The 57,671-nt window shown below is 67.1% G+C and carries 46 protein-coding genes, 1 tRNA gene and 5 pseudogenes (1 of these 52 running past the window's edge); 20 read left to right on the top strand and 32 right to left on the bottom strand.

The window, feature by feature from the left end; translation table 11 throughout:
• Nucleotides 1–20, top strand: partial view of a MarR family winged helix-turn-helix transcriptional regulator gene (locus VET27_RS00875; protein ID WP_526514498.1) — the 3' end only. The gene continues 505 nt to the left of window position 1, outside the view; the window shows 20 of its 525 coding nt (coding positions 506–525); its start codon lies off the left edge, out of view; its stop codon occupies nucleotides 18–20.
• A 5-nt stretch (nucleotides 21–25) separates the two neighbouring features.
• On the opposite strand, the gene VET27_RS00870 is transcribed toward VET27_RS00875, so the two are convergent.
• The 5 genes from VET27_RS00870 to VET27_RS00850 form a co-directional block, all read right to left on the bottom strand.
• Nucleotides 26–775 carry a gamma-glutamyl-gamma-aminobutyrate hydrolase family protein gene (locus VET27_RS00870; RefSeq protein WP_526514497.1) on the bottom strand — a complete coding sequence of 250 codons (750 nt, stop codon included), beginning with the start codon at nucleotides 773–775 and terminating at the stop codon, nucleotides 26–28.
• Nucleotides 776–913: 138 nt separating this feature from the next.
• Complete coding sequence (locus tag VET27_RS00865; protein ID WP_526514496.1) at nucleotides 914–1,777, bottom strand: fumarylacetoacetate hydrolase family protein; 864 nt, start codon at nucleotides 1,775–1,777, stop codon at nucleotides 914–916.
• A 39-nt stretch (nucleotides 1,778–1,816) separates the two neighbouring features.
• Nucleotides 1,817–2,770: a DODA-type extradiol aromatic ring-opening family dioxygenase gene (locus tag VET27_RS00860; protein ID WP_526514495.1), complete on the bottom strand. Its 954-nt coding sequence runs from the start codon at nucleotides 2,768–2,770 to the stop codon at nucleotides 1,817–1,819.
• A complete protein-coding gene (locus VET27_RS00855; RefSeq protein WP_526514494.1) occupies nucleotides 2,763–4,277 on the bottom strand; it encodes an aldehyde dehydrogenase in 1,515 nt (504 codons plus the stop codon). Before VET27_RS00855 ends, VET27_RS00860 begins: the two co-directional genes overlap by 8 nt.
• On the bottom strand, nucleotides 4,274–5,101 hold the full coding sequence (locus tag VET27_RS00850; protein WP_526514493.1) for an acetoacetate decarboxylase family protein: 828 nt from the start codon (nucleotides 5,099–5,101) through the stop codon (nucleotides 4,274–4,276). The genes VET27_RS00855 and VET27_RS00850 overlap by 4 nt, the downstream gene beginning before the upstream one ends.
• Before the next feature lie 136 nt (nucleotides 5,102–5,237).
• On the opposite strand from VET27_RS00850, the gene VET27_RS00845 reads away from it, so the two are divergent.
• The 3 genes from VET27_RS00845 to VET27_RS00835 are packed head-to-tail and all read left to right on the top strand — an operon-like array spanning nucleotide 5,238 to nucleotide 8,637.
• Nucleotides 5,238–6,503: a cytochrome P450 gene (locus tag VET27_RS00845; RefSeq protein WP_526514492.1), complete on the top strand. Its 1,266-nt coding sequence runs from the start codon at nucleotides 5,238–5,240 to the stop codon at nucleotides 6,501–6,503.
• A gap of 54 nt (nucleotides 6,504–6,557) precedes the next feature.
• Complete coding sequence (locus VET27_RS00840) at nucleotides 6,558–7,541, top strand: PDR/VanB family oxidoreductase (RefSeq protein ID WP_526514491.1); 984 nt, start codon at nucleotides 6,558–6,560, stop codon at nucleotides 7,539–7,541.
• Between the two features lie 55 nt (nucleotides 7,542–7,596).
• On the top strand, nucleotides 7,597–8,637 hold the full coding sequence (locus VET27_RS00835) for an aromatic ring-hydroxylating dioxygenase subunit alpha (protein ID WP_526514490.1): 1,041 nt from the start codon (nucleotides 7,597–7,599) through the stop codon (nucleotides 8,635–8,637).
• 69 nt (nucleotides 8,638–8,706) lie between these two features.
• Here VET27_RS00835 and VET27_RS00830 read toward each other — a convergent pair whose 3' ends face one another.
• Complete coding sequence (locus tag VET27_RS00830; protein WP_526514489.1) at nucleotides 8,707–10,038, bottom strand: serine hydrolase domain-containing protein; 1,332 nt, start codon at nucleotides 10,036–10,038, stop codon at nucleotides 8,707–8,709.
• Nucleotides 10,039–10,583: 545 nt separating this feature from the next.
• Between VET27_RS00830 and VET27_RS00825 the strand changes: the two genes are divergently transcribed.
• The 3 genes from VET27_RS00825 to VET27_RS00815 all read left to right on the top strand — a co-directional run bounded on the left by VET27_RS00825 (nucleotide 10,584) and on the right by VET27_RS00815 (nucleotide 12,698).
• Nucleotides 10,584–10,985: a heme-binding protein gene (locus VET27_RS00825; protein ID WP_526514488.1), complete on the top strand. Its 402-nt coding sequence runs from the start codon at nucleotides 10,584–10,586 to the stop codon at nucleotides 10,983–10,985.
• A gap of 75 nt (nucleotides 10,986–11,060) precedes the next feature.
• Nucleotides 11,061–11,897, top strand: coding sequence for a DUF1542 domain-containing protein (locus VET27_RS00820; protein WP_526514487.1), 837 nt, complete (start codon nucleotides 11,061–11,063; stop codon nucleotides 11,895–11,897).
• A gap of 315 nt (nucleotides 11,898–12,212) precedes the next feature.
• The gene (locus VET27_RS00815) at nucleotides 12,213–12,698 is read left to right on the top strand and encodes a hypothetical protein (protein ID WP_526514486.1); all 486 of its coding nucleotides are present in this window, start codon (nucleotides 12,213–12,215) and stop codon (nucleotides 12,696–12,698) included.
• 153 nt (nucleotides 12,699–12,851) lie between these two features.
• On the opposite strand, the gene VET27_RS00810 is transcribed toward VET27_RS00815, so the two are convergent.
• The 5 genes and pseudogenes from VET27_RS00810 to VET27_RS00790 all read right to left on the bottom strand — a co-directional run bounded on the left by VET27_RS00810 (nucleotide 12,852) and on the right by VET27_RS00790 (nucleotide 16,806).
• Nucleotides 12,852–13,646 (bottom strand): Fpg/Nei family DNA glycosylase, encoded by a 795-nt coding sequence (locus VET27_RS00810; RefSeq protein WP_526514485.1) that lies wholly within the window; start codon nucleotides 13,644–13,646, stop codon nucleotides 12,852–12,854.
• A 3-nt stretch (nucleotides 13,647–13,649) separates the two neighbouring features.
• The gene (locus tag VET27_RS00805; protein ID WP_526514484.1) at nucleotides 13,650–14,123 is read right to left on the bottom strand and encodes a ribose-5-phosphate isomerase; all 474 of its coding nucleotides are present in this window, start codon (nucleotides 14,121–14,123) and stop codon (nucleotides 13,650–13,652) included.
• Nucleotides 14,124–14,145: 22 nt separating this feature from the next.
• Nucleotides 14,146–15,053 (bottom strand): annotated as a pseudogene (locus VET27_RS00800) (isopenicillin N synthase family dioxygenase).
• Nucleotides 15,050–15,490, bottom strand: a complete 441-nt coding sequence (locus tag VET27_RS00795; protein ID WP_526514483.1) for a nucleoside deaminase — start codon at nucleotides 15,488–15,490, stop codon at nucleotides 15,050–15,052. The pseudogene VET27_RS00800 and the gene VET27_RS00795 overlap by 4 nt, the downstream one beginning before the upstream one ends.
• Nucleotides 15,487–16,806: pseudogene (locus VET27_RS00790) on the bottom strand (purine-cytosine permease family protein). Before VET27_RS00790 ends, VET27_RS00795 begins: the two are co-directional and overlap by 4 nt.
• A 136-nt stretch (nucleotides 16,807–16,942) precedes the next feature.
• Here VET27_RS00790 and VET27_RS00785 point away from each other — a divergent pair.
• On the top strand, nucleotides 16,943–18,532 hold the full coding sequence (locus VET27_RS00785) for a molybdopterin-dependent oxidoreductase (protein ID WP_526514482.1): 1,590 nt from the start codon (nucleotides 16,943–16,945) through the stop codon (nucleotides 18,530–18,532).
• A gap of 17 nt (nucleotides 18,533–18,549) precedes the next feature.
• On the opposite strand, the gene VET27_RS00780 is transcribed toward VET27_RS00785, so the two are convergent.
• Nucleotides 18,550–19,158, bottom strand: coding sequence for a mycothiol-dependent nitroreductase Rv2466c family protein (locus VET27_RS00780; protein ID WP_526514481.1), 609 nt, complete (start codon nucleotides 19,156–19,158; stop codon nucleotides 18,550–18,552).
• Between the two features lie 97 nt (nucleotides 19,159–19,255).
• Between VET27_RS00780 and pepN the strand changes: the two genes are divergently transcribed.
• From pepN to VET27_RS00755, 5 genes and pseudogenes are all read left to right on the top strand, one after another.
• Entirely contained in the window at nucleotides 19,256–21,838 is a 2,583-nt protein-coding gene (pepN, locus tag VET27_RS00775; RefSeq protein WP_526514480.1) for an aminopeptidase N, read from the top strand.
• A gap of 35 nt (nucleotides 21,839–21,873) precedes the next feature.
• Complete coding sequence (locus VET27_RS00770; RefSeq protein ID WP_526514479.1) at nucleotides 21,874–22,230, top strand: HNH endonuclease signature motif containing protein; 357 nt, start codon at nucleotides 21,874–21,876, stop codon at nucleotides 22,228–22,230.
• A 248-nt stretch (nucleotides 22,231–22,478) separates the two neighbouring features.
• Nucleotides 22,479–22,619: a hypothetical protein gene (locus VET27_RS00765; protein ID WP_526514478.1), complete on the top strand. Its 141-nt coding sequence runs from the start codon at nucleotides 22,479–22,481 to the stop codon at nucleotides 22,617–22,619.
• Nucleotides 22,620–22,844: 225 nt separating this feature from the next.
• Nucleotides 22,845–23,177, top strand: a complete 333-nt coding sequence (locus VET27_RS00760; RefSeq protein ID WP_526514524.1) for a hypothetical protein — start codon at nucleotides 22,845–22,847, stop codon at nucleotides 23,175–23,177.
• Nucleotides 23,178–23,252: 75 nt separating this feature from the next.
• Nucleotides 23,253–23,689 (top strand): annotated as a pseudogene (locus tag VET27_RS00755) (IS1380 family transposase); the annotation flags it as partial.
• A 211-nt stretch (nucleotides 23,690–23,900) separates the two neighbouring features.
• Here the strand turns inward: VET27_RS00755 and VET27_RS00750 are convergent.
• Nucleotides 23,901–24,569, bottom strand: a complete 669-nt coding sequence (locus VET27_RS00750; protein ID WP_526514477.1) for an SH3 domain-containing protein — start codon at nucleotides 24,567–24,569, stop codon at nucleotides 23,901–23,903.
• A 175-nt stretch (nucleotides 24,570–24,744) separates the two neighbouring features.
• Here VET27_RS00750 and VET27_RS00745 point away from each other — a divergent pair, with 175 nt between their 5' ends.
• On the top strand, nucleotides 24,745–25,014 hold the full coding sequence (locus VET27_RS00745) for a hypothetical protein (protein ID WP_526514523.1): 270 nt from the start codon (nucleotides 24,745–24,747) through the stop codon (nucleotides 25,012–25,014).
• Nucleotides 25,015–25,124: 110 nt separating this feature from the next.
• Here VET27_RS00745 and VET27_RS00740 read toward each other — a convergent pair.
• The 4 genes and pseudogenes from VET27_RS00740 to VET27_RS00725 form a co-directional block, all read right to left on the bottom strand.
• Nucleotides 25,125–25,250: pseudogene (locus tag VET27_RS00740) on the bottom strand (EspA/EspE family type VII secretion system effector); the annotation flags it as partial.
• A gap of 225 nt (nucleotides 25,251–25,475) precedes the next feature.
• Entirely contained in the window at nucleotides 25,476–25,955 is a 480-nt protein-coding gene (locus tag VET27_RS00735) for a DUF5130 family protein (protein ID WP_526514476.1), read from the bottom strand.
• Nucleotides 25,942–26,163, bottom strand: a complete 222-nt coding sequence (gene ctaJ, locus VET27_RS00730) for an aa3-type cytochrome oxidase subunit CtaJ (protein WP_526514475.1) — start codon at nucleotides 26,161–26,163, stop codon at nucleotides 25,942–25,944. The genes VET27_RS00735 and ctaJ overlap by 14 nt, the downstream gene beginning before the upstream one ends.
• A gap of 26 nt (nucleotides 26,164–26,189) precedes the next feature.
• Nucleotides 26,190–26,834 (bottom strand): HNH endonuclease signature motif containing protein, encoded by a 645-nt coding sequence (locus VET27_RS00725; protein ID WP_526514474.1) that lies wholly within the window; start codon nucleotides 26,832–26,834, stop codon nucleotides 26,190–26,192.
• A gap of 159 nt (nucleotides 26,835–26,993) precedes the next feature.
• On the opposite strand from VET27_RS00725, the gene VET27_RS00720 reads away from it, so the two are divergent.
• Complete coding sequence (locus VET27_RS00720; protein ID WP_526514473.1) at nucleotides 26,994–27,398, top strand: globin; 405 nt, start codon at nucleotides 26,994–26,996, stop codon at nucleotides 27,396–27,398.
• Nucleotides 27,399–27,410: 12 nt separating this feature from the next.
• Here the strand turns inward: VET27_RS00720 and VET27_RS00715 are convergent, their stop codons facing one another.
• The 6 genes and pseudogenes from VET27_RS00715 to map all read right to left on the bottom strand — a co-directional run bounded on the left by VET27_RS00715 (nucleotide 27,411) and on the right by map (nucleotide 36,675).
• Nucleotides 27,411–28,106 carry a DUF8010 domain-containing protein gene (locus VET27_RS00715; protein ID WP_526514472.1) on the bottom strand — a complete coding sequence of 232 codons (696 nt, stop codon included), beginning with the start codon at nucleotides 28,104–28,106 and terminating at the stop codon, nucleotides 27,411–27,413.
• A complete protein-coding gene (locus VET27_RS00710; protein ID WP_526514471.1) occupies nucleotides 28,103–28,516 on the bottom strand; it encodes an acyl-CoA thioesterase in 414 nt (137 codons plus the stop codon). The genes VET27_RS00715 and VET27_RS00710 overlap by 4 nt, the downstream gene beginning before the upstream one ends.
• Nucleotides 28,513–33,396, bottom strand: coding sequence for an NAD-glutamate dehydrogenase (locus VET27_RS00705; protein WP_526514520.1), 4,884 nt, complete (start codon nucleotides 33,394–33,396; stop codon nucleotides 28,513–28,515). Before VET27_RS00705 ends, VET27_RS00710 begins: the two co-directional genes overlap by 4 nt.
• A 95-nt stretch (nucleotides 33,397–33,491) precedes the next feature.
• Nucleotides 33,492–35,165, bottom strand: coding sequence for an energy-dependent translational throttle protein EttA (gene ettA, locus VET27_RS00700; RefSeq protein ID WP_526514470.1), 1,674 nt, complete (start codon nucleotides 35,163–35,165; stop codon nucleotides 33,492–33,494).
• Nucleotides 35,166–35,234: 69 nt separating this feature from the next.
• Complete coding sequence (locus VET27_RS00695; protein WP_526514469.1) at nucleotides 35,235–35,714, bottom strand: single-stranded DNA-binding protein; 480 nt, start codon at nucleotides 35,712–35,714, stop codon at nucleotides 35,235–35,237.
• 188 nt (nucleotides 35,715–35,902) lie between these two features.
• Nucleotides 35,903–36,675 (bottom strand): annotated as a pseudogene (gene map / locus VET27_RS00690) (type I methionyl aminopeptidase).
• A gap of 86 nt (nucleotides 36,676–36,761) precedes the next feature.
• On the opposite strand from map, the gene VET27_RS00685 reads away from it, so the two are divergent.
• Nucleotides 36,762–37,028, top strand: coding sequence for a helix-turn-helix domain-containing protein (locus VET27_RS00685; protein ID WP_526514468.1), 267 nt, complete (start codon nucleotides 36,762–36,764; stop codon nucleotides 37,026–37,028).
• A gap of 24 nt (nucleotides 37,029–37,052) precedes the next feature.
• Here the strand turns inward: VET27_RS00685 and VET27_RS00680 are convergent, their stop codons facing one another.
• The 4 genes from VET27_RS00680 to VET27_RS00665 are packed head-to-tail and all read right to left on the bottom strand — an operon-like array spanning nucleotide 37,053 to nucleotide 44,578.
• A complete protein-coding gene (locus tag VET27_RS00680) occupies nucleotides 37,053–39,059 on the bottom strand; it encodes a bifunctional copper resistance protein CopD/cytochrome c oxidase assembly protein (RefSeq protein ID WP_526514467.1) in 2,007 nt (668 codons plus the stop codon).
• Nucleotides 39,060–39,093: 34 nt separating this feature from the next.
• The gene (locus VET27_RS00675; RefSeq protein WP_526514466.1) at nucleotides 39,094–41,433 is read right to left on the bottom strand and encodes a glycerol-3-phosphate 1-O-acyltransferase; all 2,340 of its coding nucleotides are present in this window, start codon (nucleotides 41,431–41,433) and stop codon (nucleotides 39,094–39,096) included.
• Entirely contained in the window at nucleotides 41,430–43,088 is a 1,659-nt protein-coding gene (locus VET27_RS00670) for an HAD-IB family hydrolase (protein WP_526514465.1), read from the bottom strand. Before VET27_RS00670 ends, VET27_RS00675 begins: the two co-directional genes overlap by 4 nt.
• Nucleotides 43,085–44,578 carry a wax ester/triacylglycerol synthase family O-acyltransferase gene (locus tag VET27_RS00665; RefSeq protein WP_526514464.1) on the bottom strand — a complete coding sequence of 498 codons (1,494 nt, stop codon included), beginning with the start codon at nucleotides 44,576–44,578 and terminating at the stop codon, nucleotides 43,085–43,087. Before VET27_RS00665 ends, VET27_RS00670 begins: the two co-directional genes overlap by 4 nt.
• Before the next feature lie 131 nt (nucleotides 44,579–44,709).
• On the opposite strand from VET27_RS00665, the gene VET27_RS00660 reads away from it, so the two are divergent.
• From VET27_RS00660 to VET27_RS00645, 4 genes are all read left to right on the top strand, one after another.
• Nucleotides 44,710–44,783: transfer RNA gene (locus VET27_RS00660), tRNA-Arg, on the top strand.
• A 1,599-nt stretch (nucleotides 44,784–46,382) separates the two neighbouring features.
• Nucleotides 46,383–48,776 (top strand): heavy metal translocating P-type ATPase, encoded by a 2,394-nt coding sequence (locus VET27_RS00655; protein WP_526514463.1) that lies wholly within the window; start codon nucleotides 46,383–46,385, stop codon nucleotides 48,774–48,776.
• 142 nt (nucleotides 48,777–48,918) lie between these two features.
• Entirely contained in the window at nucleotides 48,919–49,776 is an 858-nt protein-coding gene (locus VET27_RS00650; protein WP_526514462.1) for a phosphatase PAP2 family protein, read from the top strand.
• 171 nt (nucleotides 49,777–49,947) lie between these two features.
• Nucleotides 49,948–51,294, top strand: coding sequence for a nitroreductase/quinone reductase family protein (locus VET27_RS00645; RefSeq protein ID WP_526514461.1), 1,347 nt, complete (start codon nucleotides 49,948–49,950; stop codon nucleotides 51,292–51,294).
• 114 nt (nucleotides 51,295–51,408) lie between these two features.
• On the opposite strand, the gene VET27_RS00640 is transcribed toward VET27_RS00645, so the two are convergent.
• From VET27_RS00640 to VET27_RS00620, 5 genes are all read right to left on the bottom strand, one after another.
• Nucleotides 51,409–53,742 (bottom strand): ABC transporter permease, encoded by a 2,334-nt coding sequence (locus tag VET27_RS00640; protein WP_526514460.1) that lies wholly within the window; start codon nucleotides 53,740–53,742, stop codon nucleotides 51,409–51,411.
• The gene (locus VET27_RS00635; RefSeq protein WP_526514459.1) at nucleotides 53,736–54,503 is read right to left on the bottom strand and encodes an ABC transporter ATP-binding protein; all 768 of its coding nucleotides are present in this window, start codon (nucleotides 54,501–54,503) and stop codon (nucleotides 53,736–53,738) included. The genes VET27_RS00640 and VET27_RS00635 overlap by 7 nt, the downstream gene beginning before the upstream one ends.
• 287 nt (nucleotides 54,504–54,790) lie before the next feature.
• Nucleotides 54,791–55,180, bottom strand: coding sequence for a hypothetical protein (locus VET27_RS00630; protein WP_526514458.1), 390 nt, complete (start codon nucleotides 55,178–55,180; stop codon nucleotides 54,791–54,793).
• Nucleotides 55,181–55,245: 65 nt separating this feature from the next.
• Nucleotides 55,246–55,893, bottom strand: a complete 648-nt coding sequence (locus tag VET27_RS00625) for an AI-2E family transporter (protein ID WP_526514457.1) — start codon at nucleotides 55,891–55,893, stop codon at nucleotides 55,246–55,248.
• A gap of 290 nt (nucleotides 55,894–56,183) precedes the next feature.
• Entirely contained in the window at nucleotides 56,184–56,972 is a 789-nt protein-coding gene (locus tag VET27_RS00620; RefSeq protein WP_526514456.1) for a transglutaminase-like domain-containing protein, read from the bottom strand.
• Nucleotides 56,973–57,671 lie beyond the last annotated feature (699 nt).

Genomic DNA, 57,671 nt, shown 5'->3' with positions numbered 1-57,671 from the left:
GGGGTGCGGTGGGGGCCTGAGACGCTCACCGCGTCGCGCCGATGAACGCGCGGAAGATGCTGGCCTGCACCGGGTCAGTGTCCGCGGAGTCCTCGGGGTGCCACTGGACGCCGAGGTACCACCCCTGGTGACCGTCGATGGTTACCGCCTCGATCGTCCCATCCGCGGCGTGGGCGGCGGGTAGTAACCCTTCTCCGAGCACGCCCAAGCATTGGTGGTGGTGGCAGGAGATGGTCACTCGGTCGCCGTCGACGATCCTGCGCAGCGGCGACTCGGCGTCCAACTCGATGTCGTGCACGAGATGGCGGTGGTCGCGGCCGGTGGCCTCGGCCATGTCCTGCACGAGGTCGCCGCCGCGTGCGACGTTCACCACCTGGTTGCCGCGGCAGATCGCGAGCAACGGGATCCCGTCGCGCAGCGCCCAGCGGCTCAGCGCAAGGTCGAACACGTCCTGCTCCTCGTCGACGTCGTACTGGGTGGCATGCGCCTGCTGGCCAGACCAGCGCGCCGACATGTCGCCGCCGCCGGGCAGCAGGACCGCGGCGGCCATCCAGAACCGTTGCGCCACGATGTCGACGAGGTCGTCGTCAAGGATTCCGCCCGCGGCGTGCGGGTGCACCGTCAGAGGTTCGCCGCCGGCCGCCCACACGCTGGCGACAAGCCTCGCCGCGGACACCTCGGCCCGGGAACGCAGGGCGCTCGCGCTGGCCGAGAAGCGTGCAGGGATGATGACCAGCGGACGGGACCCGTTAGCCCTGCTCCCTGGATCATTCATCGTTTATCGAGGTGGTCTTGAAGTCGGTGTAATCGACGATCGCCGCAGCGGCACCGTGAGGGGGCGAGCGCGCATGCTGGCACATTCCTCACGTTCGCGGCTGCCGAGCGACGTCGGGTTTGTCGTAAGCACCGGTTGTCAGTGTGTGTTCGACAGGTCGGGCTTGCGAATGCCACGGAACTCCCAGTCGCCGCCCTGCGCCGTGGAGAGGACCTCCTCGCTCTCGGTGGGCTGCGCCCCCACGTCCGTGCGGATTGGGGTCGGCCCCTCGACGATGTGATTGCGCAGCGTTCCGAGTCCCTCCACCTCGACGTCGACCACGTCACCGGGATAGACCGCGCGTGAGATCGCCGGGGTTCCGGAGAGCAGCACGTCGCCGGGCTGCAGAGTGATCGTCCGCGCGATGTCGGCGACGAGATAGTGCATGTCCCAAGTCATCTCGTCGGTGTTACCGTCCTGCTTGACCTCGCCGTTGACCAGCGTGCGGATCTGCTTGTGCCGGAAGGCCCACCCCTCGACCAGGCCTGGCCCAACGGGGCAGAGCGTGTCCGCGCCCTTGACCCGCAGCATGGAGCCCGAATCGGTGTCGCGGAAATCATGCAGCCCGTAGTCGTTACCGATGGAGTAGCCGCGGATGTAGTCGCCCGCCTCGTCCGGGGAGATGTTGCGCGCGGTCCGCCCGATGACGATGGCGATCTCGCCCTCGTAGTTCAGCCACTTGCAACCACGAGGCCGCACGACGGCGCCCCCGTGTGAGTTGAGCGCCGACACCGGTTTGTGAAAGTACGTCGGGGCCGGAGGCAGGCGGGTCATCATCTCCTCCACCCGGGAGGAATAGTTCAGGTGGATACAGATGATCTTCGACGGGACGACGGGCGAGAGGTGGATCGCCTCGTCGACGCCCACCTCCCGACCGTCGTGGGCCACCAAGGTGTCGCCCTGCCGGACAACGTCGGCGACGTTGCCGTCCAACAGAATTCGGCGCGTCTCACGGAGGATCATGGCGGTTCCTTACGGTCGATGGAGCGAGTCTTTGGCTGTTCAGCCGGCCGCAGTGAGCTCGGGGCCGGCGTTCTGGCGCGCGAATTCGGCGTCCTCGGGTGTCCTCCTGGGTCGGGGGAAGCCGCCGCCTGGCCGGTCGAACCAGAGGTGCACCTGGCCGGTGCCGATCGAGTTCTCGTACTCGCCGTACTGGCGCGAAACGGCGCGGCAGTCGCCCTCACCGAGTGCGCCGATCATCATCAGGTAGTGGCCGAACCTGGCTTCCGGCCGGAACCGGTAGAACTCCGGCATGGTCTCCAGCACCCGGGCATGGTCGCCCTTGCTGAACCATTCCAGCCGCTCGAAGTCAGCTGCCGCGGCCTCGGCGGTGAAAATGTGCTCAACACCCGCCGCCTCGTGATCGCGCAGCTTGCGCAGCGGCCAGAACGTGTGCGAGAGCGCGCCGGAGGCGATGAGCAACACCTTGCGGTCGGACTCGGCGATCGCGTCGCCGAGGGCCCGACCCAGCCGCAGATTGTCCTCGGTGTCGGCGGTCTGGCAGACCCCGATCGAGATCCACCGCTTGTCCGGCAAGCCCCGGCCCAGGAACTCCCACACGTTGGTGGTGGCGTAGAAGATCGGCAGGTGATCATCTTCGATCGCGGTGATCCAGGTGCCGTGCTGATCCGCCTTGGCGGCGACGAGGTGCGCCAGCTCCGGGTCGCCCCGAAAGTCGTACGGCCGCTGCGACATCCCTCGGGGGAGCTCCTCGGAGGTGAACAACCCTTGCCGCCGTGCGTGCGCGGTCACCACGAACTCCACCGTCGTCGCCCAGTGGGAGTCCAACACCACCACCGTGTCGTAGTCGAGAGTTTCGAAGACCTCCTTGCGCAACTGCTCCAGTCCTGCAGGGAGCGTGCTGTCCTCACCATGGTTGAGCTCGCGGCGGGTCTGCTCCGGTAGGACGATCGTCGGGACGTGCGCGAGCAGAGCCGCGCCGACCACTTCACCCATTGCTGTTCTCCTTAGCCTCGTTGTTCCACCCGTTCGGGGCGAACACGGTGTTCTTGATGTCGCTGTAGAAGTCGAAGGACCAGATCCCGCCCTCGCGGCCGATTCCGGACTTGCCGTTGCCGCCGAACGGGGCGCCAAGGTCGCGGACGAAGAAGCAGTTGACCCAAATGGTGCCGGCGTTGAGCTGCAGGCTGACTCGTTCGGCGCGCTCGCGGTCTCCGGTAACCAGGGTCGCCGCCAGCCCGAACCGGGTGCTGTTGGCCATGGCCACACCTTGGTCCTCGCTGCTGAACGTCTGCACGGTGAGCACCGGTCCGAACACCTCTTCGGTGAGGATCTCGCTGCCCTCGGCCGCATCCACCAGGATGGTCGGGGCGTAGAAAAGGCCCCCGAGGTCCTCGTTGGGTCCGCCGCCAAGAACCGCGCGGGCACCCGCCGCCTTGGCCCGGCTGACGAATCCGTCGACCTTCTCGAAGTGCACCCGGCTGACCAGCGCGCTGACGTCGGTCGCCTCGTCACGCGGGTCGCCCTGAACCAGGGTCGCCGCCTTGGCGCGGACGCGCTCGAGAAACTCCTCGGCGATGCCGTCCTGCACCAGGATCCGGAACGCCCCCAAGCACACCTGTCCCGCATTGTCGAACTGCTCGACCGCCAGGTTCACCGCGAGGTCGAGGTCTGCGTCGTCGAAGACGAGTAGCGGCGACTTGCCGCCGAGCTCGAACGACAGCGGCACGATGTTCTTCGCCGCCGCCTCGGCGATCACCCCCGCCGTCGGCACCGAGCCGGTGAACGAGAGCCGCCGAATGCCATCGTGCCGGGTGAGCGGCGCGCCCGCCTCACGACCGGTGCCCTGGACGACGTTGAATACGCCGTCCGGCAGCCCGGAGTCCTTGGTGATGTCCCCGAGTAGGGACGCGGTCAACGGCGCCCACTCCGGCGGCTTGAGCACCACCGTGTTCCCGGCCGCAAGCGCCGGACCGATCCGCCAGGTGGCCAGCATGAGCGGCGCGTTCCAGGGCGTGATGACGGCGGCGACGCCGGCCGGATGGTAGGTGAACCTCTCGCGATGCCCGCGGATCTCCTCGTCCGGGTGGTCGAGCTCGTGCAGGTAATCGGCGAAATAGCGGAAGTTCATGCCGACCCGCGGCATCACCCCGCGCCGGTGAGAGCGCAGTAGCGAGCCGTTGTCGCGTGTCTCGACCCGCGCCAAGTCCTCGGCCCGCTTGTCCACGCCGTCCGCCACCGCGCGCAGCAACTCGGCCCGCTCGGGGCGGGGCAGCGCAGCCCACGCGGGAAAGACGGCCTGCGCCGCGGCGACCGCAGCGTCCACCTCCTGCTGACCGCCGGCGTGCACCTTGGCGATGACCGTCTCGTCGATCGGTGAGATGTCGTCGAACGTGCTGGAGGAACCCACCCGCCTGCCGCCGATCCAGTGCCTGGTGTCGACGGGCACCCCCTCGACATCCGCAACGTAAGTGGGATGGCGCTGCGCAGGCTTGCTGCTCATCGGGTCGCCTCGACGACCGCGCCCTGGGAGGTCAGCGTCGCCAGGGACCGGCCACCGTTCCAGACGACACCGACCTGGCGGTAGTAGCCGCCGATGATCTCGTCGACGGTGAGCCGGGACAGCTCCTCTGTCGGGGAGTCGAAGAGGCGCAGCTCGACGTCGCCGGTCCAGGCTGGACCCGCCTCGAACTCGCTGGAGCCGGACTCGATCAGCTCGGCGTACGCGTCCGGCGTGTTGGCCTCTATGCCGGGAAAGATCCGGTGATGGGCCATCTTGTGCGAGTTCACGAAGCCGTTGGTCTCGGACTCCTCACGCAGGGTCAGGACGGCCTCGGCAAGCCGTCGGTCGCCGGCGGCGAGGGTAGCGCCGAAGACACCACCGGCGCCGACCTGCGGTGCAGCGTGACTGAACTGGTGCGGACGGGTCTGCCACATGGAGCCGAGCTTCTTGGGGTAGCCCTGATGGATGCCGCGGCCGATGGCGAAGTCCTTGTCGACCCAGATGTACACGCAGCGCGAGTACGTCTGGCCCCCGAATGAGCAGCGGACGACCACGAAGGCCTCCTTGTACTGTGCCCGCACCGGGTCAAGCAGTTCCTCACGGCTGCCGGAGCAGGACTGCCAGTCGGCCCAGATGAGCGCCACCGCGCCAGGGTCTTCACCGGCCAGTTCCAGCGGGGCCGGCAGCAGCTCGGCGACCCGGGCGGGGTCGGTGCGGTACTCCACGGTGAGCAGGTCGCCTGAGTAGTACCACGGCGGCGGCGGGATGAGGGAGGACCGGCCACCGGCTGTCCGGGGGTAGAAGAACCCCTTCAATTCGGTCATCTGCGTTCCTACTCTCGTGTGGATTCAGCGTAGATCGTTTGGGTCCGTACGATAGCGACTTCGGCGCGCGTTGCCTAGCCCCTTGCGTGAGGTGCGGAACGTGCATATTGTTTGGACCCAAACGATTGGAGGCATCGTGCCCAAGCCCACGCCCGTACCGCTTGAAGAAGTCGACCTCTCTGACCTCGACGCGTTTGCGCGCAACGAGGGATGGGGGATGTTTGACACGTTGCGCCGTGAGGACCCCGTGCACTGGAACGAGGAGCGTGACATGGGCGCCGGCTTCTGGGCGGTCACACGATATGAGGACGTCTGTGCGGTCGACAAGGACTCCGAGACCTTCACCTCGACCAAGTTCGTCAACCTCGAGGAGGTCGACGACGAGCTGATGGACGTTCGCCGGTCGATCCTGGAAACCGACGGCGTCCGCCACCGCGCACTGCGCAAGCTGATTCAGCGCGAATTCAGCGCGGGCAACCTGATGCGCAACTACGAGGACTTCCTGCGCGGACTCACCAGGCAGACCGTGGACCAGGCGCTGCAGACCACCGAGTTCGACTTCGTGCAGAAGATTTCCGCCGACTTCCCGATCCAGGTACTGGCCCGGCTGCTCGACGTGCCGTCCAGCGACACCGACCAGCTGATCGACTGGGGCAACCAGATGGTCGGCAACACCGACCCGGAATACACGGACTACCTGCTGACCGACCCGGACAGCGACAAGTACAAACACCTACCCTTCCGCACGCCCGTTGCCCTCGACGTCTTCGCCTACGGTCGCGAGCTCGCCAGGCAGCGCAAGGGCGGCGACGGCACCGACCTGGTGAGCATGCTGGCCAACAAGCTGCCCGAGGACGGCCAGCCGCTGTCCGAGACCGACTTCGACAACTACTTCCTCCTCTTGGTCATCGCGGGCAACGAGACGACCCGGCATGCGATCAGCCAGTCGATGCTGGCGCTGATCGAGAACCAGGACCAGTTGCGCAAGCTGCAGGCGGAGCCGAGCCTGATCCAGCCCGCCGTCGAAGAGATGTTGCGCTGGGCCTCGCCGGTCTACCACTTCCGCCGCACCGCGACCCGCGACCTGGAGATGGGCGGCAAGCAGATCAAGGAAGGCGACAAGGTCGTCATGTGGTTCGCCTCCGGAAACCGCGACGAGTCGGTGTTCGACGACCCGTACAGCTTCGACGTGACCCGCACGGACGTCGCCCACCTGACGTTCGGCAAGGGCAGCCCGCACCTGTGCTTGGGCAACATGCTTGCCCGCATGGAGATCAGGCTGATGTTCGAGGAGTTGCTGCCGCGGGTGAAATCGATCGAGCTGGGCGGTGAGGTGACCCGCGTGCGGAGCAACTTCGTCAACGGCATCAAGCGGTTCCCCGTTGCCGTCGTGCCCGCCTAAGCGTAGGTGCCGCGCGGGCCCGAAAGTACTCCGATGATTGCTAGGGATGGTGAGATGGCTGAGATGTCCCTGACCACGCGGACCATCGTGCGTGAGCACGAGGCCGAGTTGTTGGTCCAGAAGGCAGAGGTGGTGGCCGAGGACGTCATGGCGCTCATCCTGGTCAGCCCCACGGGTGAGACCCTGCCGTCGTGGTCGCCCGGTGCCCACATCGACCTCGTGCTCGCCGACGACCTGGTCCGGCAGTACTCGCTGTGCAGCTCTCCCGGGGACGACGGCGCCTGGCGCATCGGAGTCCTGCGCACCCCGGACAGCCGCGGGGGGTCGCAGCGGGTGCACGACACCCTGACCGAGGGCGCCACCGTGACCGTGCGGGGGCCGCGCAACCACTTCCCGCTGGTGGCCGCATCGACCTACCTGTTCATCGCCGGCGGGATCGGCATCACCCCGCTGCTGCCGATGATCGCCCAGGCTGAGGCCGCCGGCGCCGACTGGCGGCTGCTCTACGGCGGCCGTCACCGCGCGTCGATGGCGTTTCTCCCCGAGCTGGCCCAATACGGCGACCGGGTGACCGTCGTCCCGCAGGACGAGGCCGGTTTCCTCGACCTCGATGCCGTGCTCGGCGCATCGCAGAAGGGAACGCTGGTGTATTCCTGCGGGCCGGAGGGGCTGCTGTCGGCGGTGGAGGCCAAGTGCGCGAACTGGCCGTCGGGCAGCCTGCACCTGGAACGGTTCTCGGCCAAACCGCAGGAAATTTCGGACGTTGCCGACGAGAGCTTCGAGCTCGTCCTGCAGCAAACCGGCGTCACCGTCACCGTGTCACCGGACGAGAGCGTCTTCCAGGCGGCGCTCGAGGCCGGGGCCAACGTCCTCGGCTCGTGCATGGAGGGCATCTGCGGCACCTGCGAAACCGAGGTCGTCGAGGGCGACATCGACCATCGCGACTCCGTCCTCAACGAGGAGGAGCGGGCTTCCAACGAGTTCATGATGATTTGCGTGTCCCGTTGCAAGTCAAAGCGGCTCGTCCTCGACATCTAGACGTGCCCGCCCACCGAACCGCCCGGAATACCGGACACTGCACGAGAGGACCACGATGAGCCGCACCTCGGCCAGCATCCGGCGCCGCGGTACCACCTACCCGGTCAACACTTGGTACGTGATAGCCACCAAGGACGAGGTCGGCCGCCGGCCGTTGGCCCGACGGGCGCTGGAGACACCGGTCGTGCTGTATCGCACGCAAGACGGGCAGGCGGTGGCGCTGGAGGACCGTGACGCCCACCGGCCCTACCCGCTGAGCCTCGGGCGGGTGGACGGCGACACGATCGTCTCCGGCTACTCCGGCTTCGCCTACGCACCAGACGGCGACTGCGTGCACGTGCCCACCCAGCCACACGTGCCAATCGGCGCCCGGGTGCGGGCGTTCCCCGTCGTCGAGCACGACGGCCTGGTCTGGGTCTGGCTCGGTGTCGCACCGCTGGCATCGAGGCGCCACCCGCCGCACACGCCCTGGCTGGCCGAGGACGGCTGGACGACGTTCGGCGATGAGTGGGACACCCAAGCGAACGTCCTGCTGCTGCACGAAAACTTCGCCGACATCACACACGTCCCGGTGGTGGACTCCTTCATCGCCCCGCCGGCGCTCGCGGGCGAGCCGCCTGCCCTCGAGGTCCAGGTCAGTGAGAACTCGGTGTCGTTCAGCCGCGATTACTCGCCCGCGCGGCTGACCGGGTGGCACGCCGACGCGCTGGGCCTGTCACCGGACACCGAGCACGCCCAGCGTGAGGAGGGGGCGTTCGTCACCCCTGGCCTTTGGGTGGATGCCTGGCATGTCTACGTGGACGGTGGATCCCCGCATACCTTCCGGTTCACTCACGCGGTCACCCCGGTGTCGGCGAGCCAGACCCGGCACGTGTGGCGGGTCAGTCGCAACTTTGCAGCCGGGCCGGAGGTATCCGAGCAACTGCTGCCGATCTTCGCCGCGTACTACCGGCGCGTCCAGCAGATCCTGGAGACGATGCAGCAGGTCATCGACATCGACGGCCCCCGTGACGAGGTCAGCGTCAACTCCGATGCCGCCGCCCTGCAGGTGCGCCGGATCGTCAACCGACTCATCAGCGAGGAACGCATGACCTGACGCCATACTCCGATCGCGACGGCCACTCAGCGCCGGAACCGCGAGTTAGTTTGGCCATCTAGCGTGGCATCAGCGTCCCGGCCCGGTCGAGCTGGTGGGCGCCGTCGACGTGCCCACGGGTGCAGGCGAAGTCGAGGGCGAGGACGTGGGCGGTGATTCGCCGCGAAGCTGTGCGTCCACATCCGGATACAGTTGACGGAATATCGGCTTGAAGAGGACGTTCTGCGGCGAGTCGCCCTGCACGGTGAGATATACCGTCGCCAGGATGACAACCGTGTTGCCGACCTTCGGGTCGTGTACGGCGAGCCCCGAGAACCCGACGATGTTCCCTGGATGCCCGTACATCGGGCCCGCCCCCTCCAGTCCGAAGCCGTAGGTTCCGAATCCCAGCTCGGCCGCGCGACCCGCAGCGGACGAGTCCATCGGCTTCAAATTGGCCAATCGCCACTGCCGGGACGTCTCGTTGAGCAACGATCCGCCGACCATCGCCTCGATGAAATCCGCGACGTCCTCTGCCCGGGAGGTGACGGCACCGGCCGTCCATGCCCACGACGGATTGTCATCGGTGTGATCGGCGGGCGCCAGGGCACCCGTCAGCGCCGCCTTCTGCTGGGCCTCCGGGAGTGGACCTTCGTACGCCTCGTTGGGCCCCCACATGTATCCCCGCGGATACGGGGACGGCAGCTCAGAATCGGCCGCGGCCGGCAACGCCGTGTTGCGCAGCCCCAGTGGATCGAAGATCCGGGTCTGCAGCGCGGACGCCGCCGACATGCCCGTGAGTTGTTCGATCACGAGCCCGAGCAGCACGTAGTTGGTGTTGCTGTATTCGTACTGCCTGCCCGGTGCAAAGTTCGGCGGATGGGCGAACGCGATGTCGAGGAGTTGCTGCGGGGTCCATACGGTGTCGGGACGTTTCTCCAGTGTGGCGGCGAACGTCGGGTCGCTGGTGTAGCTGTACAGCCCGCTACGCATCTCCGCCAGCTGGTGGATGGTGATGTTGTCTCCGTTTGGCACCCAAGGCAGGTAGCGCGATATCGGATGCGCGATCGCGAGCCTCCCCTCTTGTTGCAACTGCAGGATGACAGTGGCGGTCAATGTCTTGGTAATGCTGCCGATGCGCACGTGATCATCGATCGAGGGCGGAACCTTGCTTCCGATGCCGGCCACGCCGAACGTCGCGCTCCAATTGCCCTTTTCGCGGCTGCGGACCAACACGATCGCCCCGGGTATCCCGTTGTCTCTCAGGATGGCCGGCATCTGCTCGTTGAGGGCCACGGCGTAGGCGGGCGTCTGAGGTACTGCGATGTCGCCGGGTGGTCGCGGGTCTCTCGCGCATGCCACCAGCGCAGCCTCCGCGCCGACGGCACTGGCGAGGAGCAGCAGGGATCGGCGACCGATCACCACGCCCGGCTACTGCCACCCTGAGGTACCGCGGCACCTCGTGGCCTACCGATGAGGCGGTGACCGATGCAGACCTTCGGCAGGTCGCGGAGCGGCATCCCTTGAGAATCCCACACATCTCGCCATGGTGGTGTAGTTCACCTGCACCATGTGGCCGTGCTGATTGATGCTACGACCCCTGAGCTTCCTTGCTGCCTCGTTGACGGTCGCGTCGGTGGCCGCCGTCGCGGCCCCTTGGCGCCCAAGGACATTCGCGTCGTCAGCACGACGCAGCTCGACTCACCAGCCCTGATCAAACCCAGGCCCCTCAACGACTTCTTCAACAAGGGTCCAGCCGAGCGGCATCGAGGCAGGTCGCCGAGACCATCGCCAAGGGCCCGGTCGCAGGAGAGTCCAACCCCAGCGAGCCAACCTCCAATGCACCTGCCGCTTCTGGCGGTGGCGCCGAAGGTACTGGGAGCGACGCCGGCGAGAGTTGACCAAGATCGCAAGCGACTCAGGACGGTAGTCGCCCGCGCCCGGACTCGGGCCTGCAGACTGTCGAGGTGATTCTGGACCTCGCATCCGCCCAACGCATCGTCGAGGCCGCACACGCCGAGGCGGTCAAGCGATCGATCCTGGTGTCGGCCGCCGTCGTCGACGCGGGCGGGCACCTGGTGGCATTCGGCCGGATGGACGGCGCCGAGATCGCAGGTCCCGTGCTGGCGATCGACAAGGCCTACACCGCAGTCGCGAACAGCATCTCCACCGCTGAACTCGCCGTCCTCGCCGCGCCCGGCGGCGAACTGTTCGGACTGCACGCCAACGGCGGTGGCCGGTTCGTCATCTTCGGCGGCGGCGTGCCGATCGTGGTCGGCGGTCGCATTGCCGGAGGGGTAGGCGTCAGCGGCGCCAGTGCCGAGGACGACGCCGCATGCGCCGAGGCCGGGCACCAAGCGCTGGGCTGACGTTCCCTGTGACTGCCCTCAGTTAGCCAGGTGACGGCCCGTTGGCACCGCTTTCCCGTCGGTACGCTGGACCCCATGAACAGCTTCCTGCTGGTGCTCATCGTCATTCTCGTCGCCGTTATCGGATTCGCCGTCTATGCCTCGTCGAAGGCGTCCGGCAAGCGCAGTGCGGCCTCACTGGACGACGCGAAGGCCGACGCCCGTCGCGCCATCGACCGCCTCGGCGGTCAGGTGATCAACCTGACCGGAACGGACGACGCCTCCAAGCAGGCGTTGGCCGACGCCTCCGAACGCTTCACCGCTGCGGGGTCGCAGATCGAGCAGGCCACCACCGCCCGCCAAGCGCTGCTCGCCAAGGAGAGCGCCATGGAGGGGCTGTACTACGTGCGTGCGGCACGGGTCGCGATGGGCATTGACCCCGGACCCGAACTCGAGACGCTGTCCGGCCAGAACTCGGCTGGCACCGTGACCGAGGACCGTCGGGTTCAGTACGAGGGCCGCGACATCGAGGCGTCGCCGACGCCGTCCGAACGCACGCCGAACTACTACCCCGGCGGCCGTGTGGCCGGGCGACCCGTGCCCGCCGGTTGGTACTCCGAGCCGTGGTGGAAGCCCGCTCTGGTGGCGGGCGCCTGGGGTGTCGGTTCGGTGCTGCTGTTCAGCACGATGTTCTCGGGCATGGGTGGCGTCGGCTACGGCGCCCAGGGGTTCGAGAACGGCTACGGCGACGGTTTCCAGGACGGTATGGATCAGGGCCAACTCGAGGGCGCCGGACAGGACGGCGGAGGCGACGGCGGCGGCTGGGATGGCGGCGGTGGCGACGGCGGCGGCTGGGGCGGTGACAGTGGCGGCGGCGGTTGGGACTTCGGCGGCGGCGGCGACTTCGGTGGCGGAGACTTCGGCGGCTTCTAGCCCGGGTTCATGGCCGCGTACGTCGCCTCAGAAGTAGAGATCCTGCGAGGGCGTTTGGAACCGACATCGAAATTGGTTGGCAGAAATCTGTCGGAAATGGGGCGGCTCGTCGCTCCTAGTTGGTGAAGGCGGCTCACGGGCTGCGCCAACCTGACGGAGATCACTATGACCACGTACTACGCGTCCCCCACCGGCCACCACGACGCGAACCCTCATCACGACGACCCGACCGTCCGCCGTCCGGAAATTACTTTCACGCGCCCGGCCGGCCCTCCCGTCCCAAGTTCGACCCCGCCCTCCAAGTCGGGATGGATCGTGAGCGGACTCGCGGCAGTTCTCGCCGCCGCTGCACTCGGCGTGGTGGGCAGTCTCGCCATCGCCGAATTCACCGACTCCGATCTCGCCGCCGGAGCCACGTCGGCATCCCCTTCGCCGGCACCAAACCCAGGCACCGCAAGTGCGGCGCCCGCCGCGGTTCTGCCTGCACCCGTACCCGCGCCGGTGGTGACGGTGACCCCGGGCGTGTCCGACCGGGGCCAAATCGTGGGCGCGCCCCGGATCGTCGTGACGGTCCCTGCCGCGCCTTCGGCCGTGCCCTCCAGCCCCGTCGCGACCCCGCCCACGCCGATGGAACCGCCGGCACACGTTCCGGTGCCGCCCCCCTCCTCGGGAGGCATCGGCACGTGCGACCTGGTCGCGTGCGATCCGGTTCCTCCGACGTCGGGAAGCATTCCGAGCTGCGGCGACTTCAGGGCATGCGGGCCAATCCAGCCTGCCCAGCCGGGCCGGCCACGCGTCTAGAACCGAATCTCGAGCCGCGCCGACACCCCGGCCCCTTGGAGGTGCCCTCAGCCCGTCCGGGTACAACGACCCGAACACCTCGCGCGCAGCGTGTGCGTCGCGGGATCCCGCATCTCTTCGCCCGCTGGCCGAGGTCCGGCTGTGAGGCGAGCGCTACACCTGGCAGGTGGTGCACCAGAACAGGTTGCGCGCCTCCATCACCTCGGTGCGGATCGGCGTGCCGCACACCCGGCACGGTTCGCCCGCCCGTCGGTAGACATAACTTCGCGGCCGGCCGGGGCGGCTCGCCGGCGGCCCCTTGTCGTCCTCGCGCCGGATGGTGATGATCTTGCCACGGCTCACACCGACCTTCATCAGGGCGACGAGATCGGCCCACGCGGCGTCGAACTCCGCCTCGCTGACGTGTGTGCCGGGCCGATGTGGCTCGATGCGGTGGCGGAACAGTAGTTCGCTGCGATACACGTTGCCCACCCCGGCGATGACCTTCTGATCCATCAGCAGTGCGCCGATCGGCCTGCGGGACTTGCTGATTCGAACCCAGGCGCGGGAGGGGTCCGCGGCGCGTCGCAGCGGGTCGGGTCCCAGCCTGGCGACGATCTCGTCGACCTCGACCTGGTGGATCACCTCGCACACCGTGGGACCACGCAGGTCGGTGCCGTACTCGGCGCCGACCATCCGCATCCGGACTTGCCCGACCGGATCGAGCATCGGCACGGGGCGCTCGGTGAACTTGCCGTAGAGGCCGAGGTGGACGTGGACGATCGCACCGCCCTCGTAGTGATGAAACAGGTGTTTGCCCCACGCGTTCGCCGTGCGTAGCACCCGGCCGTTGACCGCCTCGGCGGCGTCCGCGAAGCGACCCTGCGGGCTGGTCACCATGACGGGCGCCTTGCCGAACCGCTTCTGGTGCAGGCGGGCCAGCCGGTGGAGGGTGTGCCCCTCGGGCATGCGCTAGGCGCCTGGAACGGGTGGTGCGACGTGCGTCGACTCGTACTCGGCGAGGATGTCGATGCGGCGCTGGTGGCGCGGCGCCTCCGACCACGCGGTCGTCAGGAACGCGTCGACGAAGGTGAGGGCGTCGGCGACGGTGTGCATGCGGCCGCCGATGCCGATCAACTGGGCGTTGTTGTGCTGACGGGCCAGCGACGCCGTCTCGACGCTCCAAGCCAGGGCGCAGCGTGCGCCGGGCACCTTGTTCGCCGCGATCTGCTCCCCGTTGCCGGAGCCGCCGATGACGATGCCGAGACTGTCCGGGTCGGCGACGGTCTTCTCCGCGGCGGCGATGCAGAACGCCGGGTAGTCGTCCTCGGCGTCGTAGCCGAAGGCACCACAGTCGATGGGCTCGTGGCCGCCGGACTCGAGGTGCTCGATGATGGCCTGTTTGAGTTCGAATCCGGCGTGGTCAGAGCCGAGGTAGACGCGCATGGCGGTCACCTTACTGGGCGCATCAGCCGATGGTGATGGCGTCGAGGCGTTCCTTGATGAAGTCCGATGCGGTGACGGGCTGCAACCCGACGACCTTTCCGATCGGAGGTTCCAGCGGGGTGACGAGCGCGTCGTGGTTCGCCTCGTAGAAGTAGATCAGCGACACCAGATCCTCCTCGGGCGCCTCGGGCTGAGGCGGGAGGACGCGGTGCCGGCCCGACGGCCAGCGCCGCCCGCTCCAGTACTCCAACAGGTCGCCGATGTTCACGGTCAGCGCATCCGGATCGTACGGTGCGTCCTCCCACCCCTCGGCCTCCGAATACACCTGCAGACCACCGTCGACGGGTCCAGGTTCAGGACGCCCGCTTCCGACGCCATGACGGGCGGATAGTGGTTGATGTTCATCGTCCACGTCGGGTGGTTCGCCAGCAGGGCCCAGGGATTGGCGGGCAGGCCCAGCGCGTGCGCGAACAGCGCGAGGAGATCGTCGGAGAGGCGGCGCAACGCGGCGGTGTACTCCGTCACCAGCGCATGCAGCTGCGGGACCTCGGTAGGCCACACGTTGGGCGCGAACCAGATTCGGTCGACGTCGGGATCGCCGGTCGCCGTCTCGGCCCCCAGGCTGTAGCTCTCCTTGAGGTCGGGCGGCGTCTCGGTACTCTCTGCGTAGCCGTTGGCTTCCGCGCCGGGCCCGATCCAGCCGTGACCGCCCACCGGCACGCTGTAGCGCTGCTTGACGTCGTCCGGTTGCGTGAAGAAGTCTCGGCTGGCCTTGAGTACCGCGGACGCCAGACCCTTGTCGACCCCGTGGCCGGTGACCAGGACGAATCCCGCCTGCTGAAGGCTCTCGTCCACCTCGGCGGCCACCGCGCCGGCAGCGGCTCCCCCGTCTTGCCAGCGCGAAAGATCAACCATTGCAACCACACTCATTCACCTATGTCCTCCAACTCGAGCTCGGGATACGCCGAAATGAAATCCGTCATCATCCCCACGCAGCGCTGGTCGTCGAGAAGCGTTATCGCGACGCCGTTCTCGGCCAGCCAGTCATGCCCGCCGCTGAACGTCCGCGCCTCGCCGATGACCACGGCGCCGATGTTGAACTGTCGCACCAGGCCGCTGCAGTACCAGCACGGCGACAACGTGGTCACCATCATCGTCGACCGGTAGTCACGTTGGCGGCCCGCCTTGCGGAATGCGTCGGTCTCGCCATGTACCGACGGGTCGTCGTCCTGCACCCGTCGGTTGTGGCCGCTGCCCAGCAGGACACCGTCGGCGCTGAAGAGCGCGGCGCCGATCGGTATTCCGCCCTTCGACAACCCCTTTCGGGCCTCGTTGACGGCGACGTCCAGCATGTCCTGCGGTGTCATACCGTGGCGACGTCGAGGGTGCGCTCGGCGGCGATCTTCGACCGGCACAGCAACAGGTAGCTGCCACCCGCGAGAACGAAGCCGACGAAGAACGTGACGTCACCGAGCTGCGGAAGGGACTTCGCGACGACACCGACGAACTTCTCCTGATTGGAGAACGGCAGAACCGACGCGATGAGTCCGAAGAGGAAGGCCGCCAGACCGCCCCAGTTCGCGTACGACCGGTCGTAGAGGCACCGGGGCGATCGGCTGGCCGCGGCGGAGGTACTGATCGGCGAACACGACCCCGAGCAAAGGTCCGATCCAATAGGCGATGATCAGGAGGAGTGCCTCGTAGCTGTGCGCGGCGTCCGGTAGCGCCCACCACGCGATCAGGAAGCCGGCGACACCGAAGAACACCGTCACCAGGGCGCGGGCCACGTGCGCGGGCAGCTCGATCCCGATCGTGACGAAAGCCATTGCGCCGGAGTAGATGTTGATCGAATTGGCCGCAATGGCGCCGATCGCGATGGCCAGCAGCGTCGCCTTGGCCAGGGGTGACGCCAGTTCGCTGGTGAATGATCCGGTCGGATCACCGAGGTTGGCCTCGCCGCTGGTGACCGATGCCGCCCCGACGACCTCCAGCACGAAGCACGACAGGAACAACCCGCGTACCCGAAGGACGTACCCACCGTGAGCAGGAAGCCGCCCATGCCTCCGACGCCGCCGGCGCCGACGGGTGCACCGAGGTCGGCGTGCATGAAGATGGCCACCGAAGCGGCGATGAAGATCACCGCCAGCACCGGGAACGAGTACTTCTCGAACGCCTGCACCAGGTTGTGGCCGAAGAAGGCGAACCCGGTCTGCAACAGCACGATGATGATCAGACCCACCAGTGGCCCGAAGCCGAACAGGGTCGACAGCGCGAACGCCCCGCTGACGCTGTTGGTGGCGAACCACCCGACGCCGGCCGCCACCGACATCAGCACCGCGGGCACGGCGTTGCCCTTGAAGCCGAACGCCATCCGGCCGAGCACCATCTGCGGGACGCCGTGCAGCGGTTCGCGCGCGGACAGCAGGAAGTGGGCGATGGCACCGAGTCCCGTGCCGATCGCGATGCCGACGACGGCCTGCCAGAAGTTCATCCCGAACGCGAGGACCGCCAGCATCCCGACGAATATCGTCGCGAACTCGAGGTTGGGCGACGTCCACGTCCAGAACAGCTGACTCGGCTTGCCGTGCCGGTCGGCCTCGGCGATGAACTCGTTTCCGCCGGGTTCGACCGCGACGATCTTGTTGCGGTAGGAACCGTCAGTGGTGGGCTCGGCCGTCGTCATGGGTACACCGTCGCCCGACGTGCGCCCCACCGCATCCGGAATCGGCCATTCCTCGCCGTTTCCGGCCGTCAATCCGCTGGGTGCGTGGAAGGCGCTGAGGCCCGCCGGTCGTCGTCCAGAAGTGCAGCAGCAACGAATGACCTCAATGACCATGAACCCGCACCTGCCCGCCAGCCGTGCAGCAGCCACCGGATTCATCTCGGTCGCCGCTGCCCTCGGAGCGGGACACCTGGTGGCGGGCCTGCTTCTGCTACCGGCAGCGTCACCCTTCTTCGCGGTGGGCAACGCCTTCATCGACCGCACACCCACTCCGGTGAAGAACTTCGCGGTCGAGAACTTCGGCACCAACGACAAGCCTGCCCTTCTCATCGGCATGGCAGTGGTGCTTGCGCTCGTCGGTGTCGGCATCGGCCTCATCTCCCGTCGCAGCGTGCTACCAGGCGTGGTCGCCGTCATCGTCGTCGGGGTCATTGGCGCGCTCGCCGTGCACGAGCAGTCCACCGGCTCGTTGAGCCTGCTCGCTCCCGCGGCATCACTGGTCGCAGGTGTGGGGACGTTCTGGTGGTTGCATGCGGGCGCGCGACCGCAAACGGCTTCGGTCGAACCCGGGGCGGAGCAGGCAGCCAGCGCCCCGATGGGGCGGCGCCGCTTCGTGCTCGGCTCGATCGTCGCCACGCTCGGCGCTCTGGTCGCGGGCGCAGGCGGATTCGCGTTGGCACGACGCATCGACGTGACGGCGTCCCGTCGCGGCGTCGGCGAGCTGATTCCGACGACGCCCGCGCCCCCGATCCCGACGGGCGCGGCCTTTCCCGAGCTTGGGACGCCGACGTTCATTACGCCCGCAGCCGACTTCTACAGAATCGACATCAACCTGGAGGTGCCGCAGCTGCGGGCAGAGGACGCGACACTGCGCATCAGCGGGATGGTCGACACGCCCCTCGAGTTCACCTTCGACGACATCCGGTCGATGCCGCTGGTGGAGAAGACCATCACGATGACGTGCGTGTCGAACGAAGTCGGCGGGCCGTACGTGTCGACGGCCAACTTCGTCGGCGTCCCGCTACTGGACCTGCTCGACCAGGCCGGAATTCAGAGCGGCGCACAGCAACTGGTGGGTCACTCCGCGGACGGGTTCACCCTGGGAACCCCGCTGGACCTACTGCGTGCCGCAGGCAAGGACGCGATGCTCGCGATCGGCATGAACCGTGAGGCGCTGCTGCCCGAACACGGCTTCCCGATGCGCACCGTCGTCCCCGGTCTCTACGGATACGTGTCGGCCACGAAGTGGGTCAACGAGCTGGAGCTGGCGACGTACGACGTCAAGCCCTACTGGGTGGAGAGGGGCTGGGACGGTCAACCACCCGGCGTCGTCCCGATCAAGATCTCCTCGCGCATCGACGCACCCGGCTCCTTCCAGCAGATCCCGGGCGCCGAGGTCACGGTCGCCGGTACGGCATGGGCCCAGGGTCGTGGCATCAGCCGCGTCGAGGTCCGGTTCGACAAGGAAGACTGGCGCCCAGCCGAATTGGCCACCGAGGTGAATCCTTATACGTGGCGGATGTTTCGGCTCACGACGACGTTGTCGCCTGGGCAGCACACCGTGACGTGTCGCGCCTACGACGGGGCGAACGTGATGCAGGCGCAGGAACGACTCCGGCTGATCAACCCCGGCCCCGTACCGGACGGCTCAACGGGATGGCAGTCGATGGTCTTCACCGTCACCTGACGCCAACGTGCGGGGCGTCAGTCGAACTCCATCGACTCGTGGCGGGTGCGCTTCAGCTCGAAGAAATGGGGATACGCGGCGAAGATCACCGATGCGTCCCACAGCTTGCCCGCCTCCTCGCCGCGCGGGATGCGGGAGAGCACCGGGCCGAAGAACGCGACGCCGTTGACGTGGATCGTGGGCGTGCCGACGTCGTCGCCGACCGGGTCCATGCCCGCGTGGTGACTCTTGCGTAGGGCGTCGTCGAACTTGTCGCTGGTGGCCGCCTCGGCCAGCTCGGCGGGCAGTCCGACCTCTTCGAGTGACTTGGCGATGACGTCATCGAAGTCCTTGTTGCCCTCGTTGTGGATCTGGGTGCCCATCGCGGTGTAGAGCGGGCCGAGGATCTCGCTGCCCTTGGCTTGCTCGGCGGCGGTCACGACGCGGACGGGGCCCCACGCCTTCTTCATCATCTCTTGGTACTCCTCGGGCAGATCACGCCCTTCGTTGAGCACGGCGAGGCTCATGACGTGGAACTCCACGTCGATGTCGCGCACCTTCTCGACCTCGAGGATCCAGCGCGAGGTGATCCAACACCACGGGCACAGCGGGTCGAACCAGAAACCGGCGACATCCTTCTTGGCCATCATCAGATCCTCTCGGAAGGCAAGGGGGCAGAGTTCCGTCCAGCACAACTATGCGCGCCCCGACTGTGTTCCCGAACTGCGTCTAGTCTTAACCGACGTGGCACTTCCCAACCTCACTCGCGACGAGGCGGCCGAGCGCGCGGCGCTGGTCACCATCGACAACTACCGGATCGTGCTCGATCTGACCGACGGCGCAGGCGGCCCCAGCGAGCGGACCTTCCGATCGACGACGACCGTGGCGTTCGACGCTCTCGCCGGTTCGGACACCGTCATCGACATCGCCGCCGACTCGGTGCGCAGTGCGACGCTCAACGGCGTCGACATCGACGTCTCCGGCTATGACGAGTCCACCGGCGTCCCGTTGGTCGGGCTGGCCGAGCACAACGTCCTCGTCGTCGAGGCGGACTGCCGATACTCCAACACCGGCGAAGGCCTGCACCGCTTCGTGGACCCGGTCGACGACGAGGTGTACCTGTACTCCCAGTTCGAGACCGCCGACGCCAAGCGGATGTTCGCGTGCTTCGACCAGCCCGACCTGAAGGCGACCTTCGACGTGTCGGTAACCGCGCCCGCACACTGGCAGGTCATCTCCAACGGTGCCACCGAGACCGTCGAGCTCGCGACGGGCGGAAAGGTGCACACCTTCACGACGACGCCGCGGATGAGCACCTACCTGGTGGCCCTCATCGCAGGCCCGTACGCGCGGTGGGACGACGTGTACACCGACGACCACGGCGACATCCCGCTCGGAATCTTCTGCCGCGGGTCACTCGCCGAGCACATGGACGCCGAGCGCCTGTTCACCGAGACGAAGCAGGGCTTCGGCTTCTATCACCGAAACTTCGGCGCGCCATACGCGTTCGGCAAGTACGACCAGTTGTTCGTTCCCGAGTTCAACGCGGGCGCCATGGAGAACGCGGGCGCCGTCACCTTCCTCGAGGACTACGTCTTTCGGAGCAAGGTCACCCGCTACAGCTATGAGCGGCGCGCCGAGACCGTGCTGCACGAGATGGCACACATGTGGTTCGGCGACCTGGTCACGATGCAGTGGTGGGACGATCTCTGGTTGAACGAGTCGTTCGCGACGTTCGCCTCGGTGTTGTGCCAAGCCGAGGCAACGGAATACACCGCCGCGTGGACCACCTTCGCCAACGTCGAGAAGTCGTGGGCGTACCGGCAGGACCAGTTGCCGTCGACGCATCCCGTCGCCGCGGACATCCCCGATCTGCACGCCGTGGAGGTGAACTTCGACGGCATCACCTACGCCAAGGGTGCCAGCGTGCTCAAGCAGCTCGTCGCCTACGTGGGTCTCGAGGCGTTCCTCGCCGGCCTGCGCGACTACTTCCGCGACCACGCGTTCGCCAATGCGACGTTCGGCGATCTGCTTGGGGCACTGGAGAAGTCATCGGGACGCGACCTGTCGCATTGGGGCCGCCAATGGCTCAAGACCACCGGCCTCAACACGCTCCGCGCCGACTTCGACGTCGACGGTGATGGAAAGTTCACCCGGTTCGCGATCGATCAGAGTGGCGCGGCGCCCGGTGCCGGCGAGACGCGCGTGCACCGGCTGGCCGTCGGAATCTACGACGACGACGGCTCGGGCAAACTGGTCCGCATCCACCGCGAGGAGCTCGACGTCGACGGCTCGAGCACGCATGTGCCTGCGCTGCAGGGTGTTTCGCGTGGCCAGCTCATCCTGGTCAACGACGACGACCTGACGTACTGCTCACTGCGTCTGGACCCCGAGTCACTGCAGACCGTGCTGACCCGCATCGCGGACATCGCCGATTCCCTGCCCCGCACCCTCGCGTGGTCAGCCGCCTGGGAGATGACCCGCGAGGCCGAGATGAAGGCCCGCGACTTCGTCGAACTGGTCAAGGGCGGCGTGCACGCCGAAACCGAAGTGGGAGTGGCCCAGCGACTCCTGCTCCAAGCACAGACCGCGCTGAATGCGTACGCCGACCCGGACTGGGCCTGCTCTCAGGGCTGGCCCGCGTTCGGCGACCGGCTCCTCGAGCTGGCCCGTGCGGCCGAGCCGGGTTCGGACTTCCAGCTGGCCTACGTGAATGCGCTGTGCACGTCGGCGTTGTCGTTGCGCCACACCGCGGTGCTGGCGGCGCTGCTCGACACCGACCCCGCCGATCACGGTCTGTCCGGACTGACCGTCGACACCGACCTGAGGTGGCGCATCGTCACGGCGCTGGCAGCCGGTGGCGACATCGACGACGGCGGTACCGCCACGCCGTTCATCGACGCCGAGGCAGAGCGCGACCGCACCGCGGCGGGACGACGGAACGCGGCGGCAGCCATGGCCGCGCGGCCGCAGGCTGCGGTCAAGGAGGCGGCGTGGCAGCAGGTGATCGAGGACGACACGTTGGCCAACATCACCACCCGCTCGATCGTCACCGGTTTCGTGCAGCCCGGCCAGGCCGCGTTGCTGCAGCCGTTCAGCGCGAAGTACTTCGACGCCATCCTCGGCGTCTGGGAACGACGATCCAGCGAGGTCGCCCAGACCGTCGTCATCGGGCTGTACCCCTCCTCGGACGTCAGCCAGGAGGGCCTGGACGCGGCCGACCGCTTCCTGGCCGGTGAGGTGCCGCCTGCGCTGCGTCGGCTGGTGATCGAAGGTCGCGCCGGTGTGGAACGGGCGCTGCGGGCGCGCGCGTACGACGCCGGCTGACGGGATTTCGGCGGTCCGTCGCATACGCTCGCGCCATGGCGGCCAGTAACAGTCGCAGGGCCCGTGCCGCCCGCAAGCGCAACCGACGCGTCGCGGCCGTCGTGAACGATCTCACTCCCGCGCAGTGGGCCGCCATCAAGCAGGCGTGGGAAGGCTGCGCCTACTGCGGCGCCACCGACAGCCCGTTGCAACGCGACTGCGTCATGGCGATCTCCCGTGGTGGGCGGTACACGGTGGACAACGTGGTGCCCGCCTGCACGGCGTGCAATGCCAGCAAGTGCAACGACGAGGTGACCGGCTGGCTGCGGCGCAAGCGCCTCGACGAGCGCGCCTTCCTCGAGCGGTACGTGCGCATCCGGGCGGGGCTGTCCACGCAAACGTCAACAGGCTGAGCTCACCCGGGCTCCGGTCGGCACAGCAAACCTTCAGACCACGGACTTGGCAACGCGTAAAGGGCGACCGCCAGCCGCCGCCCGTAAGCCCATGGGCCGGGGAGTGAGCGCAAAATCACACGTCAGAGCTTGATTTACACAGAGTTAACGCGGATCATCGAGTTGTCTGCCGAAAGGGCGATCCCCATGTCGGCCAGCACACAGCAACCCTGCTCTGTGATCCGGAGCACAACAAAGGAGTAAGAACGATGTCTTTCGCACAGTTTCGTGAAGACCTGACACACACGATGAACCGGCGCCGCCTCTACGCGCGGATCTACGCGCTTCCCGATTCGACGGTTCGCGAGGAGCTGCTGGCGATCGCTCAGCGGCACGACGAGAACAGCTGATACGCGGCGAATTTCCCGAGCCGGTGACCACACAGGTCACCGGCTCCGTCGTTTATTAGGCGCTGCAGTCTCGATGCAAGAGGCGTGAGGCGACGCGCCTGCCGACTGCGCGGAGTTGGACGTCAACTGGCCGATTTGGCGGGCCAACCTGGCGTCAGGGGCAACGTCGGGAATTCGGTAGCGGGATAAGGAGTTACCGGCGACAGGTGACGGTCGGAGGACGCCGTGTCGGCTTTTTCGGCGCACGTCGACAAGAACGCAATCATAATCTGCCGAGCGCGACGTCGAGGCAATGTAGCCACCCTGGAGACTGGTGATCTTCCAGCCGCCGAAGACGTCGTCGAACAGTGCGCGCGACGGCCCCTGCTGGGCTACAACCGCATCGTGAAGCACGTCGGCCGCATCGCCTTCGGATTTCAGGACCCCGGACAACCAACGCCGCCGGGTACGGTGGGCCTGCACCCGCCAATCACGGCGCGCGCCGTCCAGAACCAGGCTCCGCCCCCGCTAGGCCTGAATCCACCGACGGACATGGCGTTAAACCGGGTGTTGAAATGAGGAAAGTGCCCTCTGAACTGGGATGATTGGTGTTCCTTACGCAACAACCAACCCCGTTCAGAAAGGGCACTTCCAGTGAAAGTGCCGCACAGGTTCGACCGTGATTCTGCGGTGTTCGACGACGGCAATCTCGTGTCGTCGGCCGGGCTGGTGCCGGTGATGACCTTGGCCGAGCAGACCGGGCTGCGGCGACTGCTCGGTGAGAAGGTCCGCATCACGGTGCCGCGGATCAAGTCGGGGTCGGCGAACCCGGCGCCGAAGCTGGCCACGGTAGTGGCGGGCATGTGCGCCGGCGCGGATTGCATCGATGACATCGACCTGCTGCGGTCGGGGGAATGACGTCGCTATCCGACGATGTGTACGCACCCTCGACGGTGGGAACGTTGTTGCGGAAGTTCACCTTCGGTCACGCCCGCCAACTCGAGTCGGTGCTACGCGAGCACCTGGTGGCCCTGTGTGAGCGGGCCGATCTGCTGCCCGGCGCCGACCAGCAGGTGTTCATCGACATCGACCACCCTCTGGAGTTGCCGTTCGCGCGGAGTATTCATCGCCTGTTGCGTCGATTATCAACCCACGTGTCGAGCTTGAAGCCGCGAATCACGCAGCAGGTATATGCAGTGTCAGCGAGTACGGTCCGCTCGGCTGGCTGCGGGTGCAGGGCCCTACCGCTGTTTGACGACCCATCCCGGCGCGTCGGTGTGAGCTCTCCCGCCGCGGCTCGAGTCACACGCACACACGCCGATCGTCGTCCGAGACCCCGCGGCGGCAGAGAGTAGTCACCTCGGCCGTCTTGAGCGTGAACGTGTAGCCGGGTGTTGCGAACACGTGCAGCCGCTCCCCGCTTACGGAGTCGTCGGGAAAACCCACCACGTCGTACGTCACCTCGCCGACGTCGCCGAGCGTCGGTGCCACGGTGACGGTCACCCGCGACGCGGGGTCCTCGGTGAACGCCTCGGCCATTGCCACGATCCGGCCCAGCTCGAGCATCGTGTCGGCGGTCGGGGGACCGCCGAGCTTGGCGGCGATCCGTTCGGTCGCGTCGAACGTTTCGCCAAGATAGGCCAAAGATGCGGAGTCGGCCCAACCCGTCACACCGCCGACAGTGACCTCGTACCAGAGCGACGAGTTCACTTGCCGTGCCCGGCCGGTGGCGACGAGATCGTCGGCGAGCGGGTCTGGCGAAGCCACGACCGGCTGATCGGCCCCAGGCGAGGACCGGAGCGGGAGCGTCGCGTCGTACTGGATGCCGACGACGGCCAGCGCCGCGCCGGCAGCGGGACCGAAGTCAGTCTCGGGTTGGTCGTCCCGGCGGCCGCATCCGTTGACGACCGCCACCGCCAGCATCATGGTGACCCCCGTCCGGAGGGTCCGGTAGCGGACAGCAATCGCCATGGCCAAATGATGCACCACAAGGGGCAAGAACGAGGTGGGATCTACAGCACGGCGAGCGTCTTATCCCTCGCCATCCACGTGCAAGTTCGCGCGCGGCAGCCTTTTTTCAGGCTCGACCACGCCTGGAAAGCGATGAATCCACTCCGGGCAACCGTCGGTGGGTGAAACTGGACGGGTGGTCACTTCTGGCGAGGCCGAACAACAGCCCAAGGCCACCGAGATCCACGCCGCTCAGGAGAGAGAGCATGCGGCCGCGCCGAGAAAACGCTCACGAAATCTCATAAGGGTGCTGGCGGTGATCTCCGTGCTCTCCGTGATCGCGGCCGTAGTCGGCTTCGTCCAGGCCTCGCAGGCTAGGCACGAGAAGGACCGGATGTTCCGCGAGGCGAAGCCGCGTTCACCACCCACTGCCTCACCGCATCGAGGTCGCGGCGACCTGCTGTGACGACGGCAGCGGCCCGGTCCACCTCTGAACGCAACTTCTGGTCCAGGACAGCCGTCTCTCCGAGCACCCGGTTCTGCTTCTGGTTGGTCGTGTCGTAAAGAATCCGACGCGGAACCGGTCCACTGGGATCCCGGTTTGGCCGCCTCGACCGTCGACTGCAACTGGCGCAATTGAGAACTCTCGTCGAATTGGGCACCCTCCTGCTGCGTACCTTCACCAAACGTGTGTCGAGCCACGTCGCCATGTAGCCGTCCAGCGCACCCACGTCACCTCTCCCCTATGGCAACCGGCTTGGTTGCCCAAGTCTATTTGTTGCCGTGGTGCCCCCTGTGCAGAAATTCCAGCTGCCAGAGACACTGCCGGGCGGCCTCGACTGCCACCTTCGAGCGTGCGCGAAATACCAACGACGAACGGCATGTCGGCCGCAGACACGCACGGTCGCGAGGAAGGATTGGGGCGACTTAGCGGGGTGAGACGCCGGCGCTGAGCACGCGAACGGCGCTGATCAAGCCGTCGAGCAGGTTGCCTTCCTTGAAGGATGCGGCAGCGGCCGAGACGCCCAACGGGGCCGCCTCTTCGATGCCACGGCCCTTGACCTCCGAGCCGTAGACCACCTCGATGGCCTTCTGGTTCGGCGACACGGCTAGCAGCACCGCGTTGTCGGGCGTGGGCACCTTGGCCAGGATCTCGCGCGCCGTGGCGGCGGTGTCGTCACCGAGACCGCCGAGGTACACCGCGAACCGGGCCTTGGCCGCGCGTGAGCCGTATTTCAGCGCGTCGTCGAGAACGACGAGGTCCTTCACGGGAAACGGGTAGTGCACCGACAACTCACCGGGTTCGGTGACGCCGGAGATGCGGCCACTCGAGGTGTACGCGAAGCCGTAGGGCAGAACGTCCGAACTGACGGTCGCCAGCTCGGTCGAGTGATCACCACTTGCCACTTGCGCCACCTCCCACCGTGAGATGCGATCCGTGGCCGTGATCGGCCGGTTCGTCGGCGGCCCAGAGGATCGGCTCGTGGGTCCACTCGTCGGACATCTTGTAGGTCGCCGGGTGCGAACCCTTGCGCCTGAAGATCCATGCGGCCAGTACCAGAGCCACTAACAGCGGAACCCCGCCGAGCAGCGAATGGGTAAGTGCGGTGCTCACGTCGCAAACCGTATCGCAATGGCCACTCAGGCCGCGCCTTCACCCAGATATCTCACCCACGCGGGGTCGAGTTCCTTGACCGACGACAGCAGTCGCCAGTGCTGTCCCTTCGGCGGCAGGGGCGTCGTCCGCAGCGCCCAGCCCATCTCGGAGAGCAATCGGTCGGCCTTGCGGTGGTTGCAGCCGGCGCACGCCGCGACGCAGTTCTCCCACGAGTGGTCGCCACCTCGGCTGCGCGGCACCACGTGGTCGACGGTGTCGGCCCTGGACCCGCAGTATGCGCAGCGGAATCGGTCACGGTGCATGAGGGCCGCCCGAGTCATGGGGACGCGCGCCCGGTAGGGCACCCGCACGAAGGAACGCAACCGGATCACCGAGGGCACCGTGATCGCACGCGTCGCGGAATGAATGACCGGGCCGGTCGGGTCGGCGTGAACGACGTCCGCCTTGCCGCATAGCAGCATGACGACCGCCCGTCGTGCAGGCAGCGCCGCGAGCGGCTCGTAGGTGGAGTTCAGCAGCAGCACCCTGCGGCGGCCCCAGACGCTGCCGTCATGGCTGGGCGGGCGCGCATCGATGCCGGAAAGAGGCAGGGTCTGCGCAGCAAGCACCGAGGGGCCGGTCGAACCCGCCGCGGTCAGATGCCCGCGGCTCCTCCTTCGCTGCGACATACGTCCTCCGAGACACAGTGCACCATGGATCGCCGCCGATCGCACGACAATTTTGGCCGTGTTCGCTGGTCACCTCTATGAACATCCGGTGACGGCGTCGCGTTTGCCTGGTCCGCAACGATCCCCCGGTCGCACCGCTCCTGCCCACCGGAAGGAACAATGGGGGCCGTGACGGAACAACCCACGTCGTTCTACGACGAAGTCGGCGGAGCCGAGACGTTCCGGGCCATCGTGTCGCGGTTCTACCAGCTGGTCCGCGACGACGAGATACTGCGACCGCTCTACCCCGAGGATGAACTCGACGCCGCCGAGGTGCGGCTCCGGATGTTCCTCGAGCAGTACTGGGGCGGACCACGGACCTATTCCGACCAACGCGGACATCCACGGCTGCGGATGCGCCACGCGCCGTTCAAGGTCGGCCCGTTCGAACGCGACGCCTGGCTGCGCTGCATGCACACCGCCGTCGCCGAGATCGACTCGCAGACCCTCGACGACGCCCACCGCCAGGTGCTTCTGAACTACCTGGAGATGGCCGCGCGCTCGATGGTCAACTCGCCGTTCTGAAAGAGCGGCGCGCTAGCGCAGGACGACGGCGGGGTCACCGCGACGGCGATAGACGGTCCCGAAGCGGGCGTCCACGCGCAGCCACGTCGGCAGCACCCGGACCCGCACCACCTCGTCGGGTGCCACCGACTCGGGCGCGAACTGGTCTGCGGTGTTCGACTGCGGCAGGAAACCCATTGCCGTCAAAGCGAATACGCAGCGCATTGGGATGCCGACATGGGTGTCGCCGGAACTGACCGAGACGACTTCCTGGTCCAGCAACGATGCGGGAGGGCCGTGCGCACTGCCGTGTTCCTTGGCCAGCGCGACGCCACGCTGCGCGAGGTCGAGCACCACTCGAGCGGGAACGTCGTCCAAATGCACGAAACCCGTTGCCGGCGGCAGCATCCCGTGCCAAGCGGAGTCCATCGCGAAACCCGGATCGACGAATCCCGAACGGTCCATCGACGGCAGCGCCATCGCGAGTGCGTCGGCACCGACGGATAGATCGGCGGGTTTGACGCGACCACCCACCACGCGACTCGCGAGGACGTCGAAACCCGTTGCCACCCAGGCGACGACCTGCCCGCCCGCACGCTCACGCAACCGGACGACGCTGGCGACGTCGAGGCGGATTGCCCTTTCGACGAACGTCGACAAGTCCTCCCGATGGGCGGCATCGTCGAGCCACAGCCCACGTTCGCTCGTCTGCCCGCCGGATCCACTCATCGCTGGTAGCGCTCCAAATACTCACGATGATGCGGCGCCAGCCGAACCAATCGCTGCTCTTCGATGTGGAACGCGGCCAACTGCGACTCGCCGATGACGGCCGGCTTGGAGTCGGGATCCGCCAGTGCCGACCGCACCTCGTACCCGAGGGTGAAGTCGACCGCACGCAGTCGCTTCACCCGAATGGTGACCTGCAATGGCGAATCCGCGAGCCGCAACTGTCCCTTGTAGATCACCCGCACTTCCGCGATCAACAGCCCGATGGTGCCGAAGTCTCCTGCGAAGGGCTCGGTGAGGAAGGGCACCCGGGCTTCCTCGAGGATCGTCACCATGGTGCCGTGGTTGACGTGCTGGTACGTGTCGATGTCCGACCAGCGCACGGGCACCGGCGTCGTGAATCTCTCGGTCAACCGGTCGTTCCCGTTCCGCTTGTCCTGGTCATGCTGCGGATCTGACGGGCGGCCACCGACAGCGTCGCCAGATCCTTCTCCCCATCCTCGTAGATTTCGTTGAGCGTGCGCCGCGCCCGCGTCACCCGCGAGCTGTTGGACAGCTCCCACTCCTCGACCTTCTGCTCACCGGTCTCGTCGGGCTCACCCACGGCGAGCACGTCGAAGCACAGCGCCCGCAGCGAGCCATAGATATCGTCGCGAATCGCCAAGCGTGCCAACGAATGCCAACGATCGTCGCGGGCCAGGCGCGACACCGCCGTGAGCAGGCCGTCGGCACCCAGGTGATCCATCAGCGTGAAGTACGTGTCCGCCACCTCGACGGGATCCCGGTCGACGATGTCGGCGATGTCGATGACGTCGAGAAGGCTGTACTGATACAGCCCGGTCGCGACCGTCATGGCCAAGTCCTCCGGTACGCCCTGTGCCATGAACTCGCCCGAGTCCTTGGCCACGATGGCGCGGTCGTCGCCCCTCAACCACTCCGCCATCCGCGGTGTCAGGTCGGCCACCTTCGCGGCGAACCGGTTGGCCTCCGCGCCCACTGCCAACGGTTGCGGGCGGTAGTTGAGCAGCCATCGTCCGGCGCGGTCGATCAGGCGACGCAGATCGAGCGTCATCCGGTCCGTCACGGCGACGGCCACTCCGGCGTCACCGGCGGCTCTGATCTGCCGCCAGACGTCGCCGACCCTGAAGATCTCGTCGGTGGCGACGTAGGCCCGCACCGCATCGACGGGCCCGACGCCGACGTCCTCCGCGACGCGGTACGCGTAGCTGATGCCCGCGGTGTCCACGAGGTCGTTGACGAGCATCGTCGTGACGATCTCCCTGCGCAGTTGGTGCGTGCGAATCTCGGGGCCGAATCGATCGCGAAGCTGCTGCGGGAAGTATTCGGGCAGCCGAGAGGCGAACACCTCCTGATCGGGCAGCTCGCTGGCCAGGAGCTCGTCCTTGAAGGCGAGCTTCACGTAGGCCATCAACGTGGAGAGCTCGGGCGTCATCAGGCCCAGCCCGATCTCGATTCGCCTGCGGATCTCCTTGTCCGGGGGCAGCGCCTCCAGCTCCCGGTTCAGCCCACGCTCGGCGACGAGTGCTCCGATCTGCCGGGCGTGCACCGGAAGAAGAACTGCGGCGTTGGCTCGGCTGGTGCCCATCAAGTCGTTCTGGGCGGCGTTGTCCTGCAGGACGAGCGCGCCGACCTCCTCGGTCATCGACATCAGAAGCGGAGTGCGCTCCTCGGCGCTCACCTGCCCTCCGGTGACGAGGGAGTCGACGAGGATCTTGATGTTGACCTCGTGGTCGGAGCAGTCCACTCCCGCGGAGTTGTCGAGCGCGTCGGTGTTCATGTGGCCGCCGTTGAGCTCGAACTCGATGCGACCGCGCTGCGTCACACCGAGGTTGCCGCCCTCGCCGATCACCCTCGCGCGCAGTTGATTCCCGTTGACGCGTACCGGATCGTTGGCGCGGTCGCCGACGTCGGCGTCGGACTCGGACTCCGCCTTGACGTACGTGCCGATGCCACCGTTCCAGAACAGATCGACCGGCGCCTGCAGGATCGCCTTCATCAGCGCAGGCGGCGTCATCTCGGCGGCGTCATCGGCCAGCCCCAGCGCCGTGCGAACCTGCGGGCTGATCGGGATCGACTTCTGTTCCCTGCTGTAGACACCGCCCCCCTCGCTGATGAGGCTGCGGTCGTAGTCGTCCCAGCTGGACCGCGGCAGCGCGAACATCCTGTCGCGTTCGGCCCACGAAGCTGCCGCATCGGGATTCGGATCGAGGAAGACGTGGCGGTGGTCGAACGCCGCGACCAGTCGAATGTGCTTGGACAGCAACATGCCGTTGCCGAAGACGTCGCCGCTCATGTCACCGACCCCGACCACCGTGAAGTCCTCGGTCTGGGTGTCGACGCCCATCTCGCGGAAGTGTCGCTTGACCGACTCCCAGGCGCCCTTGGCGGTGATGCCCATCGCCTTGTGGTCGTAACCCACCGACCCACCGGAGGCGAAGGCGTCGCCGAGCCAGAAGCCGTAGGACTTGGCGACGTCGTTGGCGATGTCCGAGAACGTCGCGGTGCCCTTGTCGGCGGCGACGACCAGGTAGGCGTCATCGCCGTCGCGGCGGACGACACCCGCGGGCGGCGTCACGGCACCGGACGCCGTGTCGACGTTGTCGGTGACGTCGAGAAGGCCGGAGATGAACAGTCGGTAGCAGGCCACGCCCTCGTTGCGTTGGGCGTCACGGTCGGCGGCGGCGTCACCCGTCGGGACCGGCGGGTTCTTCAGGACGAAACCCCCCTTGGCGCCGACGGGCACGATGACGGCGTTCTTCACGGCCTGCGCCTTGACCAGCCCGAGGACCTCGGTGCGGAAGTCTTCGCGGCGGTCGGACCACCGGAGGCCGCCTCTGGCGACTTTTCCGAACCGCAGGTGTACGCCCTCGACGCGCGGCGAGTACACGAAGATCTCGTATCTGGGTCGGGGCAGCGGCAATTCGTCGATCAGCCCGGGGTTCAGCTTGATCGACAGCACGTCCTGGCCGCGGGCCGAACCGGGACTGGTGACGAAGTAATTGGTGCGCAGCGTCGCCTGGATCATCGACGCGAACGCGCGCAGCACGCGGTCGGTGTCGAGGCTGACCAGGGCGTCGATGCCCGCCGCGACCGCGGCGGCGGCCGCCGAGGCATCCCGCTTCTTGCCGCCGTCCGATTGGGCGTCCTCGGGATCGAAGAGTGCCTCGAAGAGTTCCACCAGCGCTCGTGTCGTGTTCGGGTTGTCGTTGACGACCGCCTCGATGTGGGACTGGCTGTAGGGAAATCCCGCCTGCCGCAGGTACTTCGCGTAGCTGCGGAGCATCGTGACCTGCTGCCAGGTCAGGCCCGCGCGCATCACCAGCTCGTTGAAGCGGTCGATCTCCACCCGGCCGTGCCAGATCGCGGTGACCGTGTCGGCGAACCGCGTGGCGGTCGCTCCGCGCTCGACCGCGTCCCGTTCCTCGGGGATCGACTGCTGCGGCGAGATCTTGAACTGGTAGATCCACACCGGCATGCCGTCGGCGCGGGTGACGGAGAACGGCCGTTCCTCGAGCACGACGACGCCCATGCACTGCAGCATCGGCAGCAGCACGCTCAACGACGCCGACCTGCCCGCGAGATACCACGTGAGGTTCGCCGGCTGGCCCTCACCGCCGTCGGCGAACACCAGCTTGACCGAATTGTCTTGCAGCTGTTCGATGATCGCGATGTCACCGATCGCGTCGTGCGGGGTGAACGCCTGCCGGTAGACCTCCGGAAAGGCCATGGAGTAATGCTCGGCATCGGCACGGCTGATGGCGCCGGTCGGCACCGCCCCCATCAGCCGATCGCCCCAGGTGCGCGCGGCCTCGGTCAGCAGATTCTGGATCCTGGTCTCGGTCTCCAGAGACGTGTCGACGTCGGCAGCCCGGGTGTCATTGGGCAGTCGAACCGTGAAGTGCACTACCGCCCAAGGTGATTCGCTGACCCGCGCGGTATACTCGATGCTCTCGCCGCCCAGTTCGCGCACCAGGATGTCCTGCATTCCGAGCCGGACCACGGTGGTGTACCGGTCGCGCGGCAGATACACCAGGCACGACACGAAATGGGAGAGCTGGTCGGTGCGCAGGAACAGCAGCGCGCGGCGCCGCGACCCCAGATCGACGACGGCGCTGGCCATGTCCAGGAGCTGGCGCGAACTGAGCGAGAAGAGTTCGGAGCGCGGAATCGTCTGAATGATGTCGAGCGTCAGCGGACCCGGATGGCTGTTGTCGCCGTGCGACAGCGCGAGTGCCTCGTGGACACGACGCGAGATGAGCGGGATCTCCAGCACGTTCGCGTTCGAGGCGGCGACGGTGAACAACCCGACGAACCGGTGCTCGATGGCGGCGGTCTGACCGGGCAGGCTCTCGCGGACCACCACGATGTAGGGGTGCGCGCCGTAGCGCAGGTAGCTCGGCATGGTCGCCTGTGCCAGCACCAGCAGATCGTCGTGGCCGGTGAGTTGCGGAAGCACGTCGGTGCGCAGCCGCAGCACGCCCAGCCGGCTGGACGGGTCGACCGTGGCCTGGCCGTCGGCGACCGAACAGCGTTGGTAACCGAGCAGCACGAAGTGACCGTCGGCGAGCCAGCGCAGCAGCGCCGCCACGTCGCGGCGGTCGTAGGACGGGAAGTGCCCATCGCGGTCGGAGTCCAACTGGCTGGCGAGGACGACCAACGCGGCGTTGAGGGCTGCGGAGTCGAGCGCCACCTGACGGGCGTCGCCGAGGACGTTCGGCAGCAGCGCTACGGACTCGGCGACGGCCTTGGCGTCGGCGGACGGCGACAGCTGCACGTGGATCCACGTCTCGTCGATGCCGTCCGTCGGCGCGTCCGGAGCCGAGGCGGGGTGTACGTCCAACAGTTCCCCGGCCGGATTGCGGCGCACGCGGAGTACCGGGTTCATGATCGCGGCGTACGCAACGCCGAGCCGGTGCAGGAGCACCGTCACGGTGTCCATCAGCATCGCGCTCTGATCGGTGACGATCTGAATTGCCGGGCCGACGCCGTTCGAGTCCCCGGCCGAGTAGACCGCGACCTTGGTGTCACCCGTGGACCGTTGCTGGCCGACGCGCGCGTGTGCGGCGAGCAAGGCGGGTGAGACCGTCCGCCCCGACAGGTCCAGCGGCATCGTCATCGCGGTATCGGCGGCAGGCGCGTCGCCGCGCGGTCCCTGATGAGTCGCGAGATACGCCTTGACGAGACCGCTGGTGAGCCCGGTATCGATCACAGCGGTCTCGACCGCACCGTCGCTGCGCTGCCGACCTGGAGATCCAGGATTCACCGTCGTCATGCCGATCGCTCCTGCCTCACGCCCGCGCGCCGACGCTGGCACGCGCGGATGTGACACTAGTTGGCCCCCGGGCCGCTGCGGTCAAACCCGCCGGATCAGTCGCGAGTCAGCCTGCGGTGTGTGACCCGATGCGGACGGGCCGCATCCGCACCCAGCCTCTCCAGTTTGTTCTCCTCGTAGCCGCCGAAGTTGCCCTCGAACCAGAACCACTTCGCCTCGTTGTCCACGTCGCCCTCCCACGCCAGGATGTGCGTGCAGGTGCGGTCGAGGAACCATCGATCGTGCGAGATGACCACCGCGCAGCCAGCGAACTGCTGAAGGGCGTTCTCCAGCGAGCTGAGGGTTTCGATGTCCAGGTCGTTGGTCGACTCGTCGAGCAGGATCAGATTGCCGCCCTCCTTGAGGGTGAGCGCCAAGTTGAGCCGGTTGCGCTCGCCGCCGGACAGCACGCCGGCCGGCTTCTGCTGATCGGGACCCTTGAATCCGAACGCGGACACATACGCCCGCGAGGGCACCTCGTTCTGGCCGACCTCGATGTAGTCGAGGCCGTCGGACACTACCTGCCAGACGTTCTTCTTCGGATCGATGCCGCCGCGGTTCTGGTCGACGTAGCTCAGTTTGACCGTTTCGCCGACCTTGACCGTGCCACTGTCCGGCTGCTCGAGGCCGACGATGGTCTTGAACAGCGTGGTCTTGCCGACACCGTTGGGGCCGATGACGCCGACGATGCCGTTGCGCGGCAACGTGAAGGACAGATCCTTGATCAGGATCCGTCCCTCGAAGCCCTTGTCGAGGTGATCGACCTCCACGACGATGTTGCCCAGTCGCGGGCCGGTCGGGATCTGGATCTCCTCGAAGTCGAGCTTGCGGGTCTTCTCCGCCTCGGCCGCCATCTCCTCATACCGCCCCAGGCGTGCCTTGTTCTTGGCCTGCCTGGCCTTGGCGCCGGAGCGCACCCAGGCGAGCTCCTCGACCAACCGCTTCTGCAACTTCTGGTCCTTGCGCCCCTGGACCGCCAACCGCTCGGCCTTCTTCTCCAGGTACGTCGAGTAGTTGCCCTCGTACGGGTACGCGCGGCCCCGGTCGAGCTCCAGGATCCACTCGGCGACGTTGTCCAGGAAGTACCGGTCGTGGGTGACGGCCAGGATCGCACCCTTGTAGTCGGCGAGGTGCTTCTCCAGCCACAGCACGCTCTCCGCGTCCAAGTGGTTGGTCGGCTCGTCGAGCAGCAGCAGGTCGGGCTCCGACAGCAGCAGCTTGCACAACGCGACGCGGCGCTTCTCACCACCGGACAGGTGCGTGACGGGCTCGTCGGGCGGTGGGCAGCGCAACGCGTCCATCGCCTGTTCGAGCTTCGAGTCGAGATCCCACGCGTCGGCCGCGTCCAGTTGCTCCTGCAGCTGGCCCATCTCCTCCATGAGCTCGTCGGTGTAGTCGGTGGCCATCAATTCGGCCACCTCGTTGTACCGGGCGAGCTTCGCCTTGATCGGCACACCCTCCTCGACGTTCTCGCGGACGGTCTTCGACTCGTCGAGCTGCGGCTCCTGCATTAGGATGCCGACCGAGGCGCCGGTGGCGATGAACGCATCGCCGTTGTTCGGCTTGTCCAAGCCGGCCATGATCTTCAGGACGCTCGACTTGCCGGCACCGTTGGGGCCGACGACGCCGATCTTGGCTCCGGGGAGGAAGTTCAGCGTGACGTCGTCCAGGATGACCTTGTCACCGTGCGCCTTGCGGACCTTCTTCATCGTGTAGATGAGCTCAGCCATGCTTTGGGTATTGCCTTTCCGGTCATGGGGTACTGCTCAGTCGACCATCCTAGGCGTGGACGACTGCGGCTATGCCGTCAGAGGCAGCCCACGGTCCTCGATCTCGCCGTCGTGGCCGTCGTCGCCGTCGATCGCGTCCCCGTCGGTCGTCGTCCCGGCAGCGGTGCCGACGGGCTCGGCCTCCGCGTCGGCGCGCCTGCGCTGCTCGATCCGCGCGATGCACCGGCCGAGGTCTGGTCCGACGGCGGTGGCGCGCACCTCGACCGACGAACGCCGATTCCCTTCCTTGTCGTCGTACTCGCTGGTGTAGAGGTGGCCGACCACCACGATGGGATCACCCTTGGTCAGTGCTCCTCCGACGCCGTTGACCAGTCGCCCCCAGCAGTTCACGTTGACGAACAGCGAGTTGCCCGCCTCCCAGTTGCCCTCGGCGGTGCGGCGGCGGGAGTTGCTCGCCACGCGGAACTTGACGACCTGTTGGTCGCCGACCCGACGGTGGATGGGGTCGGTGACGATGGTGCCCACCATGACGAACGGTGTCTCGAACATTTTGCTTCCCTTCATCGGTTCTTCGGTTCGGCAACGCATGTTCCGCTGCTGAAGCCATTTACCGTCCGGCCGCCGACGCAGACTCCTCGGAAGAAACGGTCGGGCAGCGGCCTGTGGATGAACCGCGGACTGTGGATGAAGTGGCGGCCGCTACCGGCTGCATGAATCCGATTGCAGTGACTGCCTTTTCATCCGGCCGCACGAGTGAGGACGCGTGGCCCGTGCTCGGTAGGGGGATGGTGTGCTCGGAGTGCGCCGTGTTCGAGCCGTCGGCCGACCGTAGCGTCCAGCCGTCCGCATCGATGACGAGACGATCGCTGTCCCGTGACCACCACGGTTCCAGCGCGAAGGTCATGCCGGGCCTCAGCATCAGTCCGCGACCGCGTCGCCCGCGATTGGGGATGTGAGGGTCTTCGTGCATGGTGCGACCTATCCCGTGACCGCCGAACTCGACGTTGACCCGATATCCGGCTTCGGCGGCGACGTCGCCGATTGCCGCGGAGACGTCACCGAGGTGACCGCCAGGTATTGCCGCGGCGATACCCGCGTCGAGAGCCCGTTGCGTCGACTCGATCAGCGCTGTGTCAGCGACGTCGGCACCGTCTCCCACGACGATCGTCCGCGCGGAGTCGGCGACCCAACCGTCGATCGACACCGCGAAGTCCAGACTCAATACGTCTCCGTCCCGTAGCACGTGGTGACGTGGCATTCCGTGCAGCACGGCATCGTTGACCGAGAGACAGATGACACTGCGGAACGGGCCGCGGCCGAATGACGGCGCGTAATCCCAGTAGCAGGACGTCGCACCGCGGGCGGAAATCAGATTGCGGGCACGGTGCTCGAGCTGTAACAGGTTCACGCCTGGCTGCGCGTCGATCGACAACGCGGCGAGGGTTTCGGCGACGAATGCGCCAGTGATCGCCATCTTCTCGATCCCGTTGGCAGTCTTGAGTTCGATCACGCGTGACCTTCTACAGGAACGGTATTGTTATACCGCTCGACAGTATCAAGGGGGCCGGTATTTGAATACCGGCTAGCATGATCAGCATGGTTCGCGTTCCACTCAGTCCCGAGCAGGTGCAAGCGGGGCAACGCCTAGGCGCCTTGATCAGGACGGTACGCGCTGCTCGCGATCCCGAGGTCATCGCGAGGAACGCTGGAATCTCCCCTGAGACGCTACGCAAGATCGAAGTCGGCCGTCTGCCCAGCCCTAGCTTCGGCACGGTCGTCGGACTGTGCGAGGCGCTAGGACTGCCCCTCAAGGATGCCGTCGACGTCTGGCGAGGAACCGACGAACGACGATTGGCCATCTGAACCATCGGCGAATGCAGGCGGCGCCTAGCGCTCCTCGAGCTTCGACAATTTGGCCAGCATCGCGTTGTAGGCCGCGAGGTCGGCATCGTCGTCCCGGTCGGCGGCGCGATCCAACCGCACGGCGGTTCGACGGTCGGTGCGGCGCCATTGGACGAGTAACGCGATCAGCACCAGGACGAGCGGGACTTCGCCTGCTGACCAAGCGATTCCGCCGCCGAGACGCTGATCGGCCAACAGGTCGGTGTGCCAGCTCAGTTGCAACGACTGATAGAAGTCACCGGCCAGCACGGCCTTCGTTCCCATCAGCACCACCCCGAAGAAGGCGTGCAGTGGCAGCGACCCGAACACCACGGCCAACTTGGCGATGGGAGGAATCGGTCTCGGCGTCGGATCCACCCCGATGACCACCCAGTAGAACAGGTAGCCGGTGAGCAGGAAGTGCAGGTTCATCGCCACGTGGGCGGCGTGGCTCCCTACCGCGACGTCGAAGATGCCGCCGAAGTACAGGCCGTAGAACCCCGCGACGAAGATCACGGTCGCGACGATCGGGTTGGTCAGGAACTTCGACACCCGACTGTGCAGAGCCACCAACAGCCACTCTCGCGGGCCGGGCGGATCGTCGCGGCCCGCGGCGGGCAGGGCCCGCAGCGCCAGGGTGACGGGCGCCCCGAGCACCAGCAGCACCGGCACCAGCATCGACAGCAGCATGTGCGCCGACATGTGGATGCTGAACATTGCGGGCATGTAGCGACCGATCCCGGACGACGTCGCGAACAGCAGCACGGCGCAGCCGCAGAGCCAGGCCGCGATCCGTCCCGCCGGCCACGCGTCGCCCCGTTTGCGCAGCCGCCACACCCCCGCCAGATACAGGCCTGCGAACACGATCGCCGCCGTGCCGAGGATCAGGTCGAAGCGCCAGTCGAACAGAACTCGCGCCACGGTCGGCGGACCCGCCAGGTCGTAGCCGATCTCGACGGCCGTCACCGACGGGTTGAACACCGCGGGTGGTGGCGGCGGGGTGCGCCCCAGCGCGACGGCGATGCCGAAGGTCAGACCGAACACGCCGGCCTCGATCAACGCCAGTCGGATCAACGGGCCCCGCGCGTCCGGATCGGCCTGCAGCGCGGCCACGCCGCGGCGACGGTGCTGCCAACCGAGCACCCCGAGAACGCACAGCGCCACCGCCTTGCCGACGACCAGCCAGCCGTAGCTGGTGTCCACCAGGTCCTCGGGTCGGATCCGGACCAGGGCGTTGACCACCCCGGACGCTGCCATCGCCAGGAAGCACCACAACGCGACGGCGGAGAATCGACGGGCGGCAAGGTCGGCGTGCTCGCCCCCGCGGATCGCGTGCGCGAGCAGCGCGAGCAGACCACCCGCCCACAGGGCGCCCGCGACGAGGTGGATGAACAGACTGTTGGTGGCGAGATCGTGCGACCCGCCCGCCGACGAGTGGCCCGTCAGAACAAGCGGGAGCAGGGTCACGAGTGCGCCCGCGAACAGCAGCGGTGTCCATGACCAGCGCAGTACCGGGATGCTGACCACCGTCACGATCGCGGCGAACAGCGCAGTCCAGCGCCATGACCCGGCGACGTCGATCAGGCTCGCCACCGACCAGATCGCCGAGGGGTCGAGGCGGCTGGTCAGCGGTTGGCCGGTGATGTCGGAGACGGTCAGCGGGACCAGCAGCGCCGCGCAGACGGTCCATACGCCCGACGCGACGGTGCCCAACCGCAGCGCCCGGTAGCCCGACGCGTCGAGGACGCCGTTCTTCTGCGGCGGGACCAGGAAGGCGGCGAGGAGGAACGAGCCGACCGCCACGACGGCGGCGATCTCCCCTGCGGCCCGCACGAACGGGAGTCCGTAGTTGGTGACGGGGCCCGGGTTGGGCAGCCCGGTCGCGGTCAGCGCATCGGCCAACGACAGCCCGGCAAGGCCCGCGGCAGTCGCACCGGCCAGTAGACCGACGCCAAACAGGATCGGCCAGACCGTGCTGAGGCGGGTCGTCGCCCGCGCCTCGGTAGTGGTCATGCCAACAGCGTATGGCGCGTTCCTGACTGCGCCGTCACCCGCTCTGCTTGCGCTTCACCAGTTCGCGGACGAAGAACTGCTCGCGGGAGAACTGCTCCACCTTGTCCATGTCGCCGAGAATGCCGCGCAATTCGGCCAGAAAGGCCGCGCGACGTTCCTCGAGGTCGGCGGCGGGCTTGAGCAGGTTCTGGTCGGCGACCACCTGTCGGGCGGTGGCGAACAGCAGCGCCGACACCGACTCGTTGCTGCGGACCCGGTCCTGTGCGATGTACTGACCCCCGACGCCAAGCGCCAGCTTGGTGAGGTCCTTCTCGCCGATCTCGGGAGGCGTTCCCCTGAGCACGTCGGCGACGATCTCGTACGCCTCGATGAAGGGCCGCAGCGTGGCACTCGCGATCAGCGGGCGCTTGGCCCGCAGCATCGCGTCGACCTCGTTGCCACCCGCGGCGACGTGCTGTTCCCAGTCGTCGTGCCACGACATCTCCTCGGCGATGTGCGTACGGAACGCCGCCGAGTCCGCGAAGTAGAAGTCGAACTTGAGCAGGTCACGCAGCCGCATCGCCTGCGCCCAGAAGGCCTCGACGCGATCGCCTTCCGCGCGTCCGGCGTAGGCCAGCGACAACTCCACGATCGACGTCTCGAGGAAGGCGTGGATCAGGGTGTTGCGGTAGAAGGCCGCCTCGTGTTCGTCCTCCGGGGCGATGCGCCAGACCGGCTCCCGGCCACCATCGACCCGCGTGACGGGATGACCACCCGACAGCGCATCAACGGCGGCGCGCACTCCGTCGGTTGTGCGCAATCGCATCGCGCTGTTGGTCATCGGCGTCTTCATGCGCTCGAGGTAGTCCAGAGCGTCCTGCACCGTGTGATGCAACTGACCCAGTGTCAGCGCCACCCCGTTGGTGGTCAGCAGCAGCGCCGACACCAATCCCGTCGCGTTGACCGGAGTGACGCGAAGGATGCGCCACGCCACCTCGAAGGCCATCTTCTGCATCGCAAGACGTTTGGCCCCCTCGTCGGTGGTCATCGGCCCGTAAGGCTCACCGAGGTACTTGCGCATCGAGACGGCTTCGGGGAAGCGGACGTAGATCTTGCCGTAGTTGCGGTCGCCCTGGGCCTTGATGAAGTTGTACAGCCAGGACAACCCCTCGGGCGTCTTCTCGCCGCCGCGGGCGTACGCGGCGTACTCCGCCGTCTCGTGCAATTGGTCGAAACTGATCGAGACGGGCTGCAGAAGGATGTCGTCGCTGCGGCCGGCGAGGTAGGCGTCGGCCACGTAGGCGAGCAGACCGAGCTTGGGCGGCAACATCTTTCCGGTCCGCGAGCGAGTGCCTTCGATGGCCCAGCTCAGGTTGAACCGCTTTTCGACGATGTAGCCGACGAACTCCTTGAGCACGTACTTGTAGGTGGGATCGTCGAGCTTGCGGCGAATGAAGATGGCGCCCGAGCGACGCATCAGCGGACCCATGAGCCCGAAAGACAGGTTGATGCCCGCGAAGGTGTGCACGGGTGGCAGCCGATTCTCCCGCATCGCGACCGGTACGATCGCGCCGTCGAGATAGGAACGGTGCGAGAACAGCAGCACCGCAGGATGATTCTCGAGTGCCACCCGCATCGCCTCGACCTCGAAGCGGTCGTAGTCGATGTGGGGGTCGAACCCCCTGCTGAAGATCGCACGGCCCAACGTGGGAATCAGGTCGACGGAGAACCGGCTCCAACCCGTCGCGAGTTCGTCGAGCATCTCGCCTGCCGACTCCACGGTCGCGCCGGGGATCTGTTCGAGTCCTTCTCGAAAACGGGCCGACGCCAACATCTCCGGCTTGACCAACCGGGGTGACTTGTACTCCGGCCCGAGCAGCCGTAGCTCGACGCGTTCGATCGCCAGCTCCGCGCGCCGCCTGACGAAGCGGGCGAAGTCGCGCGGGTTCTCGGCGACCGTGGTGTCGCTCCAGTTCTGGCGCAGCTCGGACACCTTCGCCGGCTCGCCCGCCACCACACGCGCGCGCGAAGCATCCTTGCGAAGGATGCCGCGCTGCAACAACTTCGGCGGGCGATAGGTGTCCCGACCACTGAGGAACGCCACCACCTTCGAGCGGGTTGGTAGACCGCCGGGAATCCAGAACACGCGCACGGGGACGACGGAGCGGTCCTCATCGACTTCGAGCAGTTCGACGAGGCGCGCGAGGATGGTCGGGGCCGGTTCGTCGTCGCTCGGAAGTTGTAGCACCTCGATGCGCGCATCGGGGTGGGCCTGACGCTGGGCTGCCAGCCAGTCGTCGAGCATCTCGACCTCGGCGGGCGAACCCACCGACGCCAGCACGAGCGCGTCGGCGGTGGGGGTGAAGCTGTGCAGGGCGTCGGCGGTGACCTTCACGGCCGCCCCTTCTTGGCCGGATTCGCCTTGGCGGCAGCCTTCTTCGCCGGAGCCTTCGCGGCGGCCCGTCGTGGGGCAGGGGCCTTCTTCACGGGGGCCTTGGCCGCCGCCTTCTTGGCGGGAGCCTTCTTGGCAGGTTTGGCCTCGCGCTCGTAGAGAGGGGCGCTGGGAAGCTCCCCGCGCGGCCAGTCCCTGAGCGTGTCGAGGTAGAGCTGGCGGACCTCGGCGATGCGTTCGCTCAGATTTGCTGTCGTCCAGTCATCGACCGAGATCGGTGGGAACACCGCGACGTCGACGCTGCCCGGATTGAACGTGCTCGAATTGCGCTCGGCGATGACCTCCGCATTGCGGATGACGATGGGCACCAGCGGGATACCGGCCGCCATGGCGATTCGGAAGGGACCCTTCTTGAACTCCCCGACCTCGGTAGTGTCCAGCCGGGTGCCCTCGGGGGCGATGAGGACCGAAATCCCCTTGCGCGCAAGCTCTTCGATCTTGCGCAAGCCCTCCACCGCGGCCTTCGCATCGTCGCGGTCGATGAAGGCCGCGTCCAACGCCCTGCCGATCGTCCCCATCAGCGGGTCCTTCTCGAGCTCCTTCTTGCCGACCGACGTGAAGTTGTCGCTGATCAGTCGGCCCGCGATGAACGGGTCGACCTGGTTGCGGTGGTTGAACAGGAAGACGGCGGGACGCTTGGCGGTCAGATTCTCCTCACCGACGACGTTCAGGTCGATGCCGATCGACGTCATCAGCAGCCGAGTCCACGCGGCCGTGAAGAAGTTGACTCCGGTGCGCCGGTTGCGGGTCAGCAATCCGAGTCCGATGGCGCCGGCCGCAGCAGGTAACACCGAAGCGATTCCGGCGACCGTGCGGATCTGTGAGACCGGGCTACTACCGCTACGACTGCTGAACTTGAGAACAGGCCAACCGCGCTTGGCCGCAACGGCTTCCAGCTTGCCGGCGGGGTTGGTGGGCCGGGGGTTGCCGACGAGGTACATCAGTGCGACGTCCTCGTCGCCGTCGGCGTAGAAGTAGCTCTTGGCCAGGTCGACACCGTTCGTGGCGGCAAAGGCCTGCACCGCGCGAGCCTTGCCCGGCCCCCAGATGATCGGGGTGAGCACCTCGCCGGTGATCAGGCCGTCGTCGTCGGTCTGGAACTTGTTGCTCAGGACGTTGTCGATGCCGAGGAACTTGGCGACCGGCTCGACCTGGACGGTGAGCGCCGACGAACTGAGCACGACGGTGTGGCCGCGCGCCATGTGTGCGCGCACCAGAGCACGCATCTCCGGATAGATGCGCTTCTGGACGTGTTGGACGAACAACCGCTCCCCGAGCTCGTCGAGGTCACTCATCGAGTTGCCGTGCAACATTCGGGCGCCCTTGCCGATCAGGTCTTCGAACTCCGATCGCCCGAGCTGGTGGTTGAGCCCAGCCTGCACCATGCCGATGAACTCGCCGACGCTCATCTGCCCGCGTCGCAGGCGATCCTGCGTCATGAGCACACCGGTGAAGCCGGCGACCAGCGTGCCGTCGAGGTCGAAGAACGCGCCGACGTCGGGTCCCTCCGGGCTGGCCTCGATCTCGGCGACCGAACCGGGCAACCGCAGGATGACGTTGTCTCCCCGGCGGGCGGGTTGTCCATTCTGCGGACTCATTGCGCGGCACTCCCATTGGCCGAGGTGGACACCGAACTAGTCGGAACGGGTTGATCGGAGGTGAACGAGGCGGGCGTGGATCGCCCGTCACCGCCGAGCACGAGCACCTCGTCGAACCCGGCCTGCAGGCACCTGGCCCACAACGCCTCATCGGCGATCGCCGCGCGATCGTAGCGGGTGGTGATCGTGCAGTACCCGGCCCGCGAGACCAGAACCACCATCATGGCGACGCCGGGGAGAGGTCCAATCCCGTAGTGCCGCAGTATCTTCGCGCCGGTGATGAAGGTATCGCCAGGATAAACGGGAACATTGCTGGCCTGCACGTCGGAGTTGACGACCGATCCGGCCACCGACTCGAGGATGCTGTCCGGCAGGAGGCTGATCAACGGCGCCATGGCACCGACCATGTCGATCGCCCGCTCCTCGCGCTTGATCATCATTTGAGCGCGCACCTTCAGGATGCGCTTTCCTGGGTCGACGATGCCGATCGGCGCGGCGAGATTGACTCCGGCGAAACGATTGCCGCCCGCGGGATCGTCGTCCGAACGCAGGTTGACGGGGACCGCCATGGGCAGCGTCGCGATCGGAATACCCTTGGCTTCGTGGTACAGCCGCAAGGCACCGCACAGGCCGGCGAGGTAGGCGTCGTTGATCGAGCCGCCCGCTGCCTTCGACGCCTTGTGAAGGTCGCTGAACTTGATGTCGATGGCCTCGGTGCGCGACGACATGCTGCGCCGACGAAGCAGCGGCGACGGGTCGGCCACCGGCCCCATCACCCGCGCGCTGGACCTGGCGTAGTTGACGACGCCACCGACCGCGGACACCGGATCGCGGACGGCCTTGCCAACCGCGTGGGCGGCGCCCCCGATCGCACCGCGGAGGCCACTAGCGATGGAGCCGGGAAGCTTGTTGAAGCCCTCGCGCATCAGATCGTTCGGCGAGAGGTCCTCCGGAATGGGGAGCGGCGCCTCCTTCGCCGGAGGTGGGTCGCGCTCGATGTCGTAGATGTTGGCGAACATCTCAATGGCGCCCACACCATCGGTGACCGCGTGGCTCAGGTGCAGCATCGTGGCGGCCTTGCCGTCGGCGAGTCCCTCGACGAGGGTGGCCGTCCACAACGGCCGCGAGATGTCCATCGGCGACTGCAGGGCGACCTCGGCGAGGTCCATCACGTCGCGCAGCGTGCCTGGCGCGGGCACGCGGACCCGTCTCACGTGGAAGTCGAGGTTGAAGTCGGGGTCGACGACCCACCGGGGCGCCGCCGTCGGCAGCGTCGGCATGACGACCTTCTGACGCAGTCGCAGCACCTTGCGGGACGCGTTCTCGAAGCGGGACCGGAAGCGCTCCCAGTCCGGTGTCGCGTCGAGCAACTCGACGCCCATGATCCCCGAGCGGGTGCGCGGATTGGCCTCCCCACGGTGCAACAACTGGTCGACCGCACTCAGTTCCTCGGGAAGTCCGGCCGCATCGATCTCCGGCACGTCGCTCATCGTCTGTCGATCTCCTGCCGTAGTCACCGAGTGCGGGGTCCACGCTAGTCCGCTGCCAGATACGGCGGGTCGCAATACCCGTGTTGTGCGGCGGTTGCCAGATCTGACGGGAGATACACTCTCCGGGCGCTGCCTCCGTAGCTCAGTCGGATAGAGCAAGGGCCTTCTAATCCCTAGGTCGCAGGTTCGATTCCTGCCGGGGGCGCTGGTCAGAGTGGGTATTTAGCCGTGCTCTGCATCGTCGGTCGCCGTTTGTTCGTCGGTTATGTCGGACCTGAGTCGGCGGTGACGGCTCTGTCCGGCAGGTCTGCCACCTGGTTGTGCACCCGGCCGCGGATCATGTGGCGGTCCTGCGTCATCGACACCTTGGCATGCCCGAGGTGGTCGGCCCCGATGCGGGCCGACGTCCGGCACACCCAACTCGTCGCGGGTCTTGCGCCACTGCCCGGCGAAGTTGTCGGGGTCGCGCCGACGACTCCCCCACCTTGACGCCGCCCAAGAACTTGGCCAGCTTGCTGGCGTCGTAGCGGTAGGTGTCTAGCGTCCGGGCCGAACGGTCGTCCTCGGCTAGGCGCACTATGTGTTGGTCGACCAACGTCATCACTAACGTGTCGAGACCGATTGTGTCCGACCCGGATGGCGGACGACGATCGGCGAGTGCCTCTATTAAGGCGTCCGACGCGAGCTTGCCGTACTTGTCGTGCTCATCGGGCGGCCCGAGTCGCTGGACTCGACGCGTCACACCATCTGAGTCGCGAAACCGACACTGCGCCAACCACAGTCCGCCGCCGAGATAACTCCGCGTAATCTTGACGTGCTGCCCTATGCGCAGCGACGGCCTGCCCGCCACGGGCTAACCCTGTCCTCGCTAGCGGGGCATCGCCCGCCGAGGCTTCCACACGTAAATCATCCACCAATGATGCTCACGCAGGGCTGCGCGTGTCCTCGGCGAATTGCTAGCATTCCCAGACGATTACGTCGCCCCAGCCGATACCGAACATGCCGCCCGAACTTGGCGTACCGCGGGACAGTTCCCTTAGAGGCCCACTCAGCCGGGGACGTCCTTCCAATCGGATCGTCGGCTGCTCGCCGGAATGAGGGATGAAGGCTTCCCTGGCGGTGTCGGCGCTACGGGACGCAATCGCGACCGATTCTGCTGCACCCCCGGTGAGTTGAGCGTGTTGAACGCAGTCAGGAGGGCCACCAGTTGATAGCGGGCGATTGACCCGATCAGCTGAAATCCCGCCATTCCGGCTTCGCGATCAGAATGCGGAGCTCGTTGACTGCCACGCAACCTGCGCGAGGACTGACGTGACGACGGAATCGACTCTGCCGGGGTGATCGCTTCGACTCGGCACGATCGACCACGGCCCCTACGACGTGCGAGGCCCCGGATCAACTGATCCGCATCTAGCTCTTTCCGTCGCGGGAACGCCGCGAACCACGAGAAGGTGCGGAGCTGAGAAACCGCGTTGGGCGGCAAAGTGATTACGGCCGTTCGACCGTGAGGATGGTGACCAACGGCTCTCGACCAACCGGCACCCGACTTCTAACGTCAGGGGCAGCAATCGGCTTACGTTCGCCTGCGAGGTGAGCTCGGCGCACCTAGCGGCTGGGAAAATTCGATGAGTGTTGCCGAGGGAAGCGAGATATCCAGTGCGAGAACCAATCCCGATGTCGATATCGGCGGGCAGTAGGGAACGGCAATGAGCGCAGGTGTCCAAATCGGGTTAGATCAAGCGCGCGGTGGTCGACGCTTCGCCGAATACCGCCGTCAGCGTGGCGTCGACGGCCGGAGTGCGGGGTGACCGACTCACGGCCGACCGCCCAGACCTCGTTGCAGCGGTTGAGGTCGCTGGTTGAGCCGACCTTGCTGGTGGTCACAGTAGCGGCGCTGGGGCTCGGCGGGATCGCGTGGCTTATTGGGTGGCGTGCGGTGGCCGACGGGTGTTGGGTCGCGGGCACGCTGACCGCCGTGGTGCCCGCGCTGGTCTGGGTGGTCGTCGCGTTGCGCAAGGGCCGGGCCGGGGTGGATCTGCTTGCGGTGTTGTCGCTGGTGGGCACGCTGTGGGTGGGCGAGTACGTGGCCGGCGCGTTGATCGCAGTGATGCTGTCGACCGGGCGCGCCCTGGATGCGGCGGCGCAGCGGCGTGCCTCCCATGATTTGCGGGCATTGCTCGAGCATGCGCCTCGTTTCGCCCGGCGGCGGGTCGGTGACGCGGTGAGCGTGATCCCGTTGGGCGAGGTCGCGGTGGGGGATCTGCTGGTGGTGGGTCCCGGCGAGGTGGTGCCGGTGGACGGGCGGATCGAGGGCGCGGTCGCGATCCTCGATGAGTCGATCCTCACCGGTGAACCGCTGCAGGTCGAACGCGCGGTCGGTGAGCCGGTGCGCAGCGGCGTGGTCAACGCCGCCACCGCATTCGAGATCCGCGCGACGGCCACCGCCGAGCACAGCACCTACGCCGGGATTGTGCGGTTGGCGCAGCAGGCGGGCGCCGAGAGCGCACCGATCGTTCGGTTGGCCGACCGCTACGCCGCATGGTTTTTGCCGTTGGCTCTCGTGGTGGCGGGCGTGGCGTGGTTGGCCAGCGGGTCGGCGGTGCGGGCGGTGGCGGTGCTGGTGGTGGCGACGCCGTGTCCGTTGCTACTCGCCGCGCCGGTGGCGATCGTGTCCGGATTGTCACGGGCCTCTCGGCTAGGTGTCGTTATTCGTAGTGGCGGTGCCCTGGAGAACCTCGGCCACGCGACGACGCTCGTGATGGACAAGACCGGCACCCTCACCGCCGGTCGCCCGGTCGTCGTCGACGTCCTGGCCGCACCTGGTCGCGACAGCACCGAGATCTTGCGGCTGGCCGCGTCGGTGGACCAGATGTCCCCCCACGTGCTGGCCGAGGCGATCGTCACCGAAGCCCTCGCCCGGAACCTGTCGCTGTCGTTGCCCGTCGACATGGTCGAGCAGCCCGGCCGAGGCGTGACCGCCACGGTCGACGGCGCCAGGGTTGCGGTGGGCAAACTCAACGGCGCAGCGTCCGACGCGGGGTGGGCCCGCGCGGCGGTCAACCGGGCGAGCCTCGACACCGCCGCGATCGCCTGGGTCAACGTCGACGATGCGGCGATCGGCGCGGTGCTGTTACGAGACCCGTTGCGCCGCACAGCCCCCCGAACAGTACGACGGCTGCGCGCCGCCGGATTGAACCGATTGGTCATGCTCACCGGCGACCGCGCGGCGCCCGCACGGGAGGTCGCCACCGTCTTGGGCTTGGACGAGGTGTACTCCGACCAGAGCCCGGCTGACAAGGTGGCTGCCGTGCGGGCCGAACGGGAACGCGCCGTGACCGTGATGGTCGGCGACGGCGTCAACGACGCCCCCGCGCTCGCCGCGGCCACCGTCGGTGTCGCGATGGGCGCCCGGGGTGCGACCGCTTCCTCGGAGGCCGCCGACATCGTGTTGACGACCGACCGGTTGGACCGGCTTGCCGATGCGATGGATGTCGCACGCTGGTCGAGGCGCATCGCGGTGCAAAGCGCGGTGGTCGGTATGGTGCTGTCCCTGCTGGCAATGGGTGTTGCTGCCCTCGGCTGGCTGCCACCCGCGGCGGGGGCGTTGCTTCAGGAAGGCATCGACGTCGCGGTGATCCTCAACGCCCTGCGCGCGCTGCGGGGCAACCCCGCCGCCGGGGTCGAGCTGCCGCAGGAAACCGAAGAGATGCTGCGCCGCTTCTCCGGCGAACACGACGAGCTACGCGACGCGCTGACGCTGCTGCGTGATGCCGCCGATCAACTTGCCACTGGGCCGGGCAAACCGGCGATGGATGCATTGGACCGTGCCCAGAGCTTCCTTACCGAGCGACTGTTGCCGCACGAGAACGCTGAGCAGACCGAGCTCTACCCGGCATTGGCCACGCCGTTGGGCAGCGTTGAAGTCACCGCCACGATGAGCAGAACCCACGCCGAGATCCAACGGCTGACCGATCGGATCGGCAACCACCTCGCACTGGCTCAGAGCGCCGGCGACATCCAGCCCGACCAGATCGACGATCTGCGCGCCTGCCTCTACGGGCTGTATGCGTTGCTGCGCCTGCACTTCCTGCAAGAAGAAGAGAACTACTTCACGCTCGCCGACACCGAGCGTCCCGACACGGTCGAAACCCAGCACGCGCCAGGCCGACACGACACCCAACGACCCGTAGGGCCGTGACCGAATCCGCGACCGGCACACGTCCGCGGCAGCGGGCTCGGTCCGGGGGTTTGCTTCGGCCGGACCGAATGTGGTGGGCGTTTGATCGGCCGCGACCGGCCCCGCACCATCGCATCTGGGCGATCGCCCACAGGATTAATCCGTGGGACCGGTAAGCGCGGCCCTGATCGCGACGTTCGCAGCGGTGGCCGTGACCGCGCTGTGGCTGGCCTACAACGAACGTCGCGTGCGGAGCGTCGTCAGTGCGGTGTGGCGGGCAGTGGTGCGCTGGACCTGCGTCCATATCGGCGAACGCTTACCGGCGTGCTTTCCCGAGCGCCGATTTGGTGTGGGTCAGGCCGGGCTGCTCACGCTGGTCGGGGGACTGATCGCGCTGTGCGGGCTCGCGGTCGTATTCGCCAAACTTCTCGACAGCGTGTTGGAGGGTGACGGGATCGCGCGCGTAGACCGGCCACTGTCGGGTTGGCTGGCTGCCCACCGCGAGCCGGTACTGACGGTGGTGATGCGGGCGCTTACCGAGTTGGGTAGCCCGGTGGGACTGGCTGTGGTGACAGCAGTGGTGTGTGTAGCGATAGCCTGGCGGACCCGCTCGCGATTGCCGGTCCTGCTAGCCATTCTGGGCTTCAGCGGGGTCGGTGTTGCCGTAACGGTGGTGAAACTCGTGGTCGCCAGGCACCGCCCACCGATGCCTTACGCGGCAATCAACGCCGACGGGTACTCGTTTCCGTCCGGGCACGCCACCGGCATGACCGTCTGGGCGCTGGTAGCGGGCTGGATGATCAGCCATTGGATCGTCCGGTCCTGGAACATCCGCGTGGCCGTATGGACCGCAGTACCCGTGATCATCGGCGGCGTCGGATTCACCCGGATCTACCTGGGGGTCCACTATCTCAGCGATGTGATCGCGGGTTGGGTGTTGGGAGCCGCCTGGGCCGGTGTGCTCGTAGCTTGCGCACTGCTGTGGGAACATGCCCGCGACGGGTCAGGTGGTCACCGGTGATCGCTCGCCGCCGGCCATTCAAAGGGGTGGCGCCGAGAACTCGAGAGCCGCGAGGAAACCCACGCCACCAGACGGAATTCGGCCGGAGTCCACCGCGGTGGGGCTGCCGGGCGCATCCTGGGTGTGCGCCGGTGACGGCGCGGGTGGTGTTGGTCCGGAGGATGTGATGCGGTGGGTGGCACGGCCAAGCGGGAGCGCGGGCTGACCAAGCGGGTCGCCAGCGCGATGACCACGGGTGGCCCACACCCGCGAGCGGTACGGCTGGGTAGCCGGCTGCACCTGTGGATGCTCCGTCGCTTCGGCGGGGCCGGGTTCTTGGCCCGGGATGTTCTGGTGTTGACCACCACGGGCCGTCGTAGCGGCGAGGCGCGGTCCACGCCGCTGTACTACGTGCACCGCGGTGACGGAGCTGATCTGAGGTACTGGGTGGCCGCGTCGTTCGCCGGCCGGGATGCCCCACCCGCCTGGTACCTGAACCTGATCGCCGACCCGCAGGTCGATGTCCAGGTCGGTGGCCGCCGGATCGCGTGCCACGCCCGGGTACTGGAACCTGTTGAGGCGCAGGCGGTGTGGCCGCGGTTGGACGCCACCTACCGGCCGTTCGCCCGCTACCGCCGGCGCACCGACCGGGTGATCCCGGTGATCGAGCTGACACCGGTGAACCCAGCTGTGAGCAGCGGATCCACCGCTGCGGGTGCACGGCCAGCACGCCGGACAGCAGGACCCCCGATCAGCCGCACAGCCTCAACGGGGCGCAGCCCAGCCTCACCCGAGCCGGACCCAGCCCGGCCGGGCAAGGCCGAACCCCGTCGGGTCGAGCAACTGGCGGCGCGATTGGGCGATGCCCGGTCCGGGCGCGTGGTGCTGGTCTCGCATTGCCTGCTCAACGAGAACACCCGCTATCTCGGTGGCGCCTGCCGTCCGGGATGCGTGGCCGAGATCGTGGACGCCTGCGTAACTGCCGGGTTCGGGATGGTTCAGATGCCATGCCCGGAGGAGCGGGTGTGGGGTGGGGTGCTGAAACGGCATCTGCTGCGCACCTACGGGTCACCGGTCTTGAATTCGGGCTGGCTGCGCCGGATCGCGCTGCCGGTAGCGCTGGCCTACACCCGGTGGCGCTACAGACGGCTGGCGCGGGCGGTGGCCGCACAGGCCGCGGACTACCAGCGCAGCGGGCTGGACGTGGCCGCAGTGCTGGGCGTGGATGGGTCGCCCAGCTGCGGACTCGAGCAGCGTCTGGACACCGCGCGGGTGTTGGACGGGCTGGCGCATGTCGACCCGGACACCGTCACCGCCGCCGAGGTCAACGCTATCGTGCGGGGCGAAGTCAGCGCCGGACCCGGGATGTACACGCTCGCCCTGCAACGCCAGCTGCGCCGGCGCGGCCTGCAGGTGCCGTTCCTGGCTCACGACCTGATCGCCGAGCTCAACGGCGAGGACTCGGAGCCGGTGGCCGCCGCGATCACGCGACTGGGTCGCCGGCAACCCGGGCATCCGGAGTCGACCCCCTGTTCTTGACACAGTGGGCGCGGCTCGCTCTAGCGGTCTACTTCGATCCCGGTAGAACTGCAAGATCGTCTTGCCAATACCGCCGTGCTGTGTGTCCGTCGACGATTAACGCCGCGCGCCGACTCATAGTGAACGCTCGCGGACCACTTTCGCCACGTCCATCCGTCGAATAGCGCGGGTCGCGGGAACCTGGGCGAGCAGTGCGGCGATCAGGACCGCCGCCGCGACGATGAGCGGCGTGGTGGTCTGCATGTCGAGATGCCAAGTGTAGCCCTGCGTCTTATAGGTGGACATGAACCAGTCTGCGAGCAGCGCCCCGGCGCCGAGACCGAGCGGCAGGCCGACCACGACCAGCAGCAGGTTCTCGGCTGCCACCAACCGACCGAGCAGACCGGCGCCCATCCCCGCGGCCTGCAGTGTGCCGAGCTCTCCGCTGCGTTCGCCGATGTTCGCCGACATCGCGTTGTAGAGCAGGGCCGCGGCCATCACCGCGGCAAATATCAGCATCAACCCGACCAACGCGTCATACAGGGAGAACGCCTCCCGAATCGTTGTGGCGACGGAGTCGGTGGACAGGTAGGCGATCACACCGGGCATCGCGGTGACGGTTTGGCTCATCGACTCGGCCGGGGTGCCTTGGGCCAGCTTGAGCATCACCCCGGTGGCCGCAGCGGGCCCCAACTGTTGCGTCGAGATGTAGGCCACCGGGCTCATCGGCTCGTCGACAAATCCGGCCACCCGTTGCTCGATGCGGATTCCGGTCTGCCGATCGGTCACCGCGACACGGTCGCCCAAAGTGACGCCGAGGGTCTGGCGGAGGCCCTGTCCCAGCAAGACACCGTTGGCCGGCAGATGCTGCGCGGACCGGCCTGAGGTGAACCGGTGCATCTGGGTGTCGGGGGGTAGTGCCACCAACAGCGTCTCGTAGCGGGCGTTGCCGGCTTGCAGTGTGACGTCCATCCTGGTGAACGGCTCCACGGCGGTGACGCGGGGGTCGCTGCGTAGGGCGGCCGCCACGGCATCGGCGGAGCCGGGGGTGGTCAGTACTTGGGCGTCTTGGAGTTCGATGCCGCCGTACTGGCGGTTGATGACGTTGGCGACGGTGTCGCGCAGGCCGGCGAAGACCAGCACCAGGCTCACTGATATCACGACGCCGACGATGGTCAGCACCGTGCGCCGGCGGTTGCGGGTGATGCCCCGCAGTGTCATCCGCCAGCGGGCGGGGAGGCGCCGGATCGGCGGCACGAGCCGTTCCACGACACTGACTCCGCCGCGGGTGCCCGGCGGGGTTATTCGCATCGCCTCGGCCGGGCTCATGCGTGACGCGGCCCGGGCCGGGATCCATGCCGCCAGTGCCGCGGCGACCGTGCCCGCCAGGGCTCCGATGATCAAGTTCGCCGGGTGCACCGAGGTCACTCGTAGCGGCAACCCCAGCGCGTGGGTGTATTGGGTGGTGAACCAGCCGCCCAGAAAGTAGCCGCCGACCAGTCCCAGCACCGCGCTCGCCAGACCTACCGTGACGCCGTACCCGAGATAGTGGGCGCGCAGGGCGCGCCCGGACATGCCGTTGGCGGACAGGGTGCCGATCACGCCGCGTTGCGCGGCGACCAGACGGGACAGCAGCACGTAGGTGCCGGCCACGGCGGCCACCAGAAAGACCCACGGCAGCAGTCTGGCGAAGCTACCGATCGCATCGACGTCGTCCTGCAGTGCGCGATAGGACGGCTGTTCGTCACGGGTGGCAAAGCCCAGTCCGTGTGATCCCGCCAGTTGGGTTGCCGCCGTGACCAGTGCCGGGGCCGCCGCGCGATCCTGCGCGTACAGCAGCAGCTGATCAACCGGTTCGGGAACCAGTCGTTGCATGTCGGGAGCGGTCACGAACACCACACCGAAATGCTCAGGGGTAGTCATGACTTCCTGCTGGGAGCGGGCCGGCCAGAAATATTCCGTCGACAGGGCCGAACCCGACACGTGGACGCTCTGCCAGCCGGTGGGCCCGCGTAGTTCGACGGTGTCGCCGGACCGCAGGCCGTAGTGCTCGGTGAGGTGTTCTTCGGTCACGACCTGGCCGGGTACGGGCAGGTCGCCCGCCCGCAGCGCAAGCCGGGACACGGCCGGCTGCGCCCCGGCGGGCACGCTGACAGCCCGCCCGAGCAACGTGTGCCCGTTGACACGGATGGCCACGTCGCCCTGCTGGCGGACCTCGACGATCGGATTGCCGGGCAGGGCTTGCGCGGTATCGCGCAGGCCGATCGCAGCCGGTCCGGTGAGCACGGCATCGGGCAGCAACTGGGTGGCGTAGGCCCGGTCGAAGGACTGCTTGAGGTTCGCGTAGGCGTCGGTGGCCGCGACGTAGACCGCGACGCCGATAGCGATGACAAGCGCTGCGGCCAGGAACTGCCATCGCTGCCGCCATAGATCCCGGCGCAACTTGCGAAGCAGGACTCGACTTACCATTCGAGGACTTGTGCCTCGACCGGGGCCGAGACGTGTTGTTGGCGGGCGATAGTCCCCGAGTGCAGCCACACCACCCGATCGGCCATGGCCGCGATCGCCGAGTTGTGAGTCACCAGCATCACGGTGTGGTGCCCCTCACGGGCGAGGTCGCGCAGAACCGCGAGAACCTGACGGCCCGTGGCCAGGTCCAGGCTGCCGGTCGGCTCGTCGCACAGCAGCAGCGGCGGCTCCTTGACGATCGCACGCGCGATCGCCACCCGTTGCTGCTGACCGCCGGACAGTTGACCGGGGAAACGGTCGGCGACGTCGGACAGACCCACCCGCGCCAGCGCCTCGCGACTGCGCCGAGCGCAATCCGTGCCGGTGAGTTCGGCGATGATCTCCACGTTCTCCAGTGCGGTCAGGGTGGGCACCAGGTTGAAGAACTGGAACACGAACCCGACCCGATCGCGTCGATAAGCCGTACGCGCCTTGCCCTGTAGTGATGCGATGTCGGTGCCGGCCACCTCGATCCGCCCACCGGTCGGCTCTTCGATGCCGCCGACCAGGTTGAGCAAGGTGGTCTTCCCGGAGCCGGACGGACCCAGCAGGACGACGAACTCACCGGGCCAGATCTCGAGGTCCACACCCTTGAGCGCCTCAACCGCGGCCGGCCCGGAGCCGTATGTTCGTCCCACCCGCTCCAGCCGCACCGCCGGATGCCCGGATGCTGCCGCGGCCTCGGCGACAGCGGCGAGGTCAGCCCGACCGTGTCTGCTCATCAGCCCAGCCTCAAGCGTCAACCAGCCAACCAGTAGGGGACAAGGTCACCGGGCAGTGTTGCGCGGGTCCTTCCTCACCCACGCCAGCCGAGCTGACCGGAGATCGTCCGCGTGGCGCAGGGACCGGTGCGTGCACCCGACCGGTGGGAAGGTCCGGCAGGTCATCGCCGGCCCGCCCACGCCCGGACGCTCAGGCGGCCGTGGGAATGGAGGCCGGCAGCTACCATAACGGCCGGGAGCATACCCTATGGGGTATGTTCGGACGGCAACAGCTGCCGCAGGATCGTTCAGCGCGCCACAGCGAAACCGAGCCCGCCGCAGTACACGGCTTTGAGGAGCAGCAGTCCGCCGAAGGACAGACCGGAAACGCCGGCGACGTCGAGCAGCCAGAGCGCGACGGCCACGACAGCTGCGGCACCAACTCCGAGCAGCAGACCCAACCACCCGGGTCGGCCCGGCAGGCGCCGTAGCAGCCGTGGTGTCCGCGCCGCCATGCCAGTAGCAGCGATACGACTGGTGGCCAGCTCGTAATGCACGCCGCGCGCGGCGAACAGTGCGACCAACACGGACAAGATGAGTGACGTCAGCGCCATGTTGACGACGACACCGTCACTGCCCCAGAACGGCTGAAAGCCTTTCTCACGGTTCAGGACCCACTCGATGAGCGGGTTGAGCACAATGTTGGCGAGCGCGGCGGCCGTGGCCTGGTTGCGGACATAGCCGACCCGCCCGCCGGCCGCGCTCAGGTGTCCCCCGGCGGTCGGGCTGGGCGGTACAGGGCATCGCCCGACGCGAAGGCGCTGCGCCGCAGCCGGGCCAGCTCCTTGAGGTACACCTCGACCGTCTCGGGCGACGTCCGGTATTGGCGCCACCGCTCTTTCGGGCCGTCAGGGAAGGCGATGATGCCCTCCCCGTTGGCCACGCCCCCGAGAATGATTCGCGCAGCCTCCTCGGGTACGATTACACAGCCGAGCGCCGATAAGACAGCGCGGGTCGCCGACACGCTTGAGCGAAAATGTCGATTCAACCGGTTGAAGAGCGGCGCGAGCAGGTATGCCGATACCGTCGCGACAACAATGAGAATGAAGTAGCCGCGGAGAAAATACGTCCCGAGTAGCAACATCACCACCATAGAGACGGCCAGCGCCCGCTTTTGGCTGGCGGTGAGTTCGCCGATCAGCGCGGAGAACGCCTTCTGCGGCTCCTCAGCGAAGGTCGGGATGCCGTCACGTTTTCCGGTGTCCGCCGTGTCGGTGGTCGGGATGAACCCTGGCCGCACATCACCGTTCACTTCATGACCTTTGGCGTCAGTCCTAGTGGCCGCGTTTAGCTGTCGCGCATTGCTGGCGGGCCACGGCGGTGCTGACCGCTCACCGCGGTCGTCGCGCAACCGTCGAACCAGTTCGGTGCGCGAGCCCGACGTCGTCACGGTGAAGGAGCGACTCGGGGCGATCCCCCGTCATCCGAATGGCGGTCCACCCTTGTGGGCGCTGACCGATCCCGCGGCGCCGCCACTGTGCGCGGCGTGAGACTGCCGGACTCCAGCCTCGTCAGTTTGATTACCGGGATGATCCGTTTGGTACGCCGCTGATAGCGCGCAAAGGGAAAGTAGCTGGCGATCAGTTGTGGCCGGATTGCTTCGGCCTCCGCTGATGGCAATGCCGTTCGAGGACACCGACTTCACTTGCCAGGGCCTGTTGCCGGCCCCGATCGCCCTCGGGCAGCAGCGGAATGCGCGACACACGACGGCGTCGGCGGGCAACCACGGATGGATGCGACTTTCCCGTTCATCCTCTGACGGACGACATGGCGATACAGCCATTCCTTGAATCCCGAGAGGTTCGCGCCGTGCTCGGCGTAGAACGCATCGGGATCGTCGTAGCTACCGAGATCGGAGTTGACGCCGGTCATTTGAATGGCAGTGTCATCGCCTTGCCAGTCGACCGGCGGGCTTGCCAGGTCGTCGGTCCCGACGGCGTAGCCGAGAAACGCACCATGGTTCTGCGATACGAGCGCCCGGAGACCATCGAGGTAGCGGCTATCGAGGATGACGCCCTCCATCGCGACCCAGCGGCCGTCGACCAGTACCTCTGCCCAAGTGTGGATGATGTTTTTTGGCGCCATCCGATACCACAGACCGTTGACGACGCCCTTCTGCAGTCGCTTATGAATCGTCGCCCCGTGGACACGACACGGGATACCGACACCGCGCAGCAGCGCCATGAGAAGGATCGTCTTGGTGTTGCATTGCCCATAGCCATCGGCGAGGACCTGTGAGGCGGAGATCCGATCACTTATGTTGTAGCCGAATGGAATCTCATCGCGCACGAACGAATAGACTGCGCCGATGCGCCGGCCGACCGGCAGCGACCGCCAGCCGCGATCGCAGATCAACTTCCTCAGCGAGGCATGGCCATAATCGAGGAGCGCGGTCTCGGCCAGATGCTCGCTGTTATCGCGGGTAGGCACGCTCGTACTCCCTACGTTGAGAAATAGCCGATTCAATGTACGACCGGCCGGACACGCTGTAACAGAGCCAAAGGTCGTCAACGGGTGCGGTTGTGGCAAGGCCAAGAGTCCCCAGCAGGTCAGACGCGTTACGCTACCGATCGGTCGAATCCAGGCGAGCCGCATCGGCTGCCTGCGGCAGCTTCAGCGTCCCACAGCTCAATGAGGCCGCGCCGTCCGAGACAGTGACCGGGCGATCCGTCCGGTAGCCCTGAGCGCGTACAGCGCGGCACGCCGGGAAACCAGAACTGACACGGGTGCGAGGACCACGTGGCGCAGGCCGGCGCTCGTGGATCTCCACGGCTCCCGTGATGATCGTTCGCTGTTCGGCGGTGAGCCCAGGGTGACCGATCACGAGTTCACGTAACTCGTCGGGGGAAAGTTGCTCTCTACCAACGCTGGGATCGCCCCCGAACAGCCGAACGACGATGTCGGTTGCCTGGCCGAGCAGCCAAACCACCGGTCGCGACATCGGGTCGTGTCCCAGCCACGGTGTAAATGACGACGGACGTAGGTTCCTTCGAGAGCTACCAACTCAGAGAAGGAAGGACTACGCCCGTGTCAGTACGAGTATCACCCACCGAGAAGATCCGTGGCGAGATCGACGCCTTGTTCGACGGCTCGCGTGAGCTGTCGGAGATCATCGAGGACGTCGCCCGC

It is taken from the genome of Mycobacterium sp. (genome assembly GCF_035633495.1).
GTDB lineage: Bacteria > Actinomycetota > Actinomycetes > Mycobacteriales > Mycobacteriaceae > Mycobacterium.
Note: the sequence above shows the minus strand (reverse complement) of the source record. Positions and strands in the feature narration are given on the sequence as shown.

Coding starts and splice junctions, on each gene's coding strand:
- VET27_RS00870 (WP_526514497.1), bottom strand. CDS start 775: ATGAATGATCCAGGGAGCAGGGCTAACGGGTCCCGTCCGCTGGTCATC.
- VET27_RS00865 (WP_526514496.1), bottom strand. CDS start 1,777: ATGATCCTCCGTGAGACGCGCCGAATTCTGTTGGACGGCAACGTCGCC.
- VET27_RS00860 (WP_526514495.1), bottom strand. CDS start 2,770: ATGGGTGAAGTGGTCGGCGCGGCTCTGCTCGCGCACGTCCCGACGATC.
- VET27_RS00855 (WP_526514494.1), bottom strand. CDS start 4,277: ATGAGCAGCAAGCCTGCGCAGCGCCATCCCACTTACGTTGCGGATGTC.
- VET27_RS00850 (WP_526514493.1), bottom strand. CDS start 5,101: ATGACCGAATTGAAGGGGTTCTTCTACCCCCGGACAGCCGGTGGCCGG.
- VET27_RS00840 (WP_526514491.1), top strand. CDS start 6,558: ATGGCTGAGATGTCCCTGACCACGCGGACCATCGTGCGTGAGCACGAG.
- VET27_RS00835 (WP_526514490.1), top strand. CDS start 7,597: ATGAGCCGCACCTCGGCCAGCATCCGGCGCCGCGGTACCACCTACCCG.
- VET27_RS00820 (WP_526514487.1), top strand. CDS start 11,061: ATGAACAGCTTCCTGCTGGTGCTCATCGTCATTCTCGTCGCCGTTATC.
- VET27_RS00810 (WP_526514485.1), bottom strand. CDS start 13,646: ATGCCCGAGGGGCACACCCTCCACCGGCTGGCCCGCCTGCACCAGAAG.
- VET27_RS00805 (WP_526514484.1), bottom strand. CDS start 14,123: ATGCGCGTCTACCTCGGCTCTGACCACGCCGGATTCGAACTCAAACAG.
- VET27_RS00795 (WP_526514483.1), bottom strand. CDS start 15,490: ATGACACCGCAGGACATGCTGGACGTCGCCGTCAACGAGGCCCGAAAG.
- VET27_RS00785 (WP_526514482.1), top strand. CDS start 16,943: ATGACCTCAATGACCATGAACCCGCACCTGCCCGCCAGCCGTGCAGCA.
- VET27_RS00780 (WP_526514481.1), bottom strand. CDS start 19,158: ATGGCCAAGAAGGATGTCGCCGGTTTCTGGTTCGACCCGCTGTGCCCG.
- VET27_RS00770 (WP_526514479.1), top strand. CDS start 21,874: ATGGCGGCCAGTAACAGTCGCAGGGCCCGTGCCGCCCGCAAGCGCAAC.
- VET27_RS00765 (WP_526514478.1), top strand. CDS start 22,479: ATGTCTTTCGCACAGTTTCGTGAAGACCTGACACACACGATGAACCGG.
- VET27_RS00750 (WP_526514477.1), bottom strand. CDS start 24,569: ATGGCGATTGCTGTCCGCTACCGGACCCTCCGGACGGGGGTCACCATG.
- VET27_RS00725 (WP_526514474.1), bottom strand. CDS start 26,834: ATGTCGCAGCGAAGGAGGAGCCGCGGGCATCTGACCGCGGCGGGTTCG.
- VET27_RS00720 (WP_526514473.1), top strand. CDS start 26,994: ATGGGGGCCGTGACGGAACAACCCACGTCGTTCTACGACGAAGTCGGC.
- VET27_RS00715 (WP_526514472.1), bottom strand. CDS start 28,106: ATGAGTGGATCCGGCGGGCAGACGAGCGAACGTGGGCTGTGGCTCGAC.
- VET27_RS00705 (WP_526514520.1), bottom strand. CDS start 33,396: ATGACGACGGTGAATCCTGGATCTCCAGGTCGGCAGCGCAGCGACGGT.
- ettA (WP_526514470.1), bottom strand. CDS start 35,165: ATGGCTGAGCTCATCTACACGATGAAGAAGGTCCGCAAGGCGCACGGT.
- VET27_RS00695 (WP_526514469.1), bottom strand. CDS start 35,714: ATGTTCGAGACACCGTTCGTCATGGTGGGCACCATCGTCACCGACCCC.
- VET27_RS00685 (WP_526514468.1), top strand. CDS start 36,762: ATGGTTCGCGTTCCACTCAGTCCCGAGCAGGTGCAAGCGGGGCAACGC.
- VET27_RS00680 (WP_526514467.1), bottom strand. CDS start 39,059: ATGACCACTACCGAGGCGCGGGCGACGACCCGCCTCAGCACGGTCTGG.
- VET27_RS00670 (WP_526514465.1), bottom strand. CDS start 43,088: ATGAGTCCGCAGAATGGACAACCCGCCCGCCGGGGAGACAACGTCATC.
- VET27_RS00665 (WP_526514464.1), bottom strand. CDS start 44,578: ATGAGCGACGTGCCGGAGATCGATGCGGCCGGACTTCCCGAGGAACTG.
- VET27_RS00640 (WP_526514460.1), bottom strand. CDS start 53,742: ATGGTAAGTCGAGTCCTGCTTCGCAAGTTGCGCCGGGATCTATGGCGG.
- VET27_RS00635 (WP_526514459.1), bottom strand. CDS start 54,503: ATGAGCAGACACGGTCGGGCTGACCTCGCCGCTGTCGCCGAGGCCGCG.